This window comes from Myxococcus sp. AM011 (assembly GCF_013372595.1).
Taxonomy (GTDB): domain Bacteria; phylum Myxococcota; class Myxococcia; order Myxococcales; family Myxococcaceae; genus Myxococcus; species Myxococcus eversor.
Genome location: NZ_JABXEM010000029.1, coordinates 1 through 57,671, shown reverse-complemented (window position 1 = coordinate 57,671; position 57,671 = coordinate 1). Strand labels below are relative to the sequence as shown.

Sequence of the window (57,671 nt, the reverse complement as noted above, 5' to 3'; positions counted from 1 at the left end):
AGTCCGCCACCGCGCCAATGAGCCACGCCGACCTGGTGGATGCGCTGGGTGACGAGGGCTATGACCGGGTGACCATCTACCGGAACCTGACGGACCTCACCGAGGCCGGCCTGGTGGTGCGCGCGGACCTGGGAGACCACGTGTGGCGCTTCGAGCTGCGACGCTCGGGCGACGAGCACAGCGGCAACCACCCGCACTTCACCTGCACCGACTGCGGCACGGTGGCCTGCCTGCCGGAGGAGTCCATCCGCATCGCGTCCTCCAAGGGCGTGCCCCGCGCGGTGGCCCAGAAGAGCGTGGACGTGCAGTTGCGCGGCGTCTGCGACCGCTGCGCCTGAAGTCTCCCGGGCGCTCCCGGGCCGAGCGCCTGGCCGCCGCGAGGTGAAGACGGCCCGGGCCCTTGGGTTCACGCAAGCAGAGGGCCCGAGCGCATCGCTGGACGCGGGAGTCAGTCTCCTCCCGCGCCCGGTGAATCCGGCGGCGACTACTGGATGGTGTAGGCCACGGTGCCGCTGCACGAGTTGCTGGAGTAGCAACCGGCGCGCATCGTGTACGTGCCCGCCGTCGGGGCCGTGTACGAGACGAAGGACAGCAGGCTGCACGAGTCGTCGTTGCTCGCCACGGACGTGCCGGCCGAGTTGGTCAGGCGCAGGTACGTGTCACCCGAGCCGGAGGCGCCGGGCAGCGTGCAGGTGCCGAACTGGAGCGTCTGCCCCGCGGCCAGCGTCACCGTCTTGTCCGTGGTGTTCACCGTCGCGTTGGCGGTGTTGGTCGCGGTGAAGGCGAACGTCGTGGTGGGCGGGGGGTTGGTGGTGCCGCACAGCCGCAGGCTGCCGGCCACGTTGCAGTACGCGTTCACCGCCGGGCGCACGTAGGTGATGTCCTCGCCGCGGCAGCCCGTCTCCGTGCAGGTGTTGACGATGCGGCAGCTCCCGCTGGTGACGTAGTCCGTCTCGCCGCGCACCAGGATGCCCGCCACGGTGTAGCCGGTGTTCTCGTACACGCCGGAGCCGGAGTTGCCGCCGAACGTGTCGGTGGTGGCGACGAAGTAGTCCAGCGTCCCGGCGCGCGCGTCACGCACGGAGCCGCCGTCGTCAATCTTGAAGGGGATGCCGCTGCCGGAGCCGATGACCGTCACCCTGGAACCCACCGCCAGCGCGGCGTTGCCGGCGCGGATGGGCGCGGGCTCGAAGCGCGGCGTGGCGGCGCGGTCCAGCTTGATGATGGCGTAGTCCAGGTTGGGCGTGCCGGACGTCTGCTGGCGCACGACGATGGACGTGCACGAGAAGATGTCCGCGGACGTCACCGTCTGCATCCCCGTGGCGGACGTGCGGTAGAAGTTGAAGACGACGCGCGTGCTGCTGCACGCGGACGCGCTGGTGATGCAGTGGCCCGCCGTCAGCACCAGGTCATCGTCGATGAGCGTGCCCGAGCAGAACGCCGGCGTCAGGTCGCTCAGGAAGCGCTGGTTGGAGCACAGGCCGTACGCCGAGCCCAGCGTGGGCGCGTTGAACGTGACAGTGCCGTTGGAGCCCACCGTGTAGTCGGACGGGCTCATCAGCGCCACGGTGGACTTCTCCGCCCGCTGCCGCAGCGTCGCATTCGCGTGCGCGTAGACATCCGTGCGGTTGTCGGTGCCGTAGACCACCGGCTGCTCGGTGGTGCCCGTCGGCGCCGTCTCCTGGCCCGCCTCGGGCTTGCCCGCCTCCGGCGCCGGCCCACAGGCCATGACGGACACCGTACACAGCAACGACGCGAACAGCTTCCCTGCTCCACTTCGACCAATGGTGTGCATGAAGACAGCTCCCAGGATTGAGCGCCCGCCGAGGGGACGGGCAGCCGGGCGCATCTTCAACCCAACCCGTAATACGAGCAAACCAGCACAGGTTCATATTTCGTGTAACTTGAATTAACGCAACTCCATTACAATTCTGGACAATGGGAGCGCGGTCCTGGGGCAAGCGGGCCGTCGGGTGGTGAGCACTGAATGACCCAGATCGCCAGCGAAGCGCTTCCGCCTGGACGGTGGCGGCCCCATCGTTGGCGTGGTGTGGGAGCGAGTCCGCCCCGGACCAGGGTGGGAGGACCGGTGCAAGCGCTTCAGACACTGCTCGTCGTGGACGACGATTTGGATATCCGCGACGCGCTCCAGGACGCGTTCGAGCTGGAGGGCTACTCGGTGCTGCTCGCCGCGGACGGCCTGGAGGCGCTCGCGCACCTGCGACAGCAGGGCTCGCGGCCGCACCTCATCCTGTTGGACTTGATGATGCCGAGGATGGACGGCTTCGCCTTTCGCGAGGCATTGCGCCATGACACCTCGCTGTCGGACATCCCCGTCGTCGTGGCGAGCGCGGACCTGCACCTCGAGGCCGCCGCGAAGGAGCTCGACGTGGCGGGGTGTCTGCGCAAGCCGCTGGACTTGAACGAGCTGCTGTCCACGGTGAAGCGCCTGAGCCACGCCGGCTGAACTCCGCCCGCCCGCTCGCATGCTCTCCGGGCGAGGTGACGTGGTGGCGCCCCGGACAGGTTGGCGAAAGGGGGGCAGCCTCCCCACCCTTGCTCCCAGAAGTCATTCATCCGACCTCAAGGGAGAGGGAACCCCATGAAGAAGCTCATCGCCACGTTCGCGCTGTGCATTGGCTCCGCTGCGTTCGCCCAGAGCGAGCCCTCCGAGCAACCTTCGCAAAACCAGGTTCCGGGCTCCGGGGCGCGCATCCAGACGGGCGTGGACGCCACCGATGTGGGCCGCGGCATCAACGGCGCCACGAAGGAGGCCGAAAAGGTCCCCGGCGTGGACAACACCTTCAAGAAGGCGCACTCGCTGAACATCAAGGGCACCGTGAAGAAGGCGGGCAACGACAGCGTGGACCTGACGCGCAAGTACCTGCCGGACGCCAAGCTGGAGGTGAAGCCCCAGACGGTGGTGATGCTGGACGGCAAGAAGGTGCGGGCCGACCAGCTCCCCGAGGGCGCGGAGGTGAACGCCCGCTTCCAGCTCAGCGGTGACGACATCGTCGCCGTGGAGCTGCGCGCCAAGAGCCCCAAGGGCGAGAAGGCCACGGGCGGCTCCGGCACCACGGACGCCGCGAAGGACGAGGCCAAGAAGGCCTCCGACAAGGCGGACCAGACCAGCGATGACATGAAGAAGGAAGTGGACGACGCCACCCACTGACGTCTCGCGCGTCACCCAGCCGACAGGCTCCCAGGCCCGCTTCCCTCACGGGGGGCGGGCCTGGTCATTTCCGGCGACACGTCGACGCCGCGCCTTGCCCACGGTGGGCAGCGCGCTTCCCTCTTTCGCCCGCATGTCCCCGCGCCGAGCCCGGTACGCCGCTTGCTCCACACCGGGGACGGGAGGATTCGGTGATTCGACGACTGTTGGGCGCGTGTGTCGGTGTGGCGTTGGTGATGGCGGCGGGAGCCTGCGACAGTTCGAAGGAGACGGGGCCGAAGGACGACGGTGGCGACATCCAGTCACCCTCGGACGATGGCGGCACGGACGACGGGGGACCTGGAGACGGCGGCACGGACCCCATTCCCGGCGACGGCGGCACCGACCCCCTTCCCGGTGACGGCGGCACGGACCCTCTTCCCGGCGATGGCGGCACGGACCCCATTCCGGACGGCGGCACGCAGCCCACGACGCCCGAGGGCCCGTGGCCCACGGACGCGCTGACGAACTACAGCGCGAAGTACGACATCCCCAAGGTCCGCTCGGTGGGCGTGGATGCGGCGCACAACATCTGGGTGCTCAACGGCAGCCAGATTGGCGTGCTGCGCGCGGGCACGGACCGGGTGCTGTGGACCCGCCAGCCCATTGGCCAGGCGAGCCTGGGCCTGGGCCCGGAGGCGGACAAGCTCGCCACCAACTCCACCGTCATCTGCGGCGGCAAGGCGGGCGAGGCCTACGTGGGCTACATGACGAACGACGTCATCACCCAGGGCCAGCGCATCCCCGGACGCGGCGAGCCGGACTTCACGGAGCTGCACTACTTCGAGTTCCAGAAGGGCGATTTGGACGTGGTGGGGGTGAACGGCGAGGGCACCGACGTGGTGCTGCGCGAGCACCTCTACCGCTCCGCGGGCAGCAGCCGCCCCAGCCGCAACGAGCCGCTGGGCATCCGCAACAGCAACGACTACCACTACGACGAGGACCGCTCCGTCTACTCGTGCGCTCGGGTCATGCGCGGCGCGTACGAGGGTGAGGTCTACATCGGCACGAACCACGGCGTGACGCGCATCCGGGGCTACGAGTACAGCAGCCACCGTCACCCGACGTACATGTTCGTGACGACGGACCCGAACACGGGGGCGACGAAGCGCTCGCAGCGCGCGGGCTACACCTTCGGGCTGGGGCTCTCCCAGGAGGGCCACGTGCTCATCGCCAACGACTTCAAGATTGGCATCATCCCGCCCAACGCGGCGCTGGAGTGGTGGGACTCCGAGGAGCGCAAGCCGGACATGCCCGCCTCGGTGGAGCCCGCCGTCTACTCGCTCAACACCTTCGTGGACCCCGTCAGCCCGGGCCCCGAGGACAACCGCGACGTGGAGGCGCCCCACAACTTCTGGCGCGGCTTCCAGCAGACCAAGGACGGCCTCTACTACGTGGCCAGCCTCCGCCAGGGCCTGTGGCAGTTCACCGGGACGCCCCAGCGCGGCAACCCGAAGAAGCTCAGCGACACGAACTACGTCCGCATCGAAGGCGCCAACACCAACGACTACACCTCGCTCGCGGCCACCGACGACGGCTCGCTCTTCGTCGGCACGGCGTACAGCGGCCTGTGGCGCCTGACGCCGGACAAGCAGATGGAGAAGGTGACGGGCGTCAGCGGCGGCGAGGTGCAGCAGCTCGTCTATGACCCTCGCGTGACGCCTTCCGCGCTGTATGTCCTGATTGACGGGCGGCTGTTCGTGCTGCGCGGGTACTGACCCACCCGAGCCGCTCGCGCTTCGAACCGATTCGACGGGCGCCTCGCCTCCGGACTTCCGGAAGGGGGGCGCCCGTTCCTCGTGAATCGCTACTTCGCGCGGCCGCCCACCACCACCGTCGGAGCGACGGCGGGCGCCGTGCGAGGCTGGGTGGGCAGGCGGAGGATGAACGTGGAGCCCTGGCCCTGGGCGGAGCGCACGGTGATGCTGCCGCCCATGGCCTCGACGATTTGCCGGGTGATGTAGAGGCCCAGGCCCAGGCCGCCGTAGTGACGCTCGGAGACGGCGCGCTCGAACTTGCCGAACAGGCGCGCCATGCCGTCCTCGGAGATGCCGATGCCGTGGTCCTTCACGGCCAGCACCGCCATGGTGCCCTCGCCCACCAGCGAGATTTCCACCGGCCGCCCCGCGCCGTACTTGGCCGCGTTGGACAGGAGGTTCACCAGCACCTGCTCCACGCGCAGCGGGTCCCACTGGCCCGGCAGCGTCCCCGACACGTGCACGGACAGCTCGCAGCCGGCGCGAGCGAACTCCTCGGAGAACGCGTCCACCATCTGCCGGACGACCTGGACCAGGTCCAGCTCGCGCGGCTCCAGGCTCAGCTTGCCCGCCGCCACCCGGGACACGTCCAGGAGCGTGTTCACCAGGCTGCCCAGCCGCGACAGTTGCCGCTCCAGCACCTGACCGCGCGGCGCCAGCTCCCGGCCCAGCTCGGGCTGCGCGCTCGTCACCTGTCGCAACAGGAGCTGCAGGTGCAGGCGCATGCTGGTGAGCGGCGTGCGCAGCTCATGGGCGGCGACGCTGAGGAACTCGTCGCGGGCGCGCACGGCCTCCTGCGTCTCGCGCAGGGACTGCTCGCGCACCGCGCGCTCCCGGGCCGCTCCCGCGTCGCGCTGGGCCTCCACGCGGCGGCGCTCCGTGAGGTCCTCCACGTAGATGCACGCGGCGATGACCTCGCCGTCGCGGAGCACCGGGTGATAGCTGGCGCGGAAGACGCGCGTGCGCTCCACGCCGACGCCGGGCTCGCGGTGGATGATGTCCACGCCGTCCAGGGGCTCGCCCGTCTCCAGCACGCGGCGCACCCGGCGGGAGGTGTCGCCCAGGGACGAGTGGGGGTTCATCACCTCGTCCATGTGCCGTCCGAGGTGGGCCTCGCGCGGCCGGCCGTTGAGGGAGGCCAGGGCCTCGCTCACCTCGACGAAGCGCAGCTCGCGGTCCACCACCGCCATGCCCAGGGGCATGGTGCCCATCAGCTCGGAGAGGGCGACGGGGCGCGAGCCGACAGGCAAGGCCTCCTGCCCTCCACGGCCCGTCTCACCGGCTGGCGTCAACACATCCGGGCCCATGTCGGGGGCCGTCCCAAGCCGGGGGCTCATCGTCTCCGCGTGTGTACCAACCTCGTCGGACGCCGTCACCGCATGCCCCCCGGCAGTGTGTCCAATGGTGGAAGGAAGCCCGGAGGCTCCCCTGGAATCTTCCCGGAATCATGACGGTTTTCCCCTCACCCCGCTCGCTGGCCGCAAGGAGGGCAGGCGTGCGCGGGACACCTGCTTCAACCCACCTCCCCCGGCTCCGTACAATCGGGCGCTCACCGCCTCCGGCCGGAAAAGGAACCGCATCGCATGCGCTTGAGACGTCTGGCCCGCCGTCGCCCCTCGTCGTCCTCGTCCGGTGGACCACATCTGGAGTCCCATCAGGGAGGCCGCAACGAGTTGGTGGCCTGGAGTGGCGTGGATCCGCTTCGTCCGGAGCGACGGCTGCGCTGGAGGGACCACTTCACCCTCACGGAGAACGTGCTGCACCTGCCGCACCTGCCGGCGTGTCATGACGGCCTGCGCGTGGCGCAGCTCTCCGACGTGCACGTGGGGCAGGCGACGTCCGAGGTGCGCATCCGCCGCGCGGTGGAGGCCGTCAACTCGGAGTCCCCCGACCTCGTGTTCCTCACGGGCGACTACGTCACCCACAGCCCCAAGCCGCTGCCGCGCGTGCGCGACGTGCTCTCCGGGCTGAAGGGCCGCGTCTTCGTGGTGCTGGGCAACCATGACCACTGGGTGGACGCGCCCTACCTGCGCCAGTCCTTCGAGCACCTGGGCTACACCGTGCTCCAGAACGAGCACCGCGTCGTCCACGTGCGCGGCGGCCCGGTGACGGTGCTGGGCGTGGATGACGGGCGCACCGGGCGCGACGACGTGGAGGCGACCTTCCGAGGTGCACCCGAATCCGGCACGCGGCTGGTGCTGGCCCACACGCCGCCCACGGTGGACAAGCTGCCCGCGCAGGGAAACCTGGTGCAGTTCTCCGGGCACACGCACGGCGGGCAGTTCATCGTCCAGGGCCTCACCGAGCGGCTGTTCCGTCGCGCGGGCCAGCCGTACATCCGCGGGCACTACCAGGTGAACGGCAACCAGCTCTACGTGAATCGCGGGCTGGGCTTCGGCTTCGGCGGCCCGTACCTGCGCCGGGGCAGCGAGCCGGAGGTCGCCTTCTTCACCCTGCGCGCCGCGACGGCCGTCGCGGCGGCGGGCTGAACCTCCAAGCTCGCGAGTTCTCGGGCTCGCGAGCTTCGGGGCCCTCAGGGCCTCAGCGGCGTGCCGAGTCGTCCCCCGCCGAGGAGGCCCTCCTTGCGTCCCCCGCGACGCAGGCTGAAGGGGCCGGAGCCGAAGTAGACGATGAAGAGCGCGCCTCCGGCCATGGAGAGGTTCTTCATGAAGTGGATGAGCTGATCCTGCGCCTGCACCGGGTCGGCGATGAGCCAGAAGCGATGGACCATGAAGGCCGCGGACAGCAGGAAGATGGCGATGGCCGCGGCCCCCAGGCGGGCGAGCACGCCGAGCAGCACGGACAGCCCCCCGAGCACCAGCGCCGCGCCCGACAACAACACCGCCCAGCGCGGCTCGGGGATGCCGGAGCTCTGCGCGTACGCCGTGAGGGCGTCGAGCTGGATGAAGTGATTCAGGCCGCTGGTGATGAAGATGGCGGAAAAGAGCAGCCGACCAAGCGGCGCGAGCACTCCCATGTAAGGCCTCCTGTTTCCCACCAACGCCGGGGCGTGGAAGTCATTCTCAACCTGCCCATGACTTCCCGCGAGGCAGCCGGGGCTCGCCTCCCCGCTCGCCTTCCAGGGGGCGTCGCGGGCCGTGGGTCGCCTCGACGGACTGCGACAACACGCCACACGCGGCGGGGGCGGACGGGGGCGTATCGTCTTCGCCGTCGTGAAAGCCTCCCTCGCCCTCCTTCTCTTCTGCGGCGCCGTGCTGGCGCCCGTCTCCCCCGCCTGGGCCTGCGCCACGTGTGCGTGTGGGGACCCGACGCTCACCTCGATGGGCACCGAGCAGCCGTTCTCCGGACGACTGCGCCTGTCCACCACCCTGCGGGCCTGGGGGCACACGGTGGGGCAGGAGCGCGTGGACGCGCTGCGGCTGCGCGAGGCCCGCATGGACGTGGCGGTGGCGTACGCGCCGCTGCCCTGGCTGTTCCTGTCGGCCACGTTGCCCCTGCAGGCGCGCGAGGTGCGCTCGGTGAGCCTGGCCCGCGAGCGCGGGTGGGGCGTGGGCGACGTGGAGGTGAGCGCGAAGGCGTTCCTGTACCAGGACCGCGAGTTCTCCGCGGATCATCTCTTCAGCGTGCTCGCGGGGGTGAAGCTGCCCACCGCGCCCCGGCTGCGCGCGGAGGACGGCACGCTGTTGGATTTGGACACACAGCTCGGAAGCGGCTCGGTGGACCCGCTGGCGGGCGTGGCGTACCAGCACTTCCGGGGGGACTGGTCCTTCCTGGTCAGCGCCACGGGCTTCCTGCCCCTGCGCGGCATGCTGGGCTTCAAGGCGGGCCCGTCGGTGCGCACCACGCTGGCCGCGCAGTATCAGCCCGCGCCCAAGTGGGCGGTGCGGCTGGGGCTGGACGGACGGATGGAGGCGGCGGCGGACATCGACGGCGAGAAGGAGGAGAACGGAGGGGGCGTCATCGGCTACGCGTCGCCCGACGTCCTCTTCAGCCCCAGCACGGACATCGTGGTGGCCGCGGGCGTGCGCGTCCCCTTCTTCAACCGGCTCCACGGACGCGTGGCGCCCACTCCCATCGCGATGATGTCCGTCGCATATGACCTCTGAGCCATGCCTGTGTCCGTGAAGTCCCTTGCCCTGCCCGCCTTGTTGCTGTGTCTCGCCGGCTGTGGTGGCGGTGAGCGAATCGAGGGGATGGAGCTGACCTTGGGGATTACCACCGCTCGGGCGCGCGGGGTTCCGGAGGCGGCGGGGGCGCGCACGCTCGTCACGGACGAAGGGGCGCGGGCCACGCTGTCCGGGGCGCTCGTCACGCTGGGCAAGGTGGAGCTGATTCCGTGCGAGGCGACGGGCTGGCGGAGGCTGTGGAACGAGCTGTCCCCGGTGGGGACGGCGTGGGCGCACTCGGTGTCGAACGCGCTGCGGATGGGCACGCCGCACGTCGTCGCGCTGGGGGACACGGATGGAGCGGTGCTGCCGCTGGGGGTGATGCGTCCACCGCCGGGGCGCTACTGCCGGGCGCGGCTCACCTTCGAGCCGGCGGACGCGGACGCGGAGGGACTGTCCTCGGCGTCGCAGGGCGCGGTGCCGGTGGACATGTTGGGGCTGAGCCTGCATGTCCGGGGCACGCTGGCGGAGGGCGAGCGCGGGTTCGAGGTGGAGACGCGGGGCACCTCGTCGGTGGACGTGCTGCTGGAGGGGCTTGAGTTGACGGAAGACGCGCCGAAGGCGGCGCGGGTCTTCACACTGGCGTGGGATTCGTGGCTGGATGGCGTGGGTCCGGGCGAGTCGCCTCGCAACGTGGACCTGCTGGGCAATGTGGCCCGCTCCGCCTCGCTGCAGTCCGCTGTCGTGCCATGACGCCTCCCGTCCCCACCGAACCCGCTTCGCGCGCCCGCATCAACCTCGAGTGGCTGCTGAAGCTGCGGTGGGGACTGTTGCTGGGCCAGGCGATGGTCATCGCGATGGCGGCGTATGGGTTGGAGCTGGCGTTGCCGGTGCCGGTGCTGTTGGGGCTGCTGGCGCTGGAGGGCATCACCAACCTCGCGGTGCGAGCGTGGCTGGGCCGGGCGCGGGTGACCGAGGGCACCATCGGCAAGCTGATGCTGTGGGACACGCTGGTGCTCACGGGGCTTTTGGCGCTGAGTGGTGGCACGCACAACCCCTTCACCACGCTGTACCTGGTGAACGTGGCGCTGGGCACGGTGCTGTTGCCCTCGCGGTGGATGTGGAGCCTGTTGGGCTTCACGCTGACGGCGTTCGGTTCGCTGTTCCTGCTGCAGGACGTGGTGTTGGTGCCGGGGCTGTCGCGGCCGGACCACGCGGCGCTGATGCGGCTGCACATCAATGGAATGTGGGTGGCGTTCGCGGTGGCAGCGGGCTTCATCGTGTACTTCGTGCAGCGGGTGACGCGGGCGCTGGAGGAGCGCGAGCAGGAGCTGGCGCAGGCGCGAGCGCAGCATGCGCGGCGGGAGAAGGTGGCCTCGCTGGCGACGCTGGCGGCGGGCGCGGCGCATGAGTTGTCCACGCCGCTGTCGACCATCGCGGTGGTGTCGAAGGAAGTGGAGCGGGCGCTGACGGCGGCGGGGACTTCCGAGGCGGTGCGTGAGGACTTGCGCCTCATCCGTCAGCAGGTGGACCGCTGTCGCGACGTGCTGGTGCAGATGTCGGCGGACGCGGGGCAGACGACGGGAGAGGCCTTCCATCCGATGCCGCTGGGACGGTTGGTGGAGGACTCGCTGTCGGAGCTGTCGGGCGTGGAGCGGGTGCGGGTGGAGCTGCCCGAGGAGTTGAGCGCGTGGCGGGTGCAGGGGCCGCCGCGAGCGCTGGCGCGGGTGGTGCGAGGGTTGGTGAAGAACGCGCTCCAGGCGTCGCCGCCGTCCAGGTCGGTGGAGTTGCGGGTGGTGGCGGGGAGAGGAGGCGCGCGGCTGGAGGTGCGCGATGGGGGCGCGGGGATGCCGGCGGAAATCCTGGCGCGGGCGGGCGAGCCCTTCTTCACCACGAAGGCGCCGGGTGAGGGCATGGGGTTGGGATTGTTTCTGGCGCGCACGTTGGCGGAGCAGCTCGGCGGTTCGTTGGAGCTGCGGTCCACGCCGGGACAGGGGACGGTGGCGAGTCTGGCATTGCCTGTCGGAGCGCCGGCCGCCACGGAGGTGGCGTCGTGAGCGCGGTGGGCGGTGATGGGCATCACCCGAGCTTGTTGCTCGTGGATGACGACGCGACGCTGCGGGAGCGGCTGGCGCGGGCGTTTCGTGAGCGCGGGTGGGAAGTCACCACGGCGGGCGACTACGACGAGGCGCTGGCGGCGGCGCGGCGGGAGTCACCGGAGTACGCGGTGGTGGACCTGCGCATGCCGGGGCGCAGTGGATTGGAAGTGGTGAAGGATTTGCTGGCGGTGGACTCGTCCACGAAGGCGATTGTGCTCACGGGGTATGGGAGCATCGCGACGACGGTGGATGCGATTCGACTGGGAGCGGTGAACTACCTGCCCAAGCCGGCGGACGTGGACGACATCCTCGCGGCCTTCGAGCGAGCTTCGGGCGAGCCGTCGCTGGCGGCGCCGGAGACATTCGAAGCGCCCTCGCTGGCGAGAGCGGAGTGGGAGCACATCCACCGAGTGCTCGCGGACTGCGCGGGGAACATCTCCGAGGCCTCGCGCAAGCTCGGCATCCACCGCCGCTCACTTCAGCGCAAGCTCCAGAAGTACCCGCCGGCGCGGTAGCAGGGCACCTACTTCGGGTCCGCCTTCAACTCTTCAGGGAGAGGCGCGACCATGAACAGTCGCCGTCCTTGCGCTTCAACGACCATGAAGCCCTTGCCAGCAATCTTCACACGCTCGGAGTCCCGGGCTACGCCACTGGAGAGCCACTGGTCCGCTGCTTCTCGCGTCGCGAACTCGTGGGAGACTTCGACGGTGAAGGCTGTGTCGGAGAATCGCGCGTAGTACGCGGCGAAGTCGGCCTCCTGCCCACGGTCGCGGATGTAGAGCAGCGCGGCCTGGGCAAGTTCGAGCGCCGACCGTTCCTTCGAGCCCTCCGACTGGCCGTCGATGAAGGGGTTCAGCGCGAGGAGCATGTCGTCCAAATCGAGACCGGGCGTCTTTGCCATGGCGTCACCTGATAACCGTCATCCGCTCACAGTGGGGCAAGAACCAGCGCACCACCAGCCGCGATGGCAACGACGTAGGGAGCGGCAATCACGCCTGCGACGATGACGATGGTTCCAATCGCCACCTCACCCTTGTGGGCCCTGATCCATACGAGCGCGGCATCCATGGTGGGGAAGTGCAGCTCCTTCTTCTGCGAATCCTGTTTCTCCCGTTCCGCTTGCGCCTCGATGCACCGGGTGAATTCTTCGCGGCACGTCTTGGTGCAGTGCTCATGGTGCATGCCAGAGCCCATCTTGATGCTTGAAACGCTGGGCTTTCGATTCCAGCAGGACGTGAAGCACTGTTTTTGAAGTTCGTTGCAGTAGGCCTCCGCTCCAGATCCGCCGGTTCCGCTCCCGATGTCAGACCCGACTCCGCTCGCGTCCTCGGCAATGACGTAAGTTTTTCGCTCGGGCTGCTGCGAATGGGCACATCCGAAGCTGACCACTGCCATGGCCGCAAGCAGTGCCACCCATCTTGTTGGCTGCCCATGGAGCATTGCCCACTTCGAAAGGCCATATCATGCCTGCTCTCTATACAAGTCGCCATCGCCAATGCTCGGAATCCTTCGCCATTCCACCCGCCGTCCGTCGCGTGCATGAGTCCACCTAAATCACAAGCGGAATGGACCGGCTTCTCTAGAAAGCGGTGCTCAACTCCGGGGCATCCCCAGAAGAGCAGAACTCTCATTGGCTTCCGGGTGAGCTGGCGCGATAGCGGGTGGGGCTGACACCGAGGCGGTGGGTGTCGATTCGGGAGGTGATATCTCGGGATGAGGAGACGGAAGAGAGGTGGGTGGGGCAACTGGCGCGGGTGAAGCATCCTTGCTGTCCGGAGTGGCCTTGGATGGAGGCACTCCCTTCTCCGGGGGCAATGAATCGGCAGGGACATCGCCAGTCGGAGTCGGGGCTTTATCGACCACAACGCCCTGGTTGGTCACCGCATAGACTTCCCACCAATCGAGGACACGTCCACTCGGACCGCCGCAGCGGTGAAAACCCTGGTCCACCACCACGAAGTACAGGCCTGGCGTCGGACCCGCGAAGACGGAAACATCCAGGCCCTGCTCTGGACTCGCGCATCCCGCGAACAGGTTGGGAAACAGATGGGTTCTCACCACCTCACGAATGGCCCCTGCGGCCGCGAGCGCGGCACCCGCGTTCATGCGCTCGACAACGGTTCTGGACGAGCCTTCGTCCGGCCATGGCACTTCACCCTTCCAGGGCGCGGCTGGAGTGGCGCATCCCTGCAGCAGGAGGAACAGTCCAAGAGGCGTCAAGGCATCTACGAAAGCCATCGGCGCAGTATAGCGGCACAACCACGGACGCCTCGTGAATGTGGGAGCAGCCCCGTAGCGCCAGTGCACGCTTTGGCGCGTCAGAGGCTGTCGAGGAACGCGAGCAGCGCCAGGCGGTCTTCTCGCGGCAGCGCCACCACTGCGTCCCGCGCCCTCTGCGCTTCCCCGCCATGCCACAGCACCGCCTCCAGCACCGAGCCGGCCCGCCCATCGTGCAGCAGGTTGACGGCGCCAGAGACCTGCGCCGTGAAGCCCAGGCCCCACAGCGGAGCCGTGCGCCATTCACTCGCCTCGGGCAGGCCTGAGTCGTCCGCCAGCCCCGCGCCCATGTCATGAAGCAACAGGTCGGTGTACGGGTGCACCGTCTGCGCGCGGAGCTCCTCGAACGGGTGCCGCCCCCCCGTCGTCAGCTCGCGCAGGTGACAGGCACCACACCCCACTGCGGCGAACACCTCCGCGCCGCGACGGACCTGCTCCGGCGCAGTCACACGCTGGGGCACGACTCCGAGCAGCCGCAGATAGGTGACGAGACGAGACCGTTCTTCGCCACCGAACGCACTCGCCGTCCCTCCCACTCCGAGGTGGGCCGCGAGTTCGGCGTCGACCTGCGCGGAGACCGAGGGGTGCTCGGCCTTCCAGCCAAAGCGACCAAGCCGTGGTTCTTCACCCGGCGAGCCCCTGCTCAGCCCAGGGCGACCCGAGATGCCGTCCCCATCGCAGTCCAGCTCATCGGCGGCCGCCAGAAGGGTCGCTTCGTCGACCGCCTCGAGCAGCCCCAGGCCAATCAGCGCCGGTGCCAGTCGCGCCGACGCACGCAACGGCCGGCCAGCGTCGAACACCGGCCGTTGCAACATCACCACTTCACCATCGCTGAGCGTCACAGATTGCGACTCGACGCGCGAAAGCCATACAGGGGCCTCCTGCGGCTGGAGTTGGTCGCCGAAGTCTGGCTCTCCAGTCAGCTTGAGCACCAGCGATTGCACCTGCTCACCCACCGGCGGCAACACACCGCGGCCATTGAAGGCATGACAGGCGACACAACTGCGGGCGTTGAACATCGGCCCCAGAACGCCCTGCAACGGGAGGGGCGGGTTGCCCGCCTCGACGTGAGCGCCCGTGTCGAGCTCCGTGTAGAAGAGCCGGCGGCCTTCCAGAAACCCCTGCGGGTGTGGCCACTGGATGTTGAGCGCCAACTGCGAGAACGCGTACTTCGGCGCGACCGGGGTGCCGTCAGCAAGCGCGACGAAGGGCACGGTGGTGCCCCCACCAAGACGGGCTTCGACAGAAGGCCCCAACATGCCCGCGGCGTCGAAGTTCTCTGGCGTGAGCCCGCCGAGGCCGACCTGGTAGCGGAAGGTATCTGAGAAATAGGCCGACCCGCCGACAATGGGGTTGGGGTCCATGGCATCGGCACCGGCAAGGTAGATGCCGAGCTCGAAGTCGAGGATGTCACCCACGACGAGCGGCCGGCCTACGCGGGGGTTGTCGGTCACCGTCTGCTCCAACTGCCGCGGCGACACCTGACGCATCCCTTGGTTGACGTGAAAGGTATAGCCCCCGTTCTGGTCTCCCTCGATGCCGTACATCTTCCAACTGCGGAAGTTGGTGCCAGGGCCGTACATCGAGACGTCAACGATGGGGTAGTAGGTGATTTTGATTTCGGAACGGCCGGCGGCGACAGCGTCTTCGACCACGAGCCGGTAGCTCCGGTTCTCGAACGAGCGCGTGGTGAAGAAACTGGAGCGATCCTCTCGCTCATGACGGCCGCGCACCCGCCCGGCGACCTCGGTGACGAGGACACCGTCCTCCCGACGGAGGACGATGGGGCCGGTCTCAGCGGGACCTTCGGTGAACAGCGGAGTCACCTGCGGGAGTGACGCCTGCCGACACAGCGCCGGGCCAGGACCGAGCACCACTCCAGCGCCACCCAGCGTGACCGACTCGCACCCCGCCAGCATCAGCGCCAGCACCAACATGTCGGGCGACCGTCCGCGCATCGGTTTCGCCAATCTACCACCCGCGTACGCCGACCGAGAACCAGAGCGCACCGAAGGCGCCGACGACGCGAACAGGCGACTCGCCCACCACGGTGCCATCCAGGCGCGGGACCCAGACGCCTCCATCGAGGCCCAGCCCGAGTCCAAGCCATCCCCACGGTCGCCACTCGCCGCTCACTCCTGCCTGGGGACCCCAGAGCACGCCGCGCGTGACTGCCCCCACGTGCCCTTCCGCCGGCAGGCCCTCGAGCTCCCCGAGTCCGCAACGCAGCCCGACGCCGCCCCGAACCATCCACCGCTCTCGCTCCGTCCGCACATCGAAGGTGACCCCGCCATCGACCAGCGTCGCCAACACCGAGCCCGAGGCCCGCTGTGCGCGCCCTCGCAGCGCCGCCACGTCGAAGCGCAGGCCCACCCAACTCCCAAGCCTCACGTCGGCCGCGAGGCCTCCCCCCAACAACGGCAACTCCCCCAAGCGGCCAACGCCGAACAGACCGAACTGCAACCGGCCCGGCTCGGCCATGGGAACAGGCGGGGCCTCGAGCGTGGACGGGACCTGGACGACAGGCGGGAGCTCGGGAGGAGGCAAGAGTTCTGATGGAGGCGGGAGCTCAAGTGGAGGCTCGACCGGCGGAAGGAGCGGCTCGGCGGGCGGCGAAGACCACAGCCGCGCGGCGGCTTCGGCCACCAACAACGCGACCGTCCGGGGAACGGCCAACGCGCTGACGTCGGAGATGTCGACCTCGAACTGCTCGGGCTTTCGGTCCAACACCTCGAGTGCCACCGTGTAGCGCGGCGCCGTGCAGTCGACGGTCACCCGCGTGTCACCTTGGCCGGACGCCGCGTCGACGGGCACCTTGAGTTCAATCGCCAGCAGCCGGCGCAGCTCCGGTTCGACGCCGGGCGGGCAGCCGGTGGCGCTCATCGCCACGCTGCCCGAGCCAGCCAGCGAGACGGCAGCCACCCACCACACCACTGCGACCATCACGCCAGGGCCACCTGCGCAGCGCCGGAGGACCCGGACGGAAGAAGGGACATCACGGTGCTTCGAGCCTCCCCCACTGTCTCACGGCGTCGACCCGCCGCGACCGCGGAAACTCTTCGATGAAGCGCTCGGCGGTGCCTCGGGCCGCGGCGACATCTCCCGCCTGGGCCTGGGCCTCGACAGCGCGAGCGAGTGCGTCGGGGGCGAGCGGGCCCTTCGGAGCCAGCGCGTGCGCCTCCAGAAACGCGTCAGCCGCCTCTCGCGGGTTGCCCAGGTCATCCAGTAGCACCCGACCGAGGGTGAAGGCGGCGAGCGACGCGCGCGGGTCACCGCGAAAGCGCGACAGCACCCGGCGAAGCGGGGCAAGCGAAGCCTCGGGGTGCCCGCTGAGACGGGCCACGTCGGCGGCGCGGAGCAGATCTCCAGGCTCGTCCTCGGGAGCACCCTCGCGCTGCAACGCCGACCAGGCCGTCTGGAAATCGCCCTGCTCGGCATGTGCGCGCCAGGTGGCCGGACGACGCACGTTCTTCCTGCCCGGGGGCCGCGGTGCAGGCGCCACGCTCGGCGCCTCGGACATCGCGGGCACACCTTCGTCCCCGCTCGCCTCGGCCGTCACCTCATCAGGCACAACGGGCGCGTCAACGGCTTCAGGGACGAGCGCCTCCACACGGAAGGTGCCCTGCTCGCCCGCAGCCAGCAGCGTCTCCCGGACTCCGGCGCGCACCCGGACGCGGCCCTCGGTGACGACCACGCTCACCTGCTGGTCTTCGCGGGTGACAGTAAACGCGGTGCCGACCACCTCGACCTCCACGGCGCCAGCCGACACCCGCACCAGCCGCCCGTGCTGAGGGGCGACCCTGAAGTGCATGGCGCCGCGCTCCAGCTCCAACCACAAGAGTCCCGGCTCCGAGCGGAGGGTGCGCACCGGCGCGCCGATGGGCATCACCACCCGCGCGTCTTCACCAATCACGACCTCGGGAACGCCGGGCCCGCGCGACATCGAAGGGACGAAGAGCGCGACCAGCACGAGCGCCGCGACGCCGAGCCCAGACAGCGCCACCCGCCGACGCACCTCCCGTTGGCGGTAGCGCCGGCGCACCTCCGCTTCGAACAGCGTCGCCTCGTGCGTCGAGTACTTCGGTTCGAGCGAGCGCGCCGCCTCAGCCCAACGCTGGTGCCGTTCAGTCACGGTGCGCCTCCTCCATCGCCGCGTCCACGGCGGCGATGCGTCGTTTGGCCGTCGAGACCGAGCAACCCAACAGCTCGGCGACGCGCTCCAACCGCTCACCCTCCAGATAGCGAAGGCTCCACGCCACCTGCTCGTCCGCCGACCTGCTGTCGAGCACCCGGTACACGTCATTCAACAGCGCCATGTGCTCGCCATTGGCGCGGGGCGTGGAGAGCAGCGTGGGGTGCCAACGCTCCCACAGGCCGAAAGCGCGCTGCAGCCGCCGCCTGCGCAGCCGCCTCAACGTCAGTCGCACCGCGGTCGACGCCAGGTAGGGCTTCACCCGCAGGGGGTTTTCGAGCCGCTTGAGGCCATCGATGGCACGCACGAAGGTGTCCTGCACAATGTCGTCGACCTCGTCGTCACGCCCCAACATGCGCTTCACCACCCCCGCGACATAGGGACGGTACGCCCGAACCACGGCGGTGAGGTCGGCCGGGTCAACCTCCACCTCGGCGGCGTCCTGGTGCAATGGAATGAGTCGCCCGGGTACGGACATGGCCCTCTAGAGACACTACCGCCCAAAACGGCTCACACCAGCCGACAGAGAGAAGACGAAAGGGAAGCCTGTGTCGAGGGCGGAGGCACGTGCTTCCTTCCCCTACACCAGGCGCCGCCTGCCTCCACTCCTTGAACGAGCGACTCCGTCTCGTCGCTTTTGTTGAGCCGAAATCCGCGGCCCGAGTCTCTACAGCAGCGTTGCAGAGGCCATCCCCCCGCTCGACTCCACAACCAGGAAGCCCGTCCCCCTCCGCGTCTCTGCAAGGAGCGACCATGCGTCTCGACTCAGCCTCCAAACGTGTGGGGGTCTGTCTTCTTCTCGGGCTCTCGGCATGCGAGGGCTCTTCCTTTCTCTCCCTGTCGGACTCGAACCGAGGTGAGGGCGAGACGATGCCGGCGCACCTGCTGACCGCGTCGGAATACAACGCGACGGTTCAGGACCTGCTCGGAGTCACATCGCGTCCGGCCGATTACTTCCCAGCGGCCTCATCGTCCGAGTTCGACGCGAACGTGGGCGTGCTCGCCTCCTTGTCGGAGGTTCAAAGTGAAGCGGTCTTCAACGCCGCTCGCGACGTGGTGGCCAAGGCCTTCGAGTCCCCCGAGCTGACCGCGCGTCTGGTTACCTGCACTCCCGCGAGCGACACGGACGCTGAATGTCCGAAGTCCCTCGTGACAACGCTGGGTCGCCGCGCGTTTCGCCGCTCCCTCGACGACGAAGAGGTGGCCGCGTACCTGGCGACCTACCAGAAGGCGAGGCAGTCGCTGGAGATGGGCCACGTGGACGCGGTCGCACACGTGCTCCGGGTGATGCTCAGCAGTCCGTCGTTCTTCCTGCGCATCGAACGTCCCGGACCTCGGAAGGACGCGCTCGAGTCCGCCGCGCTGGCGAGCCGCCTCTCCTATCTGCTCTGGGGCTCCATGCCCGACGATGCGCTGCTCGCCATCGCCGAGAGCGGCAAGCTCGACGATGACGCGGAGCTCATCGCCATGACGGACAAGATGCTCGAGGACCCTCGAGGTCAGCGCTTCGTCTCCCAATTCCTCGGCCAGTGGCTCGGCACCGTGCGCCTGTCGAGCCACAACGTGGACACCAACCGCTTCCCTCAATGGACGCCGGAGGTGGCGAAGGGCGTCGAAGCGCAGGCCAACGACTTCTTGTCCGGCTTCGTGACCGGGACCACACCCTGGAAAGAGGTGTTCCTGGCCCCGCACCCGGCGAACACGGCCATCCAGCCGCTGCTCGCCGCCGACCCGACGACCTTTCAGCGTCGCGGCTTCCTGACGCTGCCGGCCTACCTGGCGCTCAGCTCACACAGCGACCGCACCTCGCCCACCGCTCGCGCCAAGGGCGTCATCACGTCGCTCTTCTGCACCGACATGACGCCTCCGCCAGGAGTCGTCACGGAGCTTCCACCGGAGGAGGGCCAGTCGCCCAGGACCGTCCGTGAGCGACTGGAGGCGCACCGGCGCAATCCGTCCTGCGCGGGCTGCCACAACATGCTCGACCCGCTCGGACTCAGCCTGGAGAACTTCGACCCGGTGGGCCGCTACCGCACCCTGGACGAGGGGCACCCCATCGACTCGAGCGGCGTCTACGAGGGCATCCCCATCGCCAACGTGTCGGAGCTGCTGCCGCTGCTCGCGGAGGATTCGCGGCTCGGCGATTGCGCGCCGAGGAAGCTGTACAGCTTCGCCATGCGCCGCAGCCTGGTGCCGGAAGACGAGCCGCGAGTCGCCAGGCTGTCAGCCACCTGGAAGGCGGGAACGCTCCGCGAGCTCCTTCACCACGTCGTGGTTTCGCCCGCCTTCCGTGGGCACGCAGAGGAGGCTCCATGAAGACTTCAATGTCGCGCCGGACCGTGCTGCGCGGAGCAGGTGTCGCGCTGTTCCTTCCCTGGTTGGAGGCACTCGCGCCTCGCGTCGCCCGCGCCGCGGCCGGGAGCATGCCTCGCCGGTTGTTGGTCTGCGCCTTCCCCAACGGCGCTCCGCACGACTGGTGGAGCACGGCTCCCGCCTTCGGAAAGTCCGTCTCCGGTGACGCGTTCCAGTTGCCCAACGTGCTCACGCCCTTCCAGCCCCTCAAGCACAAGCTGATGATGGTGAGCCGGCTGGGCAACTACACGTGGAGCCACAACGGCGAGTCACCGTCCCCGAGCGTCGAGCCGTCACACGCGCGCTGCATGTCGGCCGTCACCACCTGCATCGACGCCGATGAAGTCGCTCGCAAGGCGAAGCTCCCGCTCGACTCCGCGGTGCGAAGCACCACCTCGGTGGACCAGCTCATCGCGCAGACCCTCCAGGGACAGACGGGCCTCAACTCGATGCAGACCGGCCTGGGCGTCAAGCCAGGCTTCTTCGACTACCGCAGCTACGCCTACAACCAGGTGCTGTCGTGGAAGTCGCCGACCGAGCCGCTCAAGCGCAACGTCAATCCCCGCGTCATCTTCGACGCGCTGGTCGGAAGCGGCAACGCGCAGACTCCGACCGAACTCGCCAGGCTCAAGGCACGCGAGAAGAGCGTGCTGGACGCGGTCCGCGAGGACATGAACCGCATCAAGAAGCGCGTGAGCAGCCGGGACCAGCAGGTGCTGGACCAGTACCTGACGACCGTGCGGAGCCTGGAGCTCGCCGCCGATGAAGTCTCCTCCACCTGCCGCGCGCTCGCCGCGCCTGGTGCGGTGCCCGAGCCGCCCGGCCCGCAGCAGGGACTGTCCCAGGGACAGGACGGGTACGACCACGAGCTCCACGCCGATGTGATGAACGACCTCATCACCCTCGCCTTCGAGTGTGACCGCACGCGCGTGGTGACCCACCTGCTCGACGACGCGCGCTCCGAGTTCGAATACCGCAACATCCCGGCCGCGGACCGTACGCGCGTGGGGCTCTCGTACAACGCGGGCTCCAGCCTCCACTACCACGGCAGCCAGCACGGAGAGGGCGAGCTCGCCGATACGGTGGAGAATGGTCAGTACAAAATCATCAAGCCGAGCAACCGCAGCTTCGCGGCCATCAACGCCTGGATGGGCCGCAAGGTGGCGGAGCTCGCGCTCAAGCTGGACGCCATCCCCGAAGGCGATGGCACCGTGCTCGACCACACCACGCTCGTGTTCCTCAGCGAGATGCGCACGCACGACCACGATGCGTTCGACCTGCCAATCCTCATCGTCGGCGGCAACGGCATCCTGAAGCAGAACACACACATCTCCTATGACTCGGTGGGCAATGACCGACAGCTCCGTGACCTGTGGTTCACGCTCATGCGGCGCGTCTTCGGCATGCCCGTGACCTCGTTCGGAGAAGACGTGCGAGGCGTGGCGAACGCGGAGCTCACGGAGATTCTCGCGTGAGCGCGCTCCTGGTGGTGCTGTCGCTGGGGCTTCTCCTGGGGACTCCGGGGGTCGCCTCCGCCGCTGGGTTCACCCTTCAGGGAGAGAGCCGGGTTTCATTCACCGGGAAGGGACCCGCCGGATTCAAGCTGGTGGGGGCTACCGAGAAGCTGTCGCTCGAGGACGACGGCCAGTCCCTCACCTTCACGGTGCCGCTGGACTCCCTCGATACGGGCATCGAGCTGCGCAATCGACACATGAAGGAGAAGTACCTGGAGACGGCCCGGTTCCCCCAGGCCGTCCTCGTGGTGAAGCGCGGCGAGCTGCTGGTGCCGGCCAAGGGTGAGACGAAGTCCGGTCAAGCCAAGGGCCTGCTCACCCTGCACGGCGAGACGCGAGAAGTCGTCGTGCAGTACCGAGCGGAGCGAGCGGCGACACAGACGACGAAGGTGACCTCGCAGGTGAAGGTGAACTTCAAGGACTTCGGCGTCGCCGTCCCGAGCTACATGGGCATCACCGTCAAACCAGACATCGACGTCGACGTCGCCTTCGAAATCACCCAGGCCTGAGAACATTCGCGCGCGTCGGCGGACAATGCCGTTCGTGAGCGCTGAGAGAAGGACCCAGACGTGTCTGTTCGAGTGCTCACCTGGACGCTTGCGTTGTGCCTGCTGGTCCATCCACGGGCGGCCCTGGCGTTCCCTTGGATGATCAAACACAACTATACGGGCTGCCAGTCCTGTCACGTCGACCCCAGCGGTGGCGGCGTGATGACGGATTACGGGCGCGCACAGCAGCAGACCCTCCTGGAGACCCAATGGGGGACGTCCGACCCGGAAGGTGAAGCGGACTCCAACACCTGGTTCCTCTACGGCGCGCTCGGGTCCTCGCGCCCGGAGTGGTTTCTGCCGGAGGTGTCGGTGCGCGCGGGGGGCCTCTTCACGCGCTCGGTGAACCTCGGCGCTACGAGCAACGAGGGACAGGTCCGCGACGTGCTGGTCCCCGTGGTGATGGCCGCCGATGTTCGCGCCGCGGTGGTGGTGGGGGCCTTCCGGGCCATGGCCTCGCTCGGTGTGGCACCCCGCCGCGCCTTCGCGGCCAGCCTGACTCCTGTCGGCGACATCGACGGACCGAAGCTCGTCAGCCGCGATTATTGGCTGGGAGCCGCCCTGCTGGAGGATGCGCTGTTCATCAGGGCCGGGCGTCTGACGCTCCCCTTTGGACTCCGCTCCGTCGAGCACACGCTCTGGGCCAGGGCGGTGACCCGGACGGACTTCAACGACACCCAGCAGCACGGCGTGGCGGTGGCCTGGTCGGCGGAGAACTTCCGCACCGAGGTGATGGCCATCGCCGGCAACTTCCAGGTGGGCCCGGACGGCTTTCGCGAGCGGGGAGGTTCCGGCTACCTCGAGTACGCCTTCGCACCGAACCTGACCGCGGGTGTGTCCAGCCTGGTCACCTTCGCCCGCTTCGACCGCCTGAACCTGGAGGCGAACACGTTGCGCCAGGCGCATGGACTGTTTGCCCGCTATGCGCCGTCCCCCGACCTCGCATTGGTCGCCGAGCTGGACGCGCTGGTGCGCGGCAGCCAGCAGGGAGGGACCCAGATGGGCGTGGTGGGGTACGCCCAGGCGGACCTGGAGGTCGTCCGTGGCCTGCACCTGCTGGGCACCGTCGAGGTCCTTCGAGAGGACCAGCGCGGAGCGACGGGGATGCAACTCGGGGGCTGGCTGGGATTGAGCTGGTTCGCCGCGCGAGGCCTTGAGGTCCGGCTCGACGGGTTCGCCCGGCAGACGCCTGTCGAGGGGCAGCCCTCCATCTCCAACCTGGGCAGCGTCCTCCTGCTGCACTTCTACCTGTGAGCCCCATCGTGCCAAGCGCCCTCTGCCCTTCCCGTTTCGCCCAACCGATGGTGCTGGTCGCGGTCCTCCTTGGCACCACCGCGGGGGCCACCAGCAATTTCCCCTCGGCGATTCGGACGGCGACGGCGATGGAGAACACGCCGCCCTGCATCCTTTGCCACGCCACCGCCATTGGCGGGCGAGGGACCGCCACCCAACCCTTCGCGGAGACGCTGCGGCAGCACGGACTGACGGGAGCGTTCGACACGGAGTCTCTTCAGGCGGCGCTCAACGGAGTCAAAGAGGACCGGGCGGATACGGATGGCGACGGCACAGGTGATTGGGACGAGCTGGCGGCGGGCCGCAATCCCAACGTGGCCTCTTCGAATGGAAGCTCCGACCTCTTCTTCGGGTCGACCACGGATGGAGGCACGCCGGGCGTCGTTCCCTTGGATGCGCCCCCCATCCAGTATGGCTTTGGATGCACGGCCGCTTCGGCGCCTTCCGCGTTCGCTCTGCTCGGCGCTCCGGTGTTGCTCCTCCGGGGTCGTCGGCGCCGCCGGCGCCTCGAAGTGACGAGCCTGCTCCTGGCGCTGCTGTGCGCATGCTCGCAAGGCTCCGGTTCACGGTCGCCGGATGGCGGTCCCTCGACCGAGAACCCCGGTCCCACGCCAGGTCCCGTCGATGGCGGCCTGGGAGCGGATCTGGACCCTTCGGAGCTGGACCCGGCCTCACACGGCGGGACGCTCACCTTCGAGTCCATCGGCGCGCCGGGTTGGTATCCGAGTCGGAGGGACCCCGCGACGGGGCCCTGTGATGCCTATCAGGGCACGGGGTGCTGTCTCAGCAAGCACACCATCGAAGGCAATGAGCTGACCCCCTGGGACGAGGACCTCATCGTGACGCTGCGAGGCCCGATGAAGGTCAAGCAGTTCGCCGTGTATCAACCGGAGGGCGATTCGAAGGGGCCCTGGAACCTGGTGTCATCTTGGGACGCACGGAGCCCGAAGAGCCCGGAGGGCCTCCACTTCGAGGGGAACAACACCGAAGCGAAGGGCTTCGACGGCGTCATCGGGACCGAGTGTCTGGTCGACGTCTCGACGAGCGAGGACTTCACGTGCGGTCCTGGAAGCGCGCCGTACTGCCCACCGCAAGGGAGCGGAAAGAAGAAGACCTGGGGTTGGTCGGGCTCGAAGCTCTTCGTGATGCTCGCCACCATGCCCCACGCGGGCTCGCTGGGGCAGGCGTGCTCACAGGGCTCGAACGGAAACTGGTTCGATGCTCCGTGGGTGGGCCTCAGTCATGGAGAGCTCGTGCGCGCGGGCGCCTTCGGCGGTTGCCACTGCTACGCCAAGGAGCCTGACAAGTGGTACCTGGGCGACGGCTGCGGTCAATTCAATGTCTTCGAGGTCGTGAACGACAACAACGACTTCCGGAACCTCGACGTCTTCAGCACCAACATGTTTGGCTATGCGGGCTATGTCGGCGAGGGCCCCTGTGGCTCGAAGTGCAACGTCAGCACCCTGGGCGGGGAAGCCGACCTCATCGACAAGGCGACGAGCGCCGAAGCAGCGCGGGGCGCGGTCGCCAGCCCCACCCGTGGGCCCGGTGCGGCCCTGCGCCGCCCGGTGTCTGGCTATCGCTACTTCTTGATTCTCCTCGACGTTCCAAGCCGGACCGTCCAGTTGGCGCTCATCCATCCGCTCAATGTTCCCGCCTCGGTCGGCGCGCTGCTCCCCGGATTGCCGGCCCGGATGGAGGCGTCGACGGTCGAAGCAGTCCGGACCATGCGGCTGCCCAGGTGATGGGCGAGCGCGGTACACCCTTGAAGTCGACGTGACAGAGGTATGGGACAAGTGACTCTTCGCGGCCAGTGGTTGAATTCAGTGATGTTGCTGTGCGTGCTCCTGACGTCCTTCTGGGCGCGTGCGGAGCAGCGGGTCGCGGTGCTCGAGCTCACCGGGGACCGTCGGGACGCGGTTCGCAAACAGCTCGAACGCTCGTTGCAGGCCAAGGGCTCCGACGTCATCAAGGGCAAGCTGTATGCAACCCGCGCGCGACGGTTGGGTTTCCGGGGACGCGAGGCCCACACGGATGCGGCCATCGTCGCGCTCTCAAGGGAGCTCGGGCTCGCGGCGACCGTCCGGGGCGCCGTGTCGGGGCGTGCGCTCACCGTGGAAGTGGTGAGCGCGTCGGGGAGCATGCTCGGAACCGAATCGTATCCGCTCAAGAAGGGAAGGCTCTCGAAGAAGGACGCCTTCCGGGCCGCGGACGCCATCCTGACGACGTTGCACGAAGCCGCGACGGAGGTCGTCCCCCAGGAGTCCGTTGAGCCCGCGGAGCCGGTCGCTTCGATGTCACAGGACGCTGCTCCTCTGCCCCCGGCCAAGGCGGATGCACGAGCTTCGAGTGGCGTCCCTTCCCCCAAACCCACGGCCACGGCGGATGCACGAGCTTCGAGTGGCGTCCCTTCCCCCAGGCCCACGGCCACGGCGGACGCACGGGTTTCGAGTGGCGCCCCTCCCCCCAAGCCCACGGCCAAGGTCGCGGCGGCGCCAGTGGAGGACGTGGCACTCGTGAAGGCTCCCTCGCCAGTGGTGGGGCCGCGATGGGTCTCCGTGAGGCTCGGTGGCGCCACCACCTTCCGGTCCTATTGCGCGGGCCCGGGCATCCGGTCGTGCGGACAACTGGAGTCGCAGCCGGAGGCGGAGAGGCCGGAGCGCTCCCTGTTGTTCGGAACGCCCAGTCCGTACTCGGGCTTCAGCGCCGGGCTCGACGCGTTTCCGCTGGCGCTCCTGGGAGACACGGCGCTGAAGGGCCTGGGCGTCACCGCCGAGCTGTCGCGTCGCTGGACCCAGGTCAGTATCCAGGGAGGCGGACCTGGGGGAACCGCGAGCGCCGTGGACACGTATGGGTCGCTCTTCGGCACCTATCGTTTGTATTTCCCGCTGTCGTTCACGGCCACGCCCCTCCCCGCGTTCGTGGGGCTTCGCGCAGGCGGAATCTCCCACGCATTCGAGGTGGCCGAGGAATACCAGGCGCTGTTTCCCAAGACGGGCCGCACCCATGCGGCGGTGGGGCTGGATGTGTCGGTGACCCTGGCCCGTCTGGCTCGGCTCGAGGCGGGCTTCCTGTACTTCATCCGGCCTCAGCCGGGCCGCGAGCAGAAGGACCGCTATGGTCCCGAGGTGTCGAGCAGCGGCTTCGGGCTCGAGGCGGGAGTCGGCGGCGAGCTCGTCGGGCCGCTCGAGTACAGCGTTCGCTACCGCTTCCAGAAATACGCAGACACCTTCTCCGGAGCGGGAACGGAATGGACCGGGGGAGGCATCTCCCAGGAGCGCTATTCCGGCCTCAACTGGACGTTGGGCGCATCGTTTTGAAAGGCGTTCATGAAACTTCGTGGCCTTGTCTTGAGCCTGTTGATGATTGCAATCCAGTCCTGTTCAGGGGACTCCAGCGAGCCGAGCGACCTCAACGGGGATGGCGGGCCCCTGCGTGAAGATGGCGGGCCCTCGCGCGAGGATGGCGGGTCCCCGCGCACGGATGGAGGCAGTCCTGACGCGGGTTCTCCGGATGGAGGCCCCAGCGACTGGGGCGACGGTGAAGTCTCCGTGGACGGGCGAGCCATCAAGGTCGGTGGCAAGGCCATCCAGATGAAGGGCGTCTGCTGGAACCCTGTCGGAAAGGGGCGCGAACACCCACCCAGGGGGGACTATGCCGCCTTCGCCGACAAGGATATCGCGCTGATGAAGGCCGCGGGCATCAACGTGGTCCGCACCTACGACACCATCCGCGACACCGTGGTGCTGGACAAGCTGCACGCCGCGGGCATCCGCGTGGTCATGAGCGTGTACTCCTACGGCGGCGACCCCGCTGCTCGCGCCTCCCAGCACGTCGCGGCGCTCAAGGACCACCCCGCCATCCTCATGTGGTCCCTTGGCAACGAATGGAACTACAACGGCCTGTATACCAACGTGTCTTTCAATGACTCGATGGCGCGCCTGAACCAGATTGCCGCGGCCATCAAGGCGCTCGACTCCAAGCACCCCATCGCGACCGTCTATGGCGAGATGCCGTCCAGGGCCACCATCGCGGCCATGCCGGACATCGACGTCTGGGGCTTGAACATGTATCGCGGAATCACGTTCGGAGACGCCTTCACCCAGTGGAAGGACCTCAGCCCGAAGCCCATGTTCCTCGCCGAGTACGGTGCGGATGCCTTCAACGCGAAGCTCCCCGGATACGACCCCGAAAGCCAGGCCAAGGCGACCCACGCCCTGACCCAGGAGCTTCTCGACCACTCGACCGCGAACACAGGAGGCGTGTGCTCCGGCGGCACCGTCTTCGAGTGGTCGGACGAGTGGTGGAAGGCCGGCAATCCCTCCCAGCACGACAACGGTGGCTCGGCCCCGGGCGGTGGCCCCTACCCCGACAGCACCTTCAATGAGGAGTGGTGGGGCATCGTCGACGTCGACCGAAACACGCGGCCCGCATACGAGGCACTCAAGCGCCTCTATGCACCTTGAGCGGATGTCTGTGTCCAACCTTCTTGAAAGGAGTCGAACCGTGAGCTGCGTTCCTGAAATGTTCGCCCCCGCGGGCAGTTCCTCGCAGGTGGCCATCCCTGGTCGGAATCCGAAGCAGGCAGTGAGCACCCGGCCCACGCTGCTCGCGGTGGTGGCCTGGGCATGTCTGACGGCCGCCTGCAGCTCCGGCACCGTGCAGGTCGGCGAAGGGCCAACGCCGGGCGGACCCACTCAACCTGAAGGCAATGGTCCCGATGGCTATGCCGAGCTGACCTGGGCCGACCCGCAGCCCACGACCCATTACACGCTCCCCGGTGGCACGCTCGTGACGAAGCTTGGCGGACGTACACGCGACCGCCACGCACGCGAGATGCCTCCGAAGGGCAATCCACTGGGCGGGGACAACTACATGACCTTCGCGGCGCACTATTTCGAGCGCCGCACCCACGACATCACCCTCTACGACAACCCCAATCCCGACCCCAAGAAGCCCGGGACCCGCATCCTGACGCTCGTCGTGCGTCCGCAGTGGTGGCTGTACGGGACGAACTTCCGTGGTGGGTACATCGGGCGGCGAGGAGAGCAGCCCTACCTGCCGATGTCGGTGGCGCTCTATGGGGACAACGGGGGCATGAAGCAGTTGCCCCCCGGAACCCTTCGGAGGGACCAGGAGCTGGAGACTCCCATCAAGAACTACGACGCCCTGCCGGACAACAACAGCCCCAGCGGCTTTCGGGACCTCAATGTCCCGCTCGCGGACGGCGAGTTCGTGTTGGTGAAGCAGATTACGCGCTCACCCGCGCTCAATCGGGACCTGCGCGAGGGCGACCTGTATGAGTTCGAGCTCGGCATCTTCCTGGACGGCCCCAAGGGCAACGCGCTCGGTCGCTTCAACTACTACTCGGACGCGCTCGTCTACCGTGTCGGCACTCCCGGCATCGTGCCCTGGTATCGGGGCCCCTGCTGTGATGCCCCCGCGATTCCCTGGGATTCGACGCCCATCCCGGACAGCGCCCTGGCGGGCGGCAAGATGATGACCCTCCAGGAGAACACCTCGGGGTTCACCCACATCAACTTCATGCAGGCGAGCCTCAACATCGCGGGTCGCAACATCCAGGCCTTCACCGAAGGGCGGCGCCTGATTCATACCTCCTTCCTCACGGGAGGCCACCACGAGCCCGGCAATCCGGCTGTCACGACCGCCATGAACAAGGCGGGCCCCCGGTTCCAGCAGGCCTCATGCATCGACTGCCATGTGAACAACGGCAAGAGCTCTCCCGCGCTCAACACGCCCTTGTCGACGATGGTGGTGCTCACCGCGGACGTGGACGCCACCGGCAAGCTCGTGCCGGACAGCCGCTTCGGCGGGCACCTCTGGCAGGGCGTGGTGAACGACGGCAAGACCCAGTACGACGGACGCAACGCGGTGCTGAAGGTCACCTCGTATCGGGAGACTCCGGGGCAGTACCCGGATGGAACCGCGTACACGCTGCAAGCACCCGTCTATTCGCTGACGGACCGGCAGGGCAACGCGCTGGAGCTGCCTGCTCGCATGTCGGTGCATACGGCTCCGCACATGGTGGGGATGGGCCTGCTGGAGGCGGTGCCGGAGAAGCAGTTGAAGGCCCTCGCCGAAGCGAGCCGACAGGACCCCGACGGTGCGGTCGGCAAGCTTCAGTTGATTCCGGACCCGCGCTTCCCGTCCATCACCCGTGTGGGTCGCTTCGGCTGGCGCGGCACGGCTTCGACCGTGGAGGAGCAGGTCGCGGGCGCCCTCAACAACGACATGGGCGTGACGACGTCGATGTTCCCCACCCACAACTGCGGCCTGGCCACGGACGACGAGGACTGCCGCAATGCGAACTCCGCCGCGCCGGAGCTCAGCGACGAGCACCTGCGCCTCATCGTCGACTACACCAGCCTGCTGGCGGTTCCTCCCCAGCGCCACTTCCCCGGTGAGCAGCCTCTGCGCAACTACGCCGTGGACTTTGGAGACCTGGTCGAGGACCCGGACCCCTCCAAGCTCCAGGCCGAGCTGGCGCAGATGCGAGCGGACGAAGCGGACGAGCGTCGGATGCAGGAGCGCGTCGCCACCGGCGCGGTGCTGTTCACGCAGGCTCGCTGCAATGCGTGCCACGTGGCGACGCTGACCACGGGAACCGGACACCGCTATGCCGAGCTGCGCGAGCAGACCCTTCGTCCGTACACGGACCTGCTGCTGCACGACATGGGGCCCGAGCTGGGAGACAACTTCCCGCAAGGTGTCGCCACCGGGCAGGAATGGCGCACGGCCCCGCTGTGGAGCCTGGGGCTGCTCGAGCACACCAATCCCGGGACGCGTTTCCTCCACGATGGGCGTGCCCGCACCCTCGAAGAGGCCATCTTGTGGCACGGCGGGCAGGGCAGCGCGAGCCGGGACCGCTTCAAGGCCATGTCCAGGGACGAGCGCGGCATGCTGCTCGACTTCGTGAGCGCGCTCTGATGCGGGGTGCCTTCCAGAGAGGCTACGAAGGCGCCCTCGGCGAGAGGGCCTCCGCACCCTGACACCCGTCGCGCCCTCCCCGTCCGGGCACACCGGACGGGGAGATGTCACGCCGACTCAGCGACCGTCGAAGTAGCAGAAGCCGTAGCCGCGGTCTCCACCGCCACCCGACAGCGGGTAGTAGATGTAGCCCAGCTCCTCGCCCGCTCCGCACTCGGAGCGCGCACGCGCGTAGCGGTGGCACGTCGCCCCCGCCGGACCCGCCGCGCCGTCCGGGTCGAAGCACGTTCCACGCGCACCCTCGACGCCACAGAACTCGGTGAAGGACGCCGAGCACGCCTCGCCAATCAGCGCGGTGTCGAACGCGAAGCCAATCGGCTCCAGCACCGACTGCTCGATGCACAGGCCATACACGCCGCACACCGTGCCCGTGGGGCACCCCGGCGTCGCCGTCATGAAGTCACACGTCTTCAGGCACTGCGCGTCGTCACTCAGCATGTCCGTGCACGCGAAGCCCTGCTCGCAGTCCGTCGTCGTCAACGAGTGCTCGCTCTCCGCGGGCGTCGCGGTGCAGGCCTCGCCCTGCGTCTTCGTCCCCAGCGCGCGCTGCAACGTGCCGTCCGTCGCCGCGTAGTCGTCGGAGACACACGCGGTGTCATGCAGGTTCGACGTCAGCGAACCCTGACGCGGGTCACACCCGCCCGGGCGCACCGTGTTCCACGTCGCGAAGCGAATCCACCGGCACTCGCCTCCCGACACCACCGACGAACCCGTGTAAGGCCCCGAGGTGGGCGTCGCGAGCACCGACTCCCGCAGCACCACGTTCGACAGCGCGCCCACCGTCTGCTGCGGCGACACCTGCAGCGCGAGCAGCAGCGCTCCCGCGTCGGCGACGAACAGCTTCTGCGAGGTCGTTCCAATGTCCTGGTAGCCGAAGACGCACTGGTCGCACGTGAAGGTGTTCGCCCCGCCCAGCGATAAGTCATACAGCCCCGGCTGGGTGTTCATGTCCAGGCGGATGCGCAGTTCGTCCCGCTGCGCGCCTCCCGTGTTCGAGAAGTCGCCACGGAACGTCGGTTGCCGCTCGTACTGCACCGGCGTCAGCTCGATGCCGTTGACCATCTCTCCCACGGTGATTTCGGTACAGCCCGCGGGCGGCGTCAGGAAGCGAGCCTCCTGCTCGGCGGCACGAATCTCCGCCTGCTCCGGCGCGGGCTCCTTCGCCTCCTGCCCACAGCCGATGAGTCCCGACACGAGCACCGCGCCCCACCATCCATTGATGGACTTCATGTCCCTGTTCTCCCGTTGCACGCGACCGCGACATGGCGGCCGACCAGGTGTGGCCCTGGTTCACGTTGAGTCAATGCAGCCGAAGGACAGGTGAAATCCGATGTCACTTCAGCCGCACACCCGATGAACGGAAATCCTGGGGAAATGTCGCGACGCGCCGCTGCAATCCTGGCGTGTCAGAGGTGCGTGGAATGGTGGGCGTCAGTCGCTCACGCCGGCAGCGTGCCCTCGCCCGTGGAGAGGGTGCTCATGAAGTCCTTCACCTTCGTCACGTAGGTCGCGTCACCGGTGCCAGCGGGAATCGCGTTCGCGTTGTTGCGGTCCACGCCATTCGGGCCGGAGTTGTAGGCGCGCAGCGCCAGGTCCCAGCTCCCGAACTGCTCCTTCATGTCCTTCATGTAGCAGGCGCCCGCGAGGATGTTGGTCGCCGGGTCGGAGAGGTCCTTGCCCTGCAGCTCGGGGTGCTTCGACTGCAGCTCCTTGAAGGTGTTGGGGTTGACCTGCATCAGGCCGGTGTCCGTCAGGCCATTGCCACCGTTGGTGGAGACGGCCTCCAGGTTGCCGCGCGACTCCTGCCAGATTTGCGCGGCCAGCATCTCCGCCGGCACGCCCGTCTTGGCCGCCGCCGATTCGATGGTGCTCCGCAGCTTCTCCAACCCCGGAGGCAGGTTGCCGCCCAGCTTCTTCCCACCCGCGACGCTCGGCGCCGCATCGACGCTCGGCGCCGCATCGAAGCTCGGCGCCGCGCTGGGGCCCGTCGGCGTGGGATTGAGGTCCAGCGGAGGCCGCCCCGAGGACGCCTGCGGAGAGAAGCCGCTGTCACCACCGAAGCACGAGCTCTTGGACGCGCCCTTGGCACCCTGGGGCGCCTGCACGCCGCCCTGCTCGGCGATCTGCGACATCACCTGCACGAGCGTGTTCATCACCGAGAGGGTGCTCTCCAGGAGCTTGCCCAGGTGCGCCTTTCCTCCCGAGCCCCCCAGCTCGAAGCCGTCCTTCTGGAGCGCGGCCAGGCCCGGCGCGCTCTTCACGCCCATGCCCGTCGACGGACTGAAGGAAGAGGACTCCACGCCACCGCCGCGAATTGAAGAGACGCTGGAGCGGGGGACAGAGGCGTTCTGCAGGGGGGAGATGCTCATGGCGGGACCCTCGGGGGATGGGAGGCGGATTGATGCGTCCCGGGAGCCCATAGCAGCGCGTGTGCCAGCCTCAGGCGACGGGCCTGGCACGAACAACCCCTGGATTTTCCGAGCAGACGCACGCCCGAGGAGGACCACCGAGCCTCTCGCCCTGATGACACCTGTCATCAGCCGAGTGTCCCCGGTCATCAGGCGACCCACGGCCCCTCACCTCACGGGGAGGGCTCCATCGGACGCCCGGCGCATCAGCGGAGGGTGACGTGCTCAGCAATGACAGCACCTCATGCGGTCCTCCAGTGCCAATCAGACGACTACCGGACCAGGGGCTCCCAAGAGACAGGTCCCCAGACATCGCGGGACGGCTCACGCCGGCCCTGCTCCTGCGGAGGTGCTTTCCCACGGAGGATGCGCCCCCGCTTGTCGAGCGCCATCACCGTGGTGTCCATCACGGAGGGCCTGCCCACCACCTGTCGCGACTCCATGTCCACAACGAGGCCACCGGCCAGGACGAGCGAGCCCGCTTGGAAAACCCAGTGGGTCGCATGCTCGGCGAGCAAGGTCCGCTTGCCCGTCTCGACATCCCACAAGGACAGGGGGCGGCGGCGGCTCTTGACGAGTTCCTTGTTGGCGACACGGTCTCTCGTCACCTCATGGGGCTCGAAGTGAAGCGGGGCCCAGAGCAGCGCGAGAAGACCTCGCGTCGTCACGATGTTGTCATCGACGCGGTGCAAGGCCCGCGTCTCCAGGTCGATGAGGACGCGCCTCGAATCGATGAATTGAGCCACCTGCCCGTCGGGAGCGAGGTACTCCGGGAACCCCTCGGGCAGGGAGACGAGCCGTGGAATCGGGAAGGGGGAGAAGGCTGAGTCCTCGTCTCGATAGGTGACGTGGAAGTCCAGCGGCTGATGGATTTCGGCCCCATGCAGCTCGACGGTGGCCAGCGACTCAGGCCCCTTGTACGTGCACGCCACCACCACGAGCTCACGCCGAGGGTCCGCGACCAGGATTCGGCCCTCGCAGAAGGCGGGAACCCACTCGGTGCGCCGCCCCGAGCCGTCCTCGGCGAACAGCTCACCGGCCTCTCCCCGCCGCAGGATGAAGCGTCCCAGCAGCAAGGTCAGGGGTTCTCTTTCATCGATGCGCGCCGCGCCCCTGAGTTCATGCAAAGGCCCTCCCTCCACACGACGCGCGCGCCAGACCAGCATGTCCTCATTCATGCGGTAGCGCTCCCCCTTCGGGTCGAGCTTGCACGACCCGCGGAGCCGCGAGGATGAATGGACCGGCCGCTCGCGAGGCTCACCCTCGGGAATGTCCTCGGTATGGACCCAGAGGTTCACCCAGTCACCGGCATCGCTGAAGTCCGCGTTGCGCAGCTCACCCGCTCCCGACTCCACCTGTTGCTCGCGGCCCGAGGACAGCTCCCGCACGACGGCGGACACGCGCCCTTGCGCCTCTCGCAGGTAGAGCATGTGCCTTGAGTCGGACGAGAAGCGCGCGACAGGCGGAGGCCACAGCGCGTCAGGTCTGGTCGAATCAGGGACGCTGTATCGCACCAACTCCCGCTCTTCCCGCGTCCACACGTCGAGGAGGATGAGGGTCTGATTGCGAACCACCGCGAGGTAGCGACCGGAGACGTCCGCGCCGAGGAAGTCCTCGATGGGAGTCCCCAGGCCTGAATCGAGGAAGAGATACGTGACGGCCCTATCCCCCTCGCCAAACCTCGGGTGAGCGAAGGTGCGGTCGTCCTCGTCGATTCGGCCGTTCTTGTCCGTGTCCTCTCGCGCCTGACAGGCAATCAACCACCGCCCGTCGGCGGACGCCTCCATCAGGTTGAAGCGATGCGCCGTTCCAAAAGGTCCGGCTGGCGGGGCGGTGGAGGGCTCGCCTGGAGCCGGCCCCGCGTCTCCTTTCGCAGTCGGACGAGAGGTCGCGCAGGCGGAGAGGACCACCAGCAGGAACAGGGTCGAGCGCATTGCGGGGCAGGATACATGGATTGCCTCGCGCCCTTCTCGTGACTCAGGCCCTGGGTGGAGGAGGCACGAGGAGGTCCATCCACTCGCCATAGGCCTCCGCGGGCGCGCCGCTCCCCTGGAACTCGCGCACGCTGGTGAGGAACTGCCGCCAGTGGTCTCCCACGACGGCGTCCAGCCAGTTCTCCTTGCTGAATGCGAGCAGGCTCCCGGCGGCCTGGATGGCGGGAGCATCCGGCCTCACCGCGAGGATGACCGAGAGCGCGTGGCTCTCCGCGCCCGGCTCGCGGCTCGGTGAGGGCCCCTCCAACCGCCAGCGCGCCGCCGTGGCCCCGAGCGCCTCCGCCTTCACACACGTCCGGACCGCGTCGTGGAGATAGGGCCCTGGACCCGACTTCCCGTAGAGCTCCACGGCGACCTCCGGCGCCCGCCGCGATTTGGGCATGGGAAGCATGAGCCGCGCCGGGCGCTGCGACTCGAGCTGGAGCGTGCCCCGAGGCTCCGCGCACGCCTTCACCTCCGCGCCAGCCTCCGGCAACACCTTCAGCACGCGAAAGGCGTCGGGGCTCGTCTCGTACAGGCTGAACTCCACGACGCACTCGAGGCGCGCGAAGCCCTGCTCCCGCTTGGGGAACAGCGACAGGCCGAACTCCACCCGCCACGGCGAGTACCCCTCCGGACACGCGACGTCCGCCCCTCCATATGGCGTCACCATCAGCTCGTCGTGGAACGACACCAGGTCCGCGCTGGCCCGCTTGCGCAGGGCGAGGAACGTCTCCTTCAACCACGCCGTCTCGGCGGGGGTGTCGAGCCGGCCACTCAGCAGGAACGCGTCGTGGACGGTCTCATCCCACTGCCCCAGGCAATCCAGTGGAGGGCGGTTCTCCAGGAACCTGTCGAGGGGCTTGCTCTGAAACTCACGGGGGACGGACATGCGGCTCCTCGCTCGACCTCGGGCGGGAGCCATCATGCAATGCTTCACCCGCCCCGCGCAGTCCCCACGGCGCCAGGACTCAGGGGTACGTCACGCTGAAGGTCGCCGGTCCCTTCAGGTACGTCAGCCCCTCCTCGGAGCGGCAGCCATTGTCGATGTCCGTGCTCAGGAACGTGGTGGTCCTCACCGCCGTGGCGCCCTGGAACTTGCCGGACAGCACCCTCCCCGTCTGCGTGACGAGCGTCGTCGCGTCCTGCACGGAGAGGTGTGACTGGCTCATCAGCACCGTGGACGTCTCCGCCGTGTTCCACGTCACCACCTGGCGTCCCGCTCCGGCTCGCGCCAGGTCCGTGCAGGACAGGCCTCGCATCAGGCTCGGCGCCTCCGTGCCCAGCGTCGCCGACTTCACCGCCGAGCCGAGCACCGTCACGCAGTTGCTCACCGTCGCCTGGAACGACACCGCGCTGTCGCGGGGCTCGGCCTTCACGCCCGTGCCGTACCTCGCCTCCCCATGACCGAGGGGACAGGTGATGAGCACCTTCTCCGGAGGCCGCTCAATCGTCATCGCTCCCGGCCCCTCCAGCGCCCCACGTCCCGGGCCTCCTCCGCCGTCTCCACAAGCCAACGGGCCACAGAGCCCGACGAGCACGAGCCCCCTCACACTCCATGACATCGCACGCATGAGCAGCCTCCTTCCAATCTTCCCAACGACTCACGTCATGGTGCGGATGAGCTCGAGCGTGGACGGCCCGCTCAGCCAGATGAGCCCACCGGGTGACGCACAGCCCTTCTCGATGTCGGAGTTGAGGTACGTCACCGTCCAGATGGCGGTGGCCTCCGCGAAGGCGCCCGACTCCACGGTGCCCGTCAGCGTGAAGACGGTGAGCGGCCCCTGGGCCAGCTCTCTCGACTGACTGAACACCAGCGTGGACGTCTCGCCCGTGTTCCACTGCACCACCTGGCGCACCGTGCGCGGCGTCATCAGGTCCGCGCAGGAGTAGCCCGCGAGCAGGCTCGAATCGAGCGGCAGGCGCGCGGACGTCACCCGCGTCGCGGGGATGGTGACGCAGTTGCTGAGCGTGGTGGCCCCCGCCACCGTCACGTCCTTCGTCAGCTCGCCCAACCCGGGCATGTACGACGCCTGGGTGATGCCGACGGGACAGGTGACGACGACGGGGCCGGGGCTGTCAGAGCGCGGCGCGGCGGCCAAGGCAGCCGGCTCCCGGGGCGCGGGGGCCTCCTCGCCACTCCCCGCCGACACGTCGAATGTCGAGGTGAGGGCGAGTGCGGAAAGAATGACCACCACCGCCGCCAACAGGCTTCTGCGCATTTCCGCTCCCGATAACGCTTCCGTTGCCGAGATAGGAATCCACCGCGCACAAGCCCATCCGCGAAAGACGACAAGAGACAATGAATGACGCTCGCACCTCCCCGCGAGACCGGGGCGATGTGCCGCACCTGCCACGGGAAGTGTCGGACACCAACATCCACGCGCGGCCTGTCGCAACGGACACAGCCCCATGCACGTGAGGCGTCGTGGGGCGAGGGGCTCGCCGCCACGACATCGACTCACGCTCGTAGAGGGCTCAGAGCACCTTCGTCAGGGAGAGCGTCGTGAGGCCCGAAAGGGAGGTGAGCCCTTCGGGGGACGCGCAACCGTCCTCCAGGTCGACGGTGACATAGGAGATGGTCCGGACCGCCGTCGCGTCGACGAACTTTCCGGAGCGGACGGTGCCCGTCAGGACGAAGACGGACAGCGTGCCCTGCACGCCCACACGAAGCTGGGTGAAGACCATCGTCGAGGTCTCCCCCGTGTTCCACGTCACCGTCTGGGTGACGGCCCTGGGCAGCAGGAGGTCTCCACATGAGAAGCCCCGCACCACGCTCGACGTCAGGCTGTTGGTGCCAGACGTCACCGGGTCACCCAGCACCGTCACGCAGTTGCTCAGGGTCGCCTGCCCCGACACCGTGACATCCTGGGGCGTGTTCTTCAGCCCTGGCGAGTAGAAGGCCTGACTCGTTCCCACCGGACAGGTGACGAGGACGGGGCCCAGGTCCAGCGCCGCCTCCGACGTCTCCGCCACGGAGCCTTCATCTGGCGCCGTGAGCGCGGGCTCCTCCCAGCCACCACACCCCAGCATCATCAGGACACACGCGTTCAACAGACCGACCGGACGTCGCATGAAAGCCTCCTGTGAATGAGACCTTCAGCGTACCCACCAGGGTCGTGGCTCCTTCCCCATGCGACAGGGCAGGCGTCCACCACGTAATGCTTCGCAACCCCGCAGCGGAAGGCGGCCTTGCCCGCACTCCCACGGAGTCGAGAGCCACGCGGGGACGCCTGCGCCTTAAAGCTCGTGAGGAAGCGTTCCCGCCTACTCCTCGGCATTTCGGGTCACGAGGGTCCTCAACTCCGTTCCCTTCGTGACGAGCTCTCGCGCAACCCTGGCGAGCTCGCGCGTCAACGCGGCCCGACACCCGCCAGCGTCCCGGCATCCTCCCGTCGCGTCGTTCAGCAACTCGAAGACTCGCGCATGGTAGGCCTCGGGGTGGGGCCCTCGATGGCCCTTGATTCGAATCAGGTTCGCCGGGTCCTCCGGGCGCATCCCTGCCTTGATGAAGAGCTCCTGGCAGCGCTGTGCCCACGGGCCGCCATCCGATTCAGAGGCCGTGCCCTTGCCCGCGCAGATGGGGTGCACCGTGCCTTCCGCGTCCCCCGGGATGCCACCCACTGTCCCCATGGGAGCCGCGCCAGGTCCCATCGCGACCGCGGCGACCGCCGTTGGCGCGAGCGTCATTTTCAGCTCTCCTCCGGACGTGAGCGCAATCGACCGGACGTCTCCAGACAGGGCACCCGCGAGCTGAAAGCCCGCTTCCGTCTGGGCGCGTATCGCGGCTTGAGCGAAGCCCGGCATCTTCGGTCCTCGCACCGCCATGGCGTTCCTCCCGCCGAGCACCGACAAGGAGACGACCACCAGGACGCGGGCCCCGTTGTCGCCCAGCACATCACCGAAGCGATGTCCGACGCGCTCCAGTTCCTCGAAGCTCGCCGCGTCCCGGGACTCTTCCACGAGCCGCGAGAAGCCCTGCCCGAGCTTCCAGACGGGCTCCGTCCCTAGATACGCAATCAGCGAGGCCGCCCAGGCCAGCGCGATGGGCTTCGTCATGGGCTCGGGAGCCACCAGCGTCTTCAGTGCCGTCCCGGACATCGTCGTCACCAGGCCCCGCAGGGCCGCGACATTCACCGTGCCGCGGAGGTCCTCCTCGATGTCATCCCAGGCACCATCGAACGCGAAGTAGAGCGCGAGCATCCTGCGCTCCATCGGCCCCAGTGTGAGTCCACCGGTCATCATGCCCAGGCAGCCCATTGGGTCCTCCTGACGCTGACAGACGCGCTCATGGGCCGACGAGACGGCCCGCCCCAGCGCCCCGTCACCGCCGCTCCCGTGGGACACGCTCGAGGAGCGGCGGTCCTCCTGGTCGACCTCCTTGAACACGGCGTCCAGCCGCAGGTCGGGTACGAGCCGCGCGACGGCGCCCTTGAACTCCTCTTCGTCCATCTCGACAGGCTCGGTCTCGATGGGCGTGTATGCGATTGACTTCCCCCCTCCCGTATCCAGACGCACGACACGGGTCGACGCACAGCCGCCCGCCAGCAGCAGCAGCGCAAGAACTCCCAACACTCTCATGGATGGCCCCAGAAGACAGCCGTCAGCGCATCAACGAGCGATGCGCCTCATCTCCGGGGATGACACCCGAAGACTCCGGGGACGGACATCCCCCTCGGGAGGTATTGCGTCGAGGCACGGGCGCCATGGCGTGCCGCCGCGCCGTCAACTCATGCGCCCCTCCGGCGTCGCCGTACAGCGCGGCGGACTGGTAGGCTATTGCACCACACGGACCAGGGGAGCACATACGCCAGTGAGGACTACCCGCACGTTCTGGCGAGGCACGGCATCAGCCGATGCGGCAACGGCTACGACAACGCGGCCATGGAGAGCTGGTTCAGTACGCTCAAGTTGGGGGTGGGCCATGCGCGCCAACGCCTTGCTGGCCATAGTGCTGCTGGCCACGGGATGCGCCTCGGTGACTCATGCGCCCGGGCGCGACGGAACGCTGAACCACGCGCCGCGTGCAGCCTCGTCCCCCGCTTGGGAAGGGGAGCCGAGCGACGAACGCCCGCACGCCATCGCGGGACCCGAAGCAGGACAACGGTTGTGGCGGCATCGGGGGCCACGAAGCGACGCAACGCGGGCTGGGCCTGGCACTGTGGCTGGAGCCATCGGAGGCGGAGCGCGGAGCGCCACGCTGACTCGACAAGCAGTCCTCGAGTCCATTGACGAGATGAAGGGCTCGCTGGAGAGGGTCGAGTCCGCGTTGTCCATGATTGCGACGCGTCGGCCCGGCTTTGATGGCCGGGCCATCAACGGCGAGGTGTTCATGCGCTTTCTCCGCCTTGGCTCCAAACAGGTGACGTGGATTCGCGGCGCGCTCGGAAGCGCGACGGTGATGGCTGGGGCCGCGTCGGAAGTGGAGAACCCGGAGATGGAGCTGGGCGTCCTGCGCATGACGGGGCCACGGCTCCAGGCCGCGATGTTCGGCACACTGCTGCTCTCCACCTGGGTTGATTTCCTCCAGCTCACCGATGCCTTGCTCCGGGAGTGCTTCATCTGCAGCTTCGAGAAGCAGTTCGTGGACCTCAACCGTGTCCGGGGTCTGGTGGAGCCCCCGTTGGCGGACCTCGCTTCCCAGGACCCGGACCGTGTCGAGGCCGCGGCACTCGCGATGCCCGAGCTGATGGGGACATTGACCCGGGAGTTCAACGCGATTCATTCGGATGGACAGTCGGCCATGGAGGACGGCGGCAAGGTTCTGGTGGCCGTGCAGGTGTTGGAGATGGTCACCCTGATTTCCTCGCTGAAGATGTCGCTGCCCCGGCTTCCCCCGGCCGCACCCGCGACGCTCGGCGTGGGCCTCGCGATGAGTTCAGGGGGTGTCATGGCGGGCTCACGCATCGTCGTCTCCGCCGAGTGGGTGGAGCTGATGCGAAGGCTCGTACAGGCGGGCGTCATCTCCCTCCCCGCCGTCAGCACGGCCGTCCGCATCCACGGGGGTCAGGTGATGATGGCTCAGGCCCATCAAGACCTGCCCGAGGGCGTGCGCGAGGCGCTGGGGGACAGTCCGGAGGTGCGGGGCATGCGGGTGACGGGCAAGGCAGGAGCGGGCATGTCCGACGCTCCGAAGCACCACGTCCTCCCGAAGGAGCACCGGGAGTGGTTCGAGCAGCGCGGCTTCAAGGGCGACATGGACATCGACCAGTTCTGCGTCCGGCTGGAGCAGGCCCACCACGAGGCCATTCACGGCGGAGGAAACTGGAAGCTGGGGCGCGTGTGGCCCGGTGAGTGGAACCGGATGATCATGAAGACGCTACGCGACGCTGAGTCCAGGGCAGGCCGGATGTTGACGCGGAATCAGGTCCTGGACATCGTCGCGGAGCGTATGCAGTTCTACAAAGTCCCACTCATGTTCACGAAGGGGAGGAGCCGATGACCGACGGACGTTCATGGCGGGAGAACTGGAAGGCCCGCTTGTATGAGCGCGTCCGTGAGCGCGGCTACGACTCACTCACGGCCTTTGCCGAGGCCCGTCCCACCGCATCGTTGGTGGCATTGGCCGAGGAACTGGGTCCGGACGACGTTGCCGGAGTTCAGGTGTACGATGGATTGGTGGCCGAAGCGGTGCGCAGCAAGAAAGTGACCCGCTTGGTTCGCGGACATCTCGTGCGCGAGCTGTGGGGAAGCCTCCCTGAGGGTTGGCCGGCCGTGCTGGATGACGACAACCGCTTCAGGGTCGCCAAGGCGCTCGGGCTCTGGTCCGGCATCGTCCCAGAAACGCATGAAACCCGTGTGCAACTGGCGGGTGATGCCCTTCTCGCCAATCCACCGCCCGCGGGATGGCGTCCCCTCGGACCCGACGACGAGCTTCTACGCAGGCTGCTCCCCGACGACGAAGCCTGACCTCTCTCACTCCCACGGGTTCGAGTACCGCGCGTCGCGCGTGAACTCCACGTCCGTGAGGCTCTTCAGGAACGCGATGAGGTCCGCGCGCTCCGACTCCGTCAGCTCGAACGGCCGCACCAACGGGTCCTTGTTCGGGTTCGCCCGGCCATCTCCCGTGAACGGCCCCTCCGTCACGTTGCGCCCACCGGCCATGTAGTGGTCGAGGACCGCCTCCAGCGTGGCGATGCTGCCGTCGTGCATGTACGGCGCCGTCAGCTCCACGTTGCGCAGCTGCGGCACGCGGAAGCGGCCCTGGTCCTCCACCCGCTGGGTGAACTCGAACAGGCCCGGGTTGTCCAACGGGTACGCGCCCCGCCCATCCAAGTCGTACAGCCCCGTGTTGAAGAACTGCATGTTCGGCAGCACCGAGTCCTTCGAACGGAACGAGTTCGAGAGATGCCTCCCACTGTGACAGTGGTAGCACTCCGCGCGCTCCCCGAAGAACAGCTCCATGCCCCGCCGCGCCTCGGGCGTCAGCGCCTCCCGCTCGCCCCGCAGATAGCGGTCATACGGCGAGCTGCCCGACAACAGCGTGCGCTGGAACGACGCCAGCGCCTTCACCACCGTCTCGCGGTCCACCAGCTCCGCCTTGCCGGGATACGCCTCGCGGAACAGCTCCTGATACTTCACATCGTCCCTCAGCCGCTGGAAGACCTCCTCCAGCCGGGGCGTCACGCCCATCTCCGTGGGGAACTCGTTGAACAGCGGCACCAGCGCCTGGGACTCCAGCGTCTCCAGCAGCGGGTTCGCCCAGGTGTACGTGGCCAGGTACGCCACGTTGGCCAGCCCTGGCGAGTTGCGCGCGACGTGGTCTCCCGTGGAGCCCCGGGGCGTCGGCTTGCCATCCGAGAACGCCCGCGCCTGCTCGTGGCAGCTCACACACGCCATGGTGCCGTTGCCCGACAGCCTCTTGTCGTGGAACAGGTGGCGCCCCAGCTCCACCTTCGCGTCCGACATGGGGTTGTCCGCCGGAACGAAGGGCTCCGGAAAGCCCACCGGCAACTTCCACGCATAGGGCGCGGGAGGCGGCGCGCCTTCCTCGCCGCCACACCCCACCAGCATCAGCGCGCCCAACGCGGCGCCCACCTTCCATGCGTGGAACATCCTGGCACTCCTCATGTCACCCGCCAGAGGTCAGCGGACCCGGAAGAACGTCGTCGGCAGCGCCTTGGGGCTGCCATCCGCGGCCAGGCCGAACTGCGAGAAGAGCACCGGGCACTCCGGGTCGCTCGCGCCCGACATGCACCCCGGCATCATGTCCGTCGTTCCGTTCGGGACGCGATTCACGTCCAGCTCCGAGTACAGCCCCGCCAGGTCCAGGACGACGTGGTTCTCTTCCGGGTCGAAGCCCGCCAGGGTGATGGTCGCCTGGTTGTCCGCCGTGCAGGTGAAGCCGTCCGGCACCGAGCCCCGACACCCCGAGGCCCCCATGTGGAAGTAGAAGCTCTCGTTCGCCTGGGAGCGGATGTCCAGGGCCACGAACTTGTAGCCACCCTGCCAGCTCCACCACATGGGCGCCACGTTCAGCGGCGCGCGCTCGGCCTCCGCGTCCAGGTGGTTCAGCTCCGGCGGCAGGCCGACCTTGAACTCCAGGCCCGTGTAGTCGTCGTGCTCCGGCGCCGTGCCCACCACCTCGCGGTGCATGTCCGGGCTGCCCGTGGTGCACGCCCCGGTGCCATCCTCGAAGTCCAGCAAGGCAATCGCGTCCCGCTGCCACGTCCCATCCTGCGCCAGCGTCAGCGCGTGGCGCTCGCCATTGGCGCGCACCAGGGTGACGTCACGCAGGTACATCTTGAAGTCGAGCAGCTCGATGACGCCGCGCGACGTGCCGATATCCGGGTAGGTGGTCCCACACCGCAGGGCCTCCTGCCGCACCTGGGGACTGAAGCGGACGGTGTAGCTCTTGTCGCTCTTCTTCTCGTCGTCACCACAGCCCTGCGCGAGCAGGAGGACAGGCACGAGGGCCCAGGACGCGGGCTTCCAGACGGCGTTCATCGAATCGACCTCCACGGGGCGGATGCGAGGAGCGCACCGCGACGGACTGAAGTCTATCAACCCCGAGAGCAAACACCGTATGGCATGTTGTCGCGGCGGGAATGAACGTCCGCCCCCAGGGTGCTTCGGGGCGGGAACGCCTGCGACTTCCGGACATATCGCCGCCGGAGGAGCTCCGGCCAGCCCTTCATGGACCCACGCGGCGGAGGGAGCCGCGGGTCCGAAGTCCGCTTGCTTCCCCTACTGGCAGGCGCCGCAGTCCGCCGCGCAGCTGTTCGCGGTGACACCCGTGCCGCACTTCTCCGAAATCTGGCAGACGCCGTCGCCGCACTGGTAGATGTCCTGGGGACGGATGCGGGTATTGATGGGGCGGTACACCTTCCCGTTGAACGTGCAGCTCTTGTACGACGTCCGCGACGCATCCAGCTGGCAGTAGTCCAGGCAGGAGCCCACGTGCGTAATCGCGGGCGCGCACGCGGAGTCGCCACTCCACGACGACAGGCCGCAGGTGCGCACCGTGCTCTGGTCATAGGCCAGGTAGCTGGTGTCGTTGGCCGCGAAGAGGCCCTCGTTGTTGAAGAGGTTGCCGAAGAAGCACGCCTCCTTCTGGCTGAACAGCTGCATCTCCTCCGTGCTGGAGGGAATCGCCACGTTCGTCGCGCCCTTGCCCAGCACGGAGATGTTCACGTGCACGCCGAACTTGTTCGCGTGCGCCGCCAGACACGCGGACACCACCTGCTGCTCCGCCACCGTCGCCGGCTGCGGCTGCGAGCCCGACGCGCTCCCCGTCCACCCCGGCGCCAGCCCCAACGCGCCGGGCCATGAGTACGTCGTTCCGCCATGGGTGTACGTCAGGGATTGATTTGAAGACAATGCACAGCGGGCGACATACCGCATCAGCATTTCCGCCTCGGCTGGATTGGCGGTGAACCATGTATTGAACACCCCATTCGTGCTCAACCCGTTCGTGCTCAACCCGTTCGTCGACAGGCCATTCGTGCTCAACCCGTTCGTCGACAAACCGTTCGTGCTCAGCCCGTTCGTCGACAAGCCATTCATCGACACCAGGCCGTCTTCGTGGGCGCCCAGGGACTCGCTCGGCTCGCCCCCTCCCAGCCCCGCCGGGCCGCATCCGATGGTGATGCTCAGGAGCGCGGGCAACCCCCACGCGGTCAATTCACGAAGGAAGGACGGACGGGACTCGAAACGGCTGAAGCACTGGCGCATGTGACTGTCTCCGCGTTGGGGGTGACCGCGCGGTTTCTCGCGGCCAAGACAACGGGTAGTGCTTCCCGCCCAGGGCGACAGGTGTACTCACGTGCAATTCTTCCGTTGGGGTCGTGCGTCCGACAAGGCTTTCGATAAACGGCTGACGTTTCAGCCGTGTATCGACTCACGGTTGACGCTGATTCACTGTCAGTGACACACCGCGAGACGCCCTTGAAACATCACCGCGGCGCGCGGCGCGCGTCACGCGGGAGCGTCACGGTGAACGTCGTCCCATCCAGCTCGGAGGAACGCACGTCCACGCTGCCACCATGCGCGTGGACAATCTCCCGGACGATGAAGAGCCCGAGTCCCAGCCCCCCCCGGCGTCGGCCCTTCTCGCGCGCGGCGCCGGCCTGACGGAACGGGTCGAACAGGGTGGCCAGTTGCGGCGCGGGGATGGGCGCCCCGGGGTTCGTGACTTCCACCACCTGGCGCGTCTCGTAATCCAGACACCGCAGCAGCACGGGAGCATCCTGGGCGCCGTGCTCCAGCGCGTTACCCACCAGGTTGCTGAGCACCTGGGCCAGCCGGTCCGCGTCCCACAGCCCGTCACAACGGCCGTCCACGTCGAAGGCGATGTAGCGGTCCGGATGGACGGCGGACAGCTCCTCCACCACCTGCTGACACACGGTGGAGAGGTTGGCGGGCGCCACCTGCAAGGGGATGCCCCCGGACAGCCGGGCCCGCGTGAGGTCCAGGATGTCCGATATCATCGTCCCCATCCGCTCCGCGGAGGCTTCGATGCGCTGAGCCATCTGCTGCTGGGTGGAGCTGATGGCGGCGCGGCGGCGCAAGGCCCGGGCGGACAGGGTTATCGCGTTGAGGGGGTTGCGCAAATCGTGGCCCAGAATCCCGATGAAGCGCTCGCGGAACTCCGCCTCCTCCGCCAGCCGCTCCAGCGCGCGCTTGCGCTCGGTGATGTCCATCATCGAGCCAATCATCCGCACCGGCCGGCCCGCCGCGTCACGCGACAGCACGCCCCGGTCCAACACGTGCGCCCAGGTTCCGTCGTTGCGCAGGAAACGGTACTCGGCCTGCCACGCGGCCCGGGTGGACGCCGTGAAGTCGCGCAGGCTGGTGGCCACCGCGTCGCGCTCGTCCGGGTGCAGCCGCTGCGTCCACCAGCCCAGGTCATGGTCCGAGGCGTCGCGTCCATAGCCGAACAGCTCCTCCTGCCCCGCGTCCCACCGCACCCGCCCCGTGGCCAAATCACAATCCCAGAGCACGTCATGCGTGGCGCGCGCGGCCAGCCGGTAGCGCTCCTCCGCCTCCCGCAGCGTGGCCTCCGCCTGCTCGCGCTCCGTGCAGTCCGCCACCACGCCCACCATGCGGTGCGGCCGCTCCCCCTCGTGAAAGCTCTGCCCCACCGCCTCGTACCAATGGGTGGTGCCGTCCAGATGACGGCAGCGGAACTTCAGCGCATAGGCCCCGTCCACGGCCAGCGCCTGCTCGATTCCGCGCGCGACCTTGGGTCGGTCCTCCACCACCACGCAGGACAGGAAGGCCGGCAGCGAGGTGCCCAGCGACGCGGGCGCCTGACCGAAGAACGCCTCCGCGTCCGGGGACCACGTCACCGCGCGCCGCGCCTCCGTCCACTCCCACGCCACCATGCGGGCCTTGGACAGGGCCAGCCGCAGGAGCTCCTCGCGGGCCTGCAAGTCCCTGGCGCCCTCCAGTGCGCCTTCCGCGCGCCGTCGAGCCTCGCGCTCCCGCTCCAAGGTGTCGCGCAGCCCCGCCGCGTCCTCCGGCGACGGCTCCAGAAGCCACAGGGCCAGGCCCTCCGACTCCTTGATGCCCACCACCTGGAAGCACGCCTCCAGCCCGTCCCGGGACAGCCGCAGCGTCGCGGACAGGGGCACGCCGGTGGCCCAGACGCGCACGCACGCCTCCAGCTCCACGCCGCGCATGCCCTGCTGCACCCAGCGAGAGACACAGGAGGGCACGCCCCAGTCATGGACGAAGTGCTCCGCGGCCGCGTTGAGCGACGACCCCTGGAAGTCGAGCACCTCGCCCGCCGGTCCCCGCAGCGCTTCCAAGCGCATGCACGGTGCGGGACTTGCGGCATGGAGCGACCGTGCCAAGGCATTCCCTGGCAACGACGACAGGCTCACCATCGACTTCCCCCCGGCGCCCAGCACCCCGCCAGTCCACGTGCGGAGACTGAGGGGCGGAACGCGCGTTGGCAGAGAGTGCCATGTCCGAGGTGTCGCGAACTTGTCCTCGGGTACAGCGATTCCCGCAGTGCTCACCCGTAAGCACTGTGTGGCGCGCGCCACGTCCCCCGTCCCCACCCGTCTCCGAGAGCAAAGTGCACCCTGGGTGACAACCGCCACTGCCCCACGGGGCAGGAAGGCGTGACTCCCACCCGCCTCCGCGCCTCAGCCCTGGAGCCGGGGCAGGCGCACCGTGAAGGTGGTGCCATCCTCTGGAGAGGACACCACGTCCACGCTGCCGCCATGGCCCCGGACGATGTCCCGGACGATGTAGAGGCCCAGGCCGATGCTGCGGCTGGACTGGCCCTCCTTCAACATGCCCCGCGTCATCGGCTCGAACAGGCGCGACAGGAGCTCGTGGGGGATGGGGTCCCCACCGTTGTAGATGCTGACGAGCGCGTGGCCCGCTTCTCCGAAGGTGCGCAGCCGCACCGGCGCGTCCGGTGGGCTGTAGGCCAGCGCGTTGGAGAGGAGGTTCGTCAGCACCTGGGCGATGCGGTCCGGATCCCACTCCCCTCGCACGTCCGACGCCACGTCCACCTGCACGTGCCGCCCGGGGTGGGCGCCCTGCACCTCGTCCAACACCTGCGTCACCACGTCCCGCAGGTCCGTCGTCTGGCGGTGCAGGGCGATGCCTCCGCCCAGCCGCGCCTTGGTGAAGTCCAGCAGGTCTCGAATCATCCGCGCCGCGCGCTCGCTGGCCTGACCGATGCGCAGCACCGTGCGCCGCTGCATGTCGGACAGCTCGCCCTTCTTCTCCAGGAGCCCCACCGACATGGAGATGGCCGCCAGCGGGTTGCGCAAGTCGTGCGAGACGATGCCCACCAGTTGCTGCTCGAACTCCGCGCGCCTCCGCAGCTCCTCGTGCACGCGGCGCTCCTCGGTGATGAGGCGCACCTGCTCCAGCGCCTGCGCGCACGCGTGCGCCAGCGCGGAGAAGAACGCCCGGTCCATCTCCGTGAAGAGCCGCGCCCGCGCGAAGGACAGGCCAATGGCCCCCAGCGCACGCCCCTTCACCAACAGCGGCAGGGCGATGGCGGACTCGTGGATGCCGTAAGCGTTCAGGTGCGGGTAGCGCCCCTGCCAGTCCTCCAGCGAGCCCAGCCAGATGGGCCGCTGCTCGCGCACCGCCTCCGTGAGCGGCACCGGGTTGGACAATGGAATCCGGCGCCACTTCGCCAGCACCTGCTCGGGGTAGCCCACCGCGTCCACGATTTCGAGCGCGTCCCCTTCGTCATTCAGGAGATTCACCGCGCCCGCCTTCGCGCCCGCGGCCACCAGGCCCTGCTCGAAGAGCGCGCGGCACACCTCGGCCACCGTGCTGGCCTCCGACAGTCGCGCGGTGAAGTCGCGCAGCCGGTCGATGTGGCCCGCCGCGCGGTGCGCCAGTTCGCGCGCCTCCGACTCCTTCTGTCGCAACAGCTCCGCCTGCGCACGCACCTGGTGCTGCGCGCGGAACAGCTCCACGAAGACATTCACCTTCGAGCGCAGCACTTCCGGCGGAAAGGGCTTCTGCAGGAAGTCCACCGCGCCGGTGGAGTAGCCGGTGACGAGCTCCGAGTCGTCGCGTCCGTACGCGGTGAGGAAGATGATGGGGACGTTGCGCGTGCGCTCGCGCTGCTTGATGAGGGAGGCCGTCTCGAAGCCGTTCATCCCCGTCATCCGCACGTCCAGCAGGATGACGGCGTAGTCCTCGCGCAAGAGGAAGCGCAGCGCCTGCTCTCCCGACGAAGCCTTCGTCAGCCGCACGCCGAGCGGCTCGAGGATGGCCTCCAGCGACACCAGGTTGGCGGGGTTGTCGTCCACCAGCAGCACGCCCGGGGCCTCGACGCCCACGGGGACGGTGTTGTCGGAGGAGACGTCCGGAGAGAGCGTGGCACTGGAGCTCCCCTGCGTCCCCGGAGTTCCCCGCCACCGCAACCATTCCGCCATCGTCGCTATCCCTTCGTGGAAACTGGAGTCTTCACCTGGATGTCGGGCGCGGTCCACCTTCGAAGCCTGGGAGTGTCCATCCGGCCCAGGGGCGGGGCCGGCTCCCATCAACACTCCTTCTCCTGGAATCAAACCGTGCTGGCGGTCGGCGTGTCGGGGTCGCTCACGGGGAGGAGTGGCAAGCGTGCGCTATCCATCACTCCCCGGGTTCAGTATCGCCCCTTCACGCCCAGGATGGGCAGGACGATGGGCAGGCCCACGGCCTCCTTGGACAGCGGTCGCCCGCTCCCTCCGTCGTACTCGAAGCTCACCGTCTCCTGACTGATGGTGACATTGAGCATGTCCAGGTACGCCTCCAGGCTGAAGGTCTCATACACCCACGACTTGGACAGGCGCACGTCGAAGCGGAAGAACGGCGGCAGCCGGTCAACGGAGTCCCGATCCACCTTCACCCACGAGGGACGGCCGGAGCTGTCGCGGCCCGCGCGGTGTGTCTGCGTGCCCAGCGTCCCGTACTCGGGGCGGCCGGTGTTGAAGTGCAGCACGCCGCCCAGGGTGACGCTGTTGGAGAACTTGTAGCTGAGCACCAGGTTGAGCACGTGCGACTGGTCGAAGGCGAAGGGCAGGTCCGCCTGCGCCTCGCCCAGCACGTTGCCCTCCAGGTCGTACCGGTAGAAGCGCGTGCGCCGGACGCTGCGCTGCAACGTGTACGAGAGCCAGCCGAACCAGTTGTCGCCCAGCGGGTGGCGGATGAGCAGCTCCAGGCCGTACGCGAGGCCCTGGCTGGTGAAGTCGGGGAAGTTGATGTCGTCGCGGTCCGGGATGCCCGGGTCCTGGTCCGGGGTGGGAAACGGGTCCGGGTCATCCACCAGGCCCTCGTCGGAGAAGGGCGTCAGTTCAATCGTCCGCACCAGCGGGTTGACGTAGACGTCCATGCCCAGCTCCAGGCCGGTGAAGGCCTTCCACTCGGCGCCGAGCGAGAACTGCGCTCCCTCCTGGAGTCCCAGAATCAGGCTCCCCACGTCCACCACCGGCAGGCTGATGAGGGACGTGGGCGGCTGGTGGAAGAGGCCCGCGGAGCCCTTGAGGACGAGCGAGTCGGTGAGCTGGTGGCGCAGCGTGAGGCGCGGCTCCAGCGCGGTGCGGTCGATGCCCGGGGACAGGTGGTAGTTGTCCACGCGCAGGCCCGGCACCACGGACCACTTGGGCGTGGGCTGCCACACCAGTTCCGCCCACGCGCCCAGGAAGGTGGCCAGCGCCACCGGGGCGAACTCGGCCGTCTCCTCATCCGGGTTCAGCTCGTAGAAGTCGACGATGGCGCGCTTGTGGTCCACGTCGCCGCCCAGGCGCAGCGTGACTTTCGAGTCCAACGGCGCGGTGTAGTTCAGGCGCGCGGCCCAGGTGCCCTGGTCGATGAAGACGGACGTCGCGTCGCTCGGCGGAGTGCTGCTGGTGACGGCGAAGCGGTCCAGTCCCCACGTCACGCCGATTTCGAACTCGCCGCCGGCCAGCGGGTGTCGGTGCCGCAGGTCCACGCGGTGGAAGATGATGGACTGCAGCGCGGTGTCGCCGAACTCGTCCTGCGCCTCGGAGCCGAACGTGTCCGACGAGCCGAAGGCGAACAGCCGCAGCTTGCCCTGGCCCACGTCCTGCTCGACGCGGAGCTGGTAGTCCCAGAAGTCGAGGACGACCTGCGGGTTGACGCGGCCCGGCGACGGCGGGTCCTGGAGCTTGTTGGCCGCGAGCGCGATGAGCCACGGCGTATAGGAGTAGCGCCCCGCGAGGCTGACGTTGGTGCCGGTGGAGACGAACGGCGTCTCCAGGAAGAAGCCCGCGTTGATGAGGTCCGCGTACGCACTGCCGTGGACGCGGTCATCTCTCGGCCTGCTGAGCCGGCCTTCAATCGCGCCGCCCAACAAGCGCCCGTAGCGCGGCGGCGGCGAGCCCGGGAAGAAGTCGATGGAGTCGATGAAGTCCGGGTGGATGACGGCCGGACCGAGGAACAGGTGGAAGAGGATGGGGACGCGGATGCCATCCAGGAAGTAGCCGGTGGCCGCGGGCTGGCTGCCTCGCACCACGGGGTACGCCACGCCGGACAACATGCTGCCCACGCCGGGCAACAGCATGATGACGCGGAACGGGTCGCCCATGGTGCCGGGCACCTCGCGCAGCTCCGCGTCGTGCAGCGTGACGCGGCTGACCTCGGTGCGCTCGCGGTCTCCGCGCACCACCGTCTCGTACGGGTTGATGACGAGCGGCTCCAGCCCGTACACCACCTCCAGCGCCTCCTGCTCCCGGAGCGCCTCGCGGAAGAGGCCGGGCTTGTGGCCGGGAGCCGAGATGCGGACGCGGTGTCCTCCCGAGGGCCAGCGCGCCTCGAAGCGGCCGTCGGTGTCCGTCTGCACCGGCGCATCCGGCGCGCTCTCCGACACCAGCGTGGCGCCGACGACGGGACGTCGGTTGCCCTTGGTGCGCACCAGGCCGCGCAGGGTGACGGGGGCCTCGGGGCGCGCGTCCTCGGCGACGACGGGCGCCTCGAAGCGGTACTCGAAGGCGAGGCGCACCGGCACCGGCTTCCCATCCACGGTGGCCGGCATGAAGCGCAGCGACGGCGCGGCGTGCAGCGCGGCCTCGTTCAACAGCGGGTGGACGCCCTGCACCAGCGTGGCGGACTCCACCTCGCCCGCGTCGTCGACCAGCAGCTCCAGGCGGACGACGCCCGACACGCGCTCCGAGGCGAGCTTGGGCGGATAGGGCGCGGGAGAGTCCTGCGTCAGCGCGGGAGGGATGAAGACGGACTCGACCACGCCACCATCCGGCGTCGCGACGTCCACGGCCCAGCCCGCGTCCGTGCGCGCCAGGCCCACCTCCTCGGCCACGCCCGCGTCCGTGCTCCCCGCGTCCGACGGTGACGGGGCCTGCGCATGGGAGGGGAGCACCGGCACGAGCAGCGCCAGCAGCCACACCGCCATGCACGCGCGCGGGCCGAGTCCTCCGCGTCGCCTTCCCCGAATCGTTTCCGTCACGTCTGTTCCCGAGGGCCCCTGGCTCGCATGAGGCCAGGGACGGAGCGGAGTGACAAGCATCCCTCCGGCGAAGTCGTCACCCGCAGAGCAGAAGCAACCGCGAAACCTTCGGCTCCGTCCCGGGTTGGACGGAGCGCATCCACCGCGTCACACACCCGACACGGGGCTTGTCCCCGAGGGAGGGAGGACATGCGCACGGGGGCTCACCAAGTTCCCCGCACTCCGGAGCCCCGCGTCATGAGTCTTTGTCTGTCCCCGTCCTGGTGCCGGCTGGCGTCCATCCCCACGCCGCCGTCCTCGTCCCTGTCTCTCGCTGCCTGCCTGCTCCCCCTGGCTCCGCCGACGTGCTCGGTGGGGGACGTGGTGACCGCTGGGACGTGGATTGTCGTCGGGGAGGGCGTGGGATGATCGCCCCTCCGACCATCCATGTGGTGCGCGCTCGCCTGCTTCAGTTGCTCTTCGGACTGCTGCTCGTCGTGCTGGCCGCGCTGAGCTTCATCCCCTCCGTGGAGGCGTCCCAGCAGGACACGCTCACGGCTGAACAGACGGTGGGGCCGCGCGATGACGCGGAGCGCCTGAGGGAACCCGCGAGGCCCGGGGCGATGGGCCCCGAGCGCTGCCCTCCCGACACGCTCTGCCTGCCGAGCCGCTGAACACCGGGACTGGACGCACCAGGGCTCGCTCTTGGGCGACCCTGGGATTCGATCAGTGCATTGCCTGTCGACAGTGCCCCAACTCGGCCCGCGCCTCCGCCGTCTCCTGGGCGTAGGCCTTGCTCCACGGAGCCAGCTCCTCCCAGGCACGGTGCGCCTCCGCGCAGGCCTCTTGCGTCGCGCCCGTCAACCGGAGCGCTCGCGCGAGCCGACGACGAACTCTCGGAACTCGCGCGGAGCTCACCTGCCGGGCCGTGAGCACCTCCAGCGCGGTGCGCAGCGGCGCCAGGGCCTCGGCGGGTTGACCTCGCGCGAGCTGGACGTCTCCCAGGAGGAGCAGCGCCTCGATTCGCTCGGACGATGAGGGGCCCAAATCGCGCTCCATGCTCGCGAGCGCCTGATCCACGTGACGCCGCGCCTCGTCCACCTTCCCGAGGAAGAGTTGGGCATCCGCCAGGGAGCGCAGTCCCGCGCCATCCATCTCGCCCTTGGCGAGCAGCGGCTCCTGGAGCGCGACGCCGCGCGCGTGGAAGCCTCGCGCCTCATCCGGACGCCCCAAGAGGCGCAGCAGCCTGCCCACCTCGTGGACATCGAGGGCCACCTCCGGGTGTGAAGCGCCATAGACGCGCTCGCGATGCGCGAGGACGCGTCGGACATGCTCCAGCTCCAGCGGACGCTCGCCCTGCTCTCCCAGGACACCGAGCCGGTTGGACGCCATCCCCATCAGCACCGGGCTGTCGGCGGCCACGCTCTTGCGCGCCACGGCCCAGCTGCCCTCCGCGGCCTCTCGCGCCTGGGCTCCATGTCCCCACTCGAAGTAGACGAGGGCCAGGTTGGACAAGGTCCGCGCTACGGACAGGTTCTCCTCGCCCAGCGTCTTGCGGAGGATGGTGAGCGCGCGCTGGAGGACGGCCTCGGCCCTCGACAGCTCGCCCAGGAGGGCCAGCGTGCCTCCCAGGTTCGCGAGGGCCCGTCCCGTGTCCCGGTGCGCCGGACCGAAGTGCTCCTCATGCAGCCGCAGCGCCTCCTCCTGCCAGCGCTTCGCCTCCAAGAGGCGCCCCTGTTGCCGCGCGAGCAGGCCCAGCCGGCCGCTCAGCTCCGCGCGCGCGTGCGTCTGTCCGCGCGTGGTGGCGGTCTCCAGCGAGGCACGCAGCAGCGGCTCCGACTCCGAGAAGCGGCCCTCCTGCTCCAGCAACTCCGCCTGCACGTGGTCCAGCATCGTATCCAGCTCGGCGTCTCGCAGCGTCTCCGCCACGGCCCGTGCTCGCTGGAGGAAGGGCCACGCCTCCGGGGTGCGCCCCAGGCCGTACCCGTGCAGCCAGGCCTGGGACTTCAGCACCCGCGCGAGCACGCCCAGGTGTCGCCCCGCCTCGGCCGCCAGCGAGCCCTGGGCCAGTGATGCGCGCGCGTCCTCGAACGCACCCGCGTCCTCCTGCAACAGCGCGCAGAGCTGATGCGCCTCCGCCTCCAGGGGTCGATGCCGCGTGGCGAGGGCGCGCGCTCGAGCGGGCAGTGCGATGCGCAGCGCCTCCGAGGTGTGGCCCGCGAGCAGCTCCGCGTTGGCCCGGGCCAGCTCGGCGCGTACCGCGTCCACCTCCGTGCGCACCGTCGGGTCTTCTGGTGGAGACACGGCCTCCTGCAACGTGCGCACGTCCCCGCAGCGGCCCACGCCACCGAGAGAGGCCCCCAGCCTGAAGCCCCGCTCCACCGTCCGCGCGTCCGCGCCCTGCAGCGCCACCGTCAGTCGCGACAGTTCTCCCAGCCGCTGGTCCAGGCACGTCATGCGCAGGCCCATCGCTGCTTCCGACTGTTCGCCGAAGACGCGCGTCGCTTCGCACGCGGACTGATGCGCGTGCGTCCAGTCCCGCGTCCACCGCTCCAATGAGGAGGCCACGGCCTGGAACGAGGCCTCGGCCAACGGGTCCTCCGTTCTCAAGAAGGCCAGATGCGTGGACTCGCGCACGGACTCGTCCCAGATGCCTGCGAGGTGCCTCTCGCTGCCCTGACAGGCCTCGCTCGGTGTGGCCGAGGAAGGGCTGAACACGAGGAACCCCAGACCCACCAGTCCTCCCGCGAGCACCGCCGCCACGGCGCTGCGCTTCCAGGCGCTTGATTCTCGCGAGAGGCGGGAGCGCAGCACCTGCATGGACTCGAAGCGCCGCGACGGGTCCGCGTGGAGTCCTCGTCGGACGACGGCCTTGAGCCACGAGGGCACGCTCCGTTTCTCGGGACGCACCTCCTGGCGCAGCATGGACGCGAGCAACTCCTCGCTCGTGGCGCCCGCGAAGGGCCGCTGTCCGTTGAGCGCCTCGTACAGTGCGACGCAGAAGGCGAACTGGTCCGAACGCGCATCACCGCGCGCTCCTTGAAGCTGCTCTGGCGCCGCATACGCGGGCGTCCCCAGGAACACTCCGGTGACGGTGAGTGGCCCCGTGCCGGGGACGAGTGGCTCTGCTTCTCGTGACGGCTCCCGTGTCGCCGCGCTGGTCGGGCTGACGTCGGTGATGCGCACTTCGCCCCGTGACGGCTCTCCTGTCGTTGCGTTGGCCGGGCCAACGTCGATGATGCGCACCTCCCCCAGTGACGGCTCCAGCACCGCCGCGTTGGCCAGACCGAAGTCGGTGATGCGCACCTGACCGTCGCGCGTCAGCAGGACATTGTCGGGCTTGAAGTCGCGGTGGCTGATGCCCAGCGCATGGGTGGCCGCCAGCCCGTCCGCCGCCTGGATGAAGCGCGCGAGGATTTCCCGGCGCGTGCGCGGCCTCTCCAACAACCACCGCCGCAGCGTGCCTCCCTCCACCAACTCCATCACCAGGAAGAGTTGCCCCTGGAACTCGCCCACGTCATGAAGGTGGGCCACGTGCGGATGCGACAGCCGCGCCATCGTGCGCGCCTCGCGCTCCAGTCGCTGACGCGCTTGAGTGAGCGAGCCCTCCCCGAGCCGCGCGAGGTTCAGCAGCTTGAGCGCCACCTTGCGGTCCAGCTCCGGGTCATACGCCGCATGGACGCGCCCCATGCCTCCTTCACCGAGCAGCCCCAGCACGATGTAGCGCCCCACGCGCGCGCCCGTGACGAGCAGCCCCGCGTCGACCCTCGGTGACGGCGCCTGGAACCCGCCCAGCACCGCGAGCACACTTCGACACTCCGAGCAGCCGGAGACATGCTTGCGCACGGCTTCGGTGCCCTCGGAGTCCAGCCCGCCGCTCGCATATCCCGAGAGCGTGTTCTCGTCCGGGCAGCTCACTCGCGCGCCGCCAGCAGTCCCGAGAGGCTCAAATCCAACCGTCCATGGATGGCGCGCATCAGGCTGTCCACTTCCGGCTCGGGCAGTGCCAACCGCTCGGAGAGCGCGCGGCGCGTCCGCTTCTCCAGCAGCGCCTGTACCGAGGAGAGCCGACGCGACAGGGTGGACTTGTGCAGGCCGAACAGCGCGCCCATCCGCCCCAGCGAGAGACGCTCCACGAAGTGCAGTCGCAACAACTCCCGGTCCTCATCATCCAGCGAGGCCACTGCGCGGATGAAGGCCGCGCGCACGTGTCCCCGCGCCTCCTCTCGGACGAAGCCCAGCTCCAGCCCTCCCGGCGAGGGGTGCGCGGCGAGCACCTCGGCATCGACCAGGGACTCTTCTCCTTGCGCCTTGCGCATCCTCAACGCGAGCCGCACCGCGGAGACACTCACCCAGTGCAGCAGCGGGCCCACGCCCGCGTAACCCAGCAGCCGCGAGGGCGCGTCCGCGCGAGGCATCAAGAGGTTCGCCCGGAGCACCTGCAGCACCTCGTCCACGAACACTGGAGAGGGATGGATGCGAGACAGCGGAACGCGCAGCGCGAGGAGGACCTCCTGCTCCAGGAGCGCGGTGGCCGCCGGCAGTCCCTCGGCGCAGGCGAGCGCGAGCGCGAAATCCCGCGCATGCAGTCGCTCCAACGCGAGCACCGGGTCCCCCGCCCGCGAGAGCCAGGCCCCCAGGTGTCGAGCGAAGGCACGCGGCTCGGGCGCGGCGGCGGAGAGCGAAGCGGCCTGGGTGAAGGCCCGCTCCACGGACTCCCTGGCTCCCGGAGCGTCGCGCAGGCGGGCGGAGGACGACTCGCCCGCGGACCGCAACACCCACTCGAAGGACTCGGAGTCAGCCCCATGCATCCCAAAGCGCTCCCGACCTCGAGCCCGCGATTGCCGGGGCCAGGGCCACGCTCATGCATCTACCACGAAGGCCCACGCGCACTGAACGCCGCGAAGACGTCGCGCGAGGTGACGCCCGCCTGCTCGGGCTCGCTTGGGTTCGCTCGGGCTCCGAAGACGCGTTCAGCGCTGGGGGAGGATGGCCGAGGCCACCTGGTTCACCAGCTTGAGCTGACCGCGCGACATGCGACGCAGCGTGCGCATGAGGCGGCGCATCTCAGGCAGGTGGTCCTTGTCCCGCGAGTCCTCCTCCCACAGCGCGGCCCCCACCGACGCCGCGGTGACGAGCCCCAACCCCACGTCCGCCGACAGGCGCAGCGCCAGGCACAGCCGGAACAGCGTCGGCACGCTGGGCATCATCTTCCCGCGCTCCATCCGCCCATAGACTTCCGCGGCGATGCCGATGCGCTCGGCCACATCCGCCTGCGTCAGCCCCGCGCGCATCCGCGCCGACCGCGCCTCCTCGCCCACGCTCACCGCCAGGCGACGCTCCAGTTGTTGACGCGACTGCCGGGCGCGGTCGCTCGGCCGTCCCAGGCGTCCTCGGGGCGACTTGCGGGTGGAGGCGAAACCTTCAGGGTGGGTCTTCACCGCGTCAACCTTATGAGTACGGGCCGAGGCCCCGGCCCACACAGGCACAGGCCGTCCTCGGACGCGTGTCCGACAGGACTTATAACCCAGCAAGTCATCAGGCGAAATACCGATATGGCGGGTAGTCTCCCAGTCGCCGCCAGACCCGCCGCCCACCCGTCACGCC

Annotated in this window: 47 protein-coding genes and 1 pseudogene (1 of these 48 running past the window's edge); 22 read left to right on the top strand and 26 right to left on the bottom strand. The window is 68.7% G+C overall.

The features are described from left to right. Nucleotides 1-338 carry the 3' portion of a Fur family transcriptional regulator gene (locus HUW62_RS08645; RefSeq protein WP_163870005.1) on the top strand. 112 nt of this gene lie to the left of the window's left edge, so the window shows 338 of its 450 coding nt (coding positions 113-450); its start codon lies beyond the left edge, outside the window; it ends in the stop codon at nucleotides 336-338. A gap of 146 nt (nucleotides 339-484) precedes the next feature. Here the strand turns inward: HUW62_RS08645 and HUW62_RS08640 are convergent, their stop codons facing one another. Further along, nucleotides 485-1,795 (bottom strand): serine protease, encoded by a 1,311-nt coding sequence (locus tag HUW62_RS08640; protein ID WP_163870004.1) that lies wholly within the window; start codon nucleotides 1,793-1,795, stop codon nucleotides 485-487. Between the two features lie 294 nt (nucleotides 1,796-2,089). On the opposite strand from HUW62_RS08640, the gene HUW62_RS08635 reads away from it, so the two are divergent. The 3 genes from HUW62_RS08635 to HUW62_RS08625 all read left to right on the top strand — a co-directional run bounded on the left by HUW62_RS08635 (nucleotide 2,090) and on the right by HUW62_RS08625 (nucleotide 4,929). Beyond that, nucleotides 2,090-2,467, top strand: a complete 378-nt coding sequence (locus HUW62_RS08635; protein WP_163870003.1) for a response regulator — start codon at nucleotides 2,090-2,092, stop codon at nucleotides 2,465-2,467. 135 nt (nucleotides 2,468-2,602) lie between these two features. Then, nucleotides 2,603-3,172, top strand: a complete 570-nt coding sequence (locus HUW62_RS08630; RefSeq protein ID WP_163870002.1) for a hypothetical protein — start codon at nucleotides 2,603-2,605, stop codon at nucleotides 3,170-3,172. 191 nt (nucleotides 3,173-3,363) lie between these two features. Next, nucleotides 3,364-4,929, top strand: a complete 1,566-nt coding sequence (locus HUW62_RS08625; protein WP_368670371.1) for a hypothetical protein — start codon at nucleotides 3,364-3,366, stop codon at nucleotides 4,927-4,929. A gap of 89 nt (nucleotides 4,930-5,018) precedes the next feature. Here HUW62_RS08625 and HUW62_RS08620 read toward each other — a convergent pair whose 3' ends face one another. Continuing rightward, complete coding sequence (locus HUW62_RS08620; RefSeq protein WP_240357069.1) at nucleotides 5,019-6,305, bottom strand: PAS domain-containing sensor histidine kinase; 1,287 nt, start codon at nucleotides 6,303-6,305, stop codon at nucleotides 5,019-5,021. A 246-nt stretch (nucleotides 6,306-6,551) separates the two neighbouring features. Here HUW62_RS08620 and HUW62_RS08615 point away from each other — a divergent pair, with 246 nt between their 5' ends. Further along, nucleotides 6,552-7,457 carry a metallophosphoesterase gene (locus HUW62_RS08615; RefSeq protein ID WP_163870001.1) on the top strand — a complete coding sequence of 302 codons (906 nt, stop codon included), beginning with the start codon at nucleotides 6,552-6,554 and terminating at the stop codon, nucleotides 7,455-7,457. A 44-nt stretch (nucleotides 7,458-7,501) separates the two neighbouring features. Here HUW62_RS08615 and HUW62_RS08610 read toward each other — a convergent pair whose 3' ends face one another. Continuing rightward, nucleotides 7,502-7,945: a DoxX family protein gene (locus tag HUW62_RS08610; RefSeq protein WP_176434143.1), complete on the bottom strand. Its 444-nt coding sequence runs from the start codon at nucleotides 7,943-7,945 to the stop codon at nucleotides 7,502-7,504. Between the two features lie 196 nt (nucleotides 7,946-8,141). Between HUW62_RS08610 and HUW62_RS08605 the strand changes: the two genes are divergently transcribed. The 4 genes from HUW62_RS08605 to HUW62_RS08590 are packed head-to-tail and all read left to right on the top strand — an operon-like array spanning nucleotide 8,142 to nucleotide 11,649. Next, nucleotides 8,142-9,035: a transporter gene (locus tag HUW62_RS08605; protein ID WP_163869999.1), complete on the top strand. Its 894-nt coding sequence runs from the start codon at nucleotides 8,142-8,144 to the stop codon at nucleotides 9,033-9,035. Nucleotides 9,036-9,038: 3 nt separating this feature from the next. Next, nucleotides 9,039-9,788, top strand: a complete 750-nt coding sequence (locus HUW62_RS08600; protein ID WP_176434142.1) for a hypothetical protein — start codon at nucleotides 9,039-9,041, stop codon at nucleotides 9,786-9,788. Next, nucleotides 9,785-11,092 (top strand): sensor histidine kinase, encoded by a 1,308-nt coding sequence (locus HUW62_RS08595; RefSeq protein WP_176434141.1) that lies wholly within the window; start codon nucleotides 9,785-9,787, stop codon nucleotides 11,090-11,092. Before HUW62_RS08600 ends, HUW62_RS08595 begins: the two co-directional genes overlap by 4 nt. Beyond that, nucleotides 11,089-11,649, top strand: a complete 561-nt coding sequence (locus tag HUW62_RS08590) for a response regulator transcription factor (protein WP_176434140.1) — start codon at nucleotides 11,089-11,091, stop codon at nucleotides 11,647-11,649. Before HUW62_RS08595 ends, HUW62_RS08590 begins: the two co-directional genes overlap by 4 nt. Nucleotides 11,650-11,657: 8 nt before the next feature. On the opposite strand, the gene HUW62_RS08585 is transcribed toward HUW62_RS08590, so the two are convergent. The 6 genes from HUW62_RS08585 to HUW62_RS08560 all read right to left on the bottom strand — a co-directional run bounded on the left by HUW62_RS08585 (nucleotide 11,658) and on the right by HUW62_RS08560 (nucleotide 18,081). Then, on the bottom strand, nucleotides 11,658-12,035 hold the full coding sequence (locus tag HUW62_RS08585; protein WP_176434139.1) for a hypothetical protein: 378 nt from the start codon (nucleotides 12,033-12,035) through the stop codon (nucleotides 11,658-11,660). 26 nt (nucleotides 12,036-12,061) lie between these two features. Beyond that, entirely contained in the window at nucleotides 12,062-12,547 is a 486-nt protein-coding gene (locus HUW62_RS08580; RefSeq protein ID WP_368670370.1) for a hypothetical protein, read from the bottom strand. Nucleotides 12,548-13,452: 905 nt separating this feature from the next. After that, a complete protein-coding gene (locus HUW62_RS08575; protein ID WP_176434137.1) occupies nucleotides 13,453-15,369 on the bottom strand; it encodes a di-heme oxidoredictase family protein in 1,917 nt (638 codons plus the stop codon). 13 nt (nucleotides 15,370-15,382) lie between these two features. After that, the gene (locus HUW62_RS08570; RefSeq protein ID WP_176434136.1) at nucleotides 15,383-16,357 is read right to left on the bottom strand and encodes a hypothetical protein; all 975 of its coding nucleotides are present in this window, start codon (nucleotides 16,355-16,357) and stop codon (nucleotides 15,383-15,385) included. Between the two features lie 49 nt (nucleotides 16,358-16,406). Continuing rightward, nucleotides 16,407-17,543: a FecR domain-containing protein gene (locus tag HUW62_RS08565; RefSeq protein ID WP_176434135.1), complete on the bottom strand. Its 1,137-nt coding sequence runs from the start codon at nucleotides 17,541-17,543 to the stop codon at nucleotides 16,407-16,409. Beyond that, on the bottom strand, nucleotides 17,536-18,081 hold the full coding sequence (locus HUW62_RS08560) for an RNA polymerase sigma factor (protein WP_176434134.1): 546 nt from the start codon (nucleotides 18,079-18,081) through the stop codon (nucleotides 17,536-17,538). Before HUW62_RS08560 ends, HUW62_RS08565 begins: the two co-directional genes overlap by 8 nt. A gap of 392 nt (nucleotides 18,082-18,473) precedes the next feature. Between HUW62_RS08560 and HUW62_RS08555 the strand changes: the two genes are divergently transcribed. The 8 genes from HUW62_RS08555 (at nucleotide 18,474) to HUW62_RS08520 (ending at nucleotide 30,258) form a co-directional block, all read left to right on the top strand. After that, the gene (locus tag HUW62_RS08555; protein WP_176434133.1) at nucleotides 18,474-19,919 is read left to right on the top strand and encodes a DUF1588 domain-containing protein; all 1,446 of its coding nucleotides are present in this window, start codon (nucleotides 18,474-18,476) and stop codon (nucleotides 19,917-19,919) included. Beyond that, nucleotides 19,916-21,430, top strand: a complete 1,515-nt coding sequence (locus HUW62_RS08550) for a DUF1552 domain-containing protein (RefSeq protein WP_163869989.1) — start codon at nucleotides 19,916-19,918, stop codon at nucleotides 21,428-21,430. Before HUW62_RS08555 ends, HUW62_RS08550 begins: the two co-directional genes overlap by 4 nt. After that, on the top strand, nucleotides 21,427-21,978 hold the full coding sequence (locus HUW62_RS08545; protein ID WP_163869988.1) for a YceI family protein: 552 nt from the start codon (nucleotides 21,427-21,429) through the stop codon (nucleotides 21,976-21,978). Before HUW62_RS08550 ends, HUW62_RS08545 begins: the two co-directional genes overlap by 4 nt. Before the next feature lie 60 nt (nucleotides 21,979-22,038). Beyond that, nucleotides 22,039-23,271, top strand: coding sequence for a hypothetical protein (locus HUW62_RS08540; RefSeq protein WP_176434132.1), 1,233 nt, complete (start codon nucleotides 22,039-22,041; stop codon nucleotides 23,269-23,271). Between the two features lie 512 nt (nucleotides 23,272-23,783). Next, nucleotides 23,784-25,055, top strand: a complete 1,272-nt coding sequence (locus tag HUW62_RS08535; protein WP_176434145.1) for a DUF2403 domain-containing lipoprotein — start codon at nucleotides 23,784-23,786, stop codon at nucleotides 25,053-25,055. 84 nt (nucleotides 25,056-25,139) lie between these two features. Then, nucleotides 25,140-26,630 carry a hypothetical protein gene (locus HUW62_RS08530; RefSeq protein WP_176434131.1) on the top strand — a complete coding sequence of 497 codons (1,491 nt, stop codon included), beginning with the start codon at nucleotides 25,140-25,142 and terminating at the stop codon, nucleotides 26,628-26,630. 9 nt (nucleotides 26,631-26,639) lie between these two features. Continuing rightward, nucleotides 26,640-27,776, top strand: a complete 1,137-nt coding sequence (locus tag HUW62_RS08525) for a glycoside hydrolase family 2 TIM barrel-domain containing protein (RefSeq protein ID WP_176434130.1) — start codon at nucleotides 26,640-26,642, stop codon at nucleotides 27,774-27,776. 40 nt (nucleotides 27,777-27,816) lie between these two features. After that, nucleotides 27,817-30,258, top strand: a complete 2,442-nt coding sequence (locus HUW62_RS08520) for a di-heme oxidoredictase family protein (RefSeq protein ID WP_176434129.1) — start codon at nucleotides 27,817-27,819, stop codon at nucleotides 30,256-30,258. Between the two features lie 117 nt (nucleotides 30,259-30,375). Here the strand turns inward: HUW62_RS08520 and HUW62_RS08515 are convergent, their stop codons facing one another. From HUW62_RS08515 to HUW62_RS08480, 8 genes are all read right to left on the bottom strand, one after another. Further along, nucleotides 30,376-31,548, bottom strand: coding sequence for a hypothetical protein (locus HUW62_RS08515; RefSeq protein ID WP_176434128.1), 1,173 nt, complete (start codon nucleotides 31,546-31,548; stop codon nucleotides 30,376-30,378). A 209-nt stretch (nucleotides 31,549-31,757) separates the two neighbouring features. Next, complete coding sequence (locus tag HUW62_RS08510; protein ID WP_176434127.1) at nucleotides 31,758-32,687, bottom strand: lytic transglycosylase domain-containing protein; 930 nt, start codon at nucleotides 32,685-32,687, stop codon at nucleotides 31,758-31,760. Nucleotides 32,688-32,998: 311 nt separating this feature from the next. Then, nucleotides 32,999-34,660: a hypothetical protein gene (locus HUW62_RS08505; RefSeq protein WP_176434126.1), complete on the bottom strand. Its 1,662-nt coding sequence runs from the start codon at nucleotides 34,658-34,660 to the stop codon at nucleotides 32,999-33,001. 43 nt (nucleotides 34,661-34,703) lie between these two features. After that, complete coding sequence (locus HUW62_RS08500) at nucleotides 34,704-35,591, bottom strand: hypothetical protein (RefSeq protein WP_176434125.1); 888 nt, start codon at nucleotides 35,589-35,591, stop codon at nucleotides 34,704-34,706. 79 nt (nucleotides 35,592-35,670) lie between these two features. After that, a complete protein-coding gene (locus HUW62_RS08495) occupies nucleotides 35,671-36,273 on the bottom strand; it encodes a hypothetical protein (RefSeq protein ID WP_163869979.1) in 603 nt (200 codons plus the stop codon). Between the two features lie 30 nt (nucleotides 36,274-36,303). Then, on the bottom strand, nucleotides 36,304-36,921 hold the full coding sequence (locus tag HUW62_RS08490) for a hypothetical protein (protein WP_163869978.1): 618 nt from the start codon (nucleotides 36,919-36,921) through the stop codon (nucleotides 36,304-36,306). A 256-nt stretch (nucleotides 36,922-37,177) separates the two neighbouring features. Then, nucleotides 37,178-37,774 carry a hypothetical protein gene (locus HUW62_RS08485; protein ID WP_176434124.1) on the bottom strand — a complete coding sequence of 199 codons (597 nt, stop codon included), beginning with the start codon at nucleotides 37,772-37,774 and terminating at the stop codon, nucleotides 37,178-37,180. A gap of 192 nt (nucleotides 37,775-37,966) precedes the next feature. Then, complete coding sequence (locus tag HUW62_RS08480; RefSeq protein WP_176434123.1) at nucleotides 37,967-39,280, bottom strand: AHH domain-containing protein; 1,314 nt, start codon at nucleotides 39,278-39,280, stop codon at nucleotides 37,967-37,969. A 195-nt stretch (nucleotides 39,281-39,475) separates the two neighbouring features. Between HUW62_RS08480 and HUW62_RS48580 the strand changes: the two are divergent. The 3 genes and pseudogenes from HUW62_RS48580 to HUW62_RS08470 form a co-directional block, all read left to right on the top strand. Next, nucleotides 39,476-39,610 (top strand): annotated as a pseudogene (locus HUW62_RS48580) (IS3 family transposase); the annotation flags it as partial. Nucleotides 39,611-39,974: 364 nt separating this feature from the next. Further along, on the top strand, nucleotides 39,975-41,141 hold the full coding sequence (locus HUW62_RS08475) for a DUF2380 domain-containing protein (protein WP_338041968.1): 1,167 nt from the start codon (nucleotides 39,975-39,977) through the stop codon (nucleotides 41,139-41,141). After that, on the top strand, nucleotides 41,138-41,608 hold the full coding sequence (locus tag HUW62_RS08470; protein ID WP_163869973.1) for an NUDIX hydrolase: 471 nt from the start codon (nucleotides 41,138-41,140) through the stop codon (nucleotides 41,606-41,608). The genes HUW62_RS08475 and HUW62_RS08470 overlap by 4 nt, the downstream gene beginning before the upstream one ends. Before the next feature lie 6 nt (nucleotides 41,609-41,614). On the opposite strand, the gene HUW62_RS08465 is transcribed toward HUW62_RS08470, so the two are convergent. The 6 genes from HUW62_RS08465 to HUW62_RS08440 form a co-directional block, all read right to left on the bottom strand. Beyond that, a complete protein-coding gene (locus tag HUW62_RS08465) occupies nucleotides 41,615-42,754 on the bottom strand; it encodes a methanobactin export MATE transporter MbnM (protein ID WP_176434121.1) in 1,140 nt (379 codons plus the stop codon). 30 nt (nucleotides 42,755-42,784) lie between these two features. After that, nucleotides 42,785-43,645: an MbnP family copper-binding protein gene (locus tag HUW62_RS08460; RefSeq protein WP_176434120.1), complete on the bottom strand. Its 861-nt coding sequence runs from the start codon at nucleotides 43,643-43,645 to the stop codon at nucleotides 42,785-42,787. Nucleotides 43,646-43,885: 240 nt separating this feature from the next. After that, nucleotides 43,886-44,872, bottom strand: coding sequence for a hypothetical protein (locus HUW62_RS08455; protein ID WP_163869970.1), 987 nt, complete (start codon nucleotides 44,870-44,872; stop codon nucleotides 43,886-43,888). A 221-nt stretch (nucleotides 44,873-45,093) separates the two neighbouring features. Beyond that, on the bottom strand, nucleotides 45,094-46,956 hold the full coding sequence (locus HUW62_RS48575) for a PAS domain-containing protein (RefSeq protein ID WP_240357068.1): 1,863 nt from the start codon (nucleotides 46,954-46,956) through the stop codon (nucleotides 45,094-45,096). 336 nt (nucleotides 46,957-47,292) lie between these two features. Beyond that, on the bottom strand, nucleotides 47,293-49,059 hold the full coding sequence (locus HUW62_RS08445; protein WP_176434119.1) for a hybrid sensor histidine kinase/response regulator: 1,767 nt from the start codon (nucleotides 49,057-49,059) through the stop codon (nucleotides 47,293-47,295). 209 nt (nucleotides 49,060-49,268) lie between these two features. Beyond that, nucleotides 49,269-52,031, bottom strand: coding sequence for a TonB-dependent receptor (locus HUW62_RS08440; RefSeq protein ID WP_176434144.1), 2,763 nt, complete (start codon nucleotides 52,029-52,031; stop codon nucleotides 49,269-49,271). Between the two features lie 291 nt (nucleotides 52,032-52,322). Here HUW62_RS08440 and HUW62_RS08435 point away from each other — a divergent pair, with 291 nt between their 5' ends. Together HUW62_RS08435 and HUW62_RS08430 are read left to right on the top strand one after the other, a co-directional pair. Continuing rightward, on the top strand, nucleotides 52,323-52,493 hold the full coding sequence (locus tag HUW62_RS08435) for a hypothetical protein (RefSeq protein WP_176434118.1): 171 nt from the start codon (nucleotides 52,323-52,325) through the stop codon (nucleotides 52,491-52,493). Beyond that, on the top strand, nucleotides 52,490-52,738 hold the full coding sequence (locus HUW62_RS08430) for a hypothetical protein (RefSeq protein ID WP_163869967.1): 249 nt from the start codon (nucleotides 52,490-52,492) through the stop codon (nucleotides 52,736-52,738). Before HUW62_RS08435 ends, HUW62_RS08430 begins: the two co-directional genes overlap by 4 nt. Before the next feature lie 52 nt (nucleotides 52,739-52,790). On the opposite strand, the gene HUW62_RS08425 is transcribed toward HUW62_RS08430, so the two are convergent. From HUW62_RS08425 to HUW62_RS08410, 3 genes are all read right to left on the bottom strand, one after another. Continuing rightward, nucleotides 52,791-55,982, bottom strand: coding sequence for a tetratricopeptide repeat protein (locus HUW62_RS08425; RefSeq protein WP_368670368.1), 3,192 nt, complete (start codon nucleotides 55,980-55,982; stop codon nucleotides 52,791-52,793). After that, on the bottom strand, nucleotides 55,979-56,875 hold the full coding sequence (locus HUW62_RS08415) for a transcriptional regulator (protein ID WP_176434117.1): 897 nt from the start codon (nucleotides 56,873-56,875) through the stop codon (nucleotides 55,979-55,981). Before HUW62_RS08415 ends, HUW62_RS08425 begins: the two co-directional genes overlap by 4 nt. 162 nt (nucleotides 56,876-57,037) lie before the next feature. Further along, on the bottom strand, nucleotides 57,038-57,505 hold the full coding sequence (locus HUW62_RS08410) for a helix-turn-helix transcriptional regulator (protein ID WP_338041967.1): 468 nt from the start codon (nucleotides 57,503-57,505) through the stop codon (nucleotides 57,038-57,040). Between the last annotated feature and the right edge of the window lie 166 nt (nucleotides 57,506-57,671).

What these genes read in the sequence shown, in the direction of transcription:
- HUW62_RS08575 (WP_176434137.1), bottom strand. Translation starts at nt 15,369, where the DNA reads ATGCGCGGACGGTCGCCCGACATGTTGGTGCTGGCGCTGATGCTGGCG.
- HUW62_RS08465 (WP_176434121.1), bottom strand. Translation starts at nt 42,754, where the DNA reads ATGTTCCACGCATGGAAGGTGGGCGCCGCGTTGGGCGCGCTGATGCTG.
- HUW62_RS08445 (WP_176434119.1), bottom strand. Translation starts at nt 49,059, where the DNA reads ATGGCGGAATGGTTGCGGTGGCGGGGAACTCCGGGGACGCAGGGGAGC.
- HUW62_RS08610 (WP_176434143.1), bottom strand. Translation starts at nt 7,945, where the DNA reads ATGGGAGTGCTCGCGCCGCTTGGTCGGCTGCTCTTTTCCGCCATCTTC.
- HUW62_RS08500 (WP_176434125.1), bottom strand. Translation starts at nt 35,591, where the DNA reads ATGTCCGTCCCCCGTGAGTTTCAGAGCAAGCCCCTCGACAGGTTCCTG.
- HUW62_RS08510 (WP_176434127.1), bottom strand. Translation starts at nt 32,687, where the DNA reads ATGAGCATCTCCCCCCTGCAGAACGCCTCTGTCCCCCGCTCCAGCGTC.
- HUW62_RS08485 (WP_176434124.1), bottom strand. Translation starts at nt 37,774, where the DNA reads ATGCGACGTCCGGTCGGTCTGTTGAACGCGTGTGTCCTGATGATGCTG.
- HUW62_RS08585 (WP_176434139.1), bottom strand. Translation starts at nt 12,035, where the DNA reads ATGGCAAAGACGCCCGGTCTCGATTTGGACGACATGCTCCTCGCGCTG.
- HUW62_RS08600 (WP_176434142.1), top strand. Translation starts at nt 9,039, where the DNA reads ATGCCTGTGTCCGTGAAGTCCCTTGCCCTGCCCGCCTTGTTGCTGTGT.
- HUW62_RS08470 (WP_163869973.1), top strand. Translation starts at nt 41,138, where the DNA reads ATGACCGACGGACGTTCATGGCGGGAGAACTGGAAGGCCCGCTTGTAT.
- HUW62_RS08415 (WP_176434117.1), bottom strand. Translation starts at nt 56,875, where the DNA reads ATGCATGGGGCTGACTCCGAGTCCTTCGAGTGGGTGTTGCGGTCCGCG.
- HUW62_RS08490 (WP_163869978.1), bottom strand. Translation starts at nt 36,921, where the DNA reads ATGCGCAGAAGCCTGTTGGCGGCGGTGGTGGTCATTCTTTCCGCACTC.
- HUW62_RS08430 (WP_163869967.1), top strand. Translation starts at nt 52,490, where the DNA reads ATGATCGCCCCTCCGACCATCCATGTGGTGCGCGCTCGCCTGCTTCAG.
- HUW62_RS08550 (WP_163869989.1), top strand. Translation starts at nt 19,916, where the DNA reads ATGAAGACTTCAATGTCGCGCCGGACCGTGCTGCGCGGAGCAGGTGTC.
- HUW62_RS08530 (WP_176434131.1), top strand. Translation starts at nt 25,140, where the DNA reads ATGTTGCTGTGCGTGCTCCTGACGTCCTTCTGGGCGCGTGCGGAGCAG.
- HUW62_RS08555 (WP_176434133.1), top strand. Translation starts at nt 18,474, where the DNA reads ATGCCGGCGCACCTGCTGACCGCGTCGGAATACAACGCGACGGTTCAG.
- HUW62_RS08505 (WP_176434126.1), bottom strand. Translation starts at nt 34,660, where the DNA reads ATGCGCTCGACCCTGTTCCTGCTGGTGGTCCTCTCCGCCTGCGCGACC.
- HUW62_RS08495 (WP_163869979.1), bottom strand. Translation starts at nt 36,273, where the DNA reads ATGCGTGCGATGTCATGGAGTGTGAGGGGGCTCGTGCTCGTCGGGCTC.
- HUW62_RS08615 (WP_163870001.1), top strand. Translation starts at nt 6,552, where the DNA reads ATGCGCTTGAGACGTCTGGCCCGCCGTCGCCCCTCGTCGTCCTCGTCC.
- HUW62_RS08480 (WP_176434123.1), bottom strand. Translation starts at nt 39,280, where the DNA reads ATGAGAGTGTTGGGAGTTCTTGCGCTGCTGCTGCTGGCGGGCGGCTGT.
- HUW62_RS08455 (WP_163869970.1), bottom strand. Translation starts at nt 44,872, where the DNA reads ATGCGCCAGTGCTTCAGCCGTTTCGAGTCCCGTCCGTCCTTCCTTCGT.
- HUW62_RS08620 (WP_240357069.1), bottom strand. Translation starts at nt 6,305, where the DNA reads ATGAGCCCCCGGCTTGGGACGGCCCCCGACATGGGCCCGGATGTGTTG.
- HUW62_RS48575 (WP_240357068.1), bottom strand. Translation starts at nt 46,956, where the DNA reads ATGCGCTTGGAAGCGCTGCGGGGACCGGCGGGCGAGGTGCTCGACTTC.
- HUW62_RS08595 (WP_176434141.1), top strand. Translation starts at nt 9,785, where the DNA reads ATGACGCCTCCCGTCCCCACCGAACCCGCTTCGCGCGCCCGCATCAAC.
- HUW62_RS08435 (WP_176434118.1), top strand. Translation starts at nt 52,323, where the DNA reads ATGAGTCTTTGTCTGTCCCCGTCCTGGTGCCGGCTGGCGTCCATCCCC.
- HUW62_RS08640 (WP_163870004.1), bottom strand. Translation starts at nt 1,795, where the DNA reads ATGCACACCATTGGTCGAAGTGGAGCAGGGAAGCTGTTCGCGTCGTTG.
- HUW62_RS08515 (WP_176434128.1), bottom strand. Translation starts at nt 31,548, where the DNA reads ATGAAGTCCATCAATGGATGGTGGGGCGCGGTGCTCGTGTCGGGACTC.
- HUW62_RS08460 (WP_176434120.1), bottom strand. Translation starts at nt 43,645, where the DNA reads ATGAACGCCGTCTGGAAGCCCGCGTCCTGGGCCCTCGTGCCTGTCCTC.
- HUW62_RS08475 (WP_338041968.1), top strand. Translation starts at nt 39,975, where the DNA reads ATGATTGCGACGCGTCGGCCCGGCTTTGATGGCCGGGCCATCAACGGC.
- HUW62_RS08525 (WP_176434130.1), top strand. Translation starts at nt 26,640, where the DNA reads ATGAAACTTCGTGGCCTTGTCTTGAGCCTGTTGATGATTGCAATCCAG.
- HUW62_RS08440 (WP_176434144.1), bottom strand. Translation starts at nt 52,031, where the DNA reads ATGGCGGTGTGGCTGCTGGCGCTGCTCGTGCCGGTGCTCCCCTCCCAT.
- HUW62_RS08560 (WP_176434134.1), bottom strand. Translation starts at nt 18,081, where the DNA reads ATGTCCGTACCCGGGCGACTCATTCCATTGCACCAGGACGCCGCCGAG.
- HUW62_RS08630 (WP_163870002.1), top strand. Translation starts at nt 2,603, where the DNA reads ATGAAGAAGCTCATCGCCACGTTCGCGCTGTGCATTGGCTCCGCTGCG.